Genomic DNA, 55894 nt, shown 5'->3' with positions numbered 1-55894 from the left:
CGATCCGGGACGTGACCGCCACGGTGGAGAGCCTCGACCTGATCACCGCCTCGATCCTGTCCAAGAAGCTGGCCGCGTCCCCGGACGCGCTGGTGCTGGACGTGAAAATCGGCTCCGGCGCCTTCATGAAGACCGCAGGTGAGGCCCGCGCGCTGGCGCAATCGCTGTGCGATACGGCCAATGCCGCAGGCTGCCGCACCTCGGCGCTGATCACCGACATGAACCAGCCGCTGGCGCCCGCCTTGGGCAACGCTCTGGAGGTGGCAGAGGTGATGCGGGTGCTGACCAGCAGCGCCTGCGGCCCGCTGGCGGAGATCACAGCAATATTGGGCGGCGAACTGCTGGCCCATGCCGGGCTGGCCGCGGACGCGGCAGAGGGCGCGGCCAAGATCACCGCGACGCTCTCCGACGGCCGCGCGGCGGACCGGTTTGCCCGGATGACCGCTGCCCTGGGCGGCCCCGCGGACTTTGCCGCGCAATGGCAGGGTCATCTGCCCGGCGCCGAAGTTATCCGCGAGGTCAAGGCCCCCACGGCGGGGCATGTCTCTGCCATGAACGGCGAAGCGCTCGGGCTAGCGGTTGTCAGCCTCGGCGGCGGCCGCATGGTGGAAAGCGACCGCATCCACCCGGGCGTCGGGATCTCGGACATTGTCCGCCTGGGCCAGCAGGTCGGGGCAGGGGAAACGCTTGCCCGGATCCACGCGGCCAGCGATGATGCAGCTGAGAAGGCGGAGGCGGCCTTCCTCGCTGCGGTCGCAATCGGGGAGGCGCCGGCCGCCCTGCCGCCGCTGGTTCACGAAAGGATCTCCTGATGCCCCGTGCCTTCCTTGTGGTGATGGACTCCGTTGGCATCGGCGGCGCGCCGGATGCCGGGACCTTTTTTAACGGCGATCTGCCGGACCTTGGCGCCAACACGCTGGCCCATATCGCGCAGGCCTGTGCCGCCGGTGAGGCGGAAGAGGGCCGCAGCGGTCCGCTGCAGCTGCCGAACATGGAACGGATGGGCCTTGGCGCGGCGATGCGGCTGGCGTCCCCGGTGCCGTTTCCAGGGCTGGACGCTGAACCGCAGGGGCCGTGGGGCTGCGCCCGGGAGCTCAGCCGCGGCAAGGACACGCCGTCGGGCCATTGGGAGCTGGCGGGCCTGCCGGTGCCCTGGGACTGGCATTACTTCCCCGATCAAGCGCCGTCCTTTCCCGAGGATCTCTCCGCTATCGTCGCGGAGCAGGCAGGCACCGATGGCATCCTGGGCAATTGCCACGCCTCCGGCACGGTGATCCTCGACGATCTCGGCGCCGAACACATGCGGACGGGCAAGCCTATCTGCTACACCTCCGCCGACAGCGTTTTCCAGATCGCCGCGCATGAGGAGACCTTTGGCCTCGACCGCCTTCTGAAGCTCTGCGAGGCCATTGCCCCGCGGCTGCACGCGATGAAGGTGGGGCGGGTCATTGCGCGCCCCTTCCTCGGCTCCGCAGAGGAGGGCTTTACCCGCACCACCAACCGCCGCGACTACGCCATCAGCCCGCCGGCTCCGGTGCTGACCAACTGGGTGCAGGAGGCTGGCGGCAAGGTCCACGCGATCGGCAAGATCGGCGATATCTTCTCCATGTCCGGTATCGACACCCTCAAAAAAGGCTCTGACACCAAGCTGATGGAGCATCTTCTTGACGCAGTGGGAACGGCGGAGGACGGCAGCCTGACCTTTGCCAACTTCGTCGAGTTTGACAGCATGTACGGGCATACCCGCGACATCTCCGGCTATGCCCGGGCGCTGGAGTGGTTCGATGCGGAAATCGGCCGCCTGCTGCCGATGCTGCGCCAGGGCGACATGCTGGTGCTGACCGCCGATCATGGCAACGATCCCAGCTGGCCCGGCTCCGACCATACCCGCGAACAGGTGCCGGTTCTGATCGCAGGGCTTGACGCGGGCACCATCGGGCAGGTCAAATTCGCGGATGTGGGCGCCTCCATTGCGGCCCATTTGAATGTCCCGGCCCAAGGTCCGGGCAAGAGTTTTCTTTGACCCGATGGTCAAAACCCGCTTGCCTGCCGCGGCCAAGCCCGTAAAAGCGCTGCAATCAAATCTGAGGAGTGCCCTATGACCGACCACCTGACCGTTGTTGATCACCCGCTTGTGCAGCACAAGCTGACCCTGATGCGGGACAAGGGCACCTCCACCGCGGGGTTCCGCCGCCTGCTGCGCGAGATCACCCAGCTGCTGGCCTATGAAATCACCCGCGAGATGCCGCTGACCACCACCAACATCGAAACCCCGATGGAGGAGATGGACGCGCCGATCCTGGCCGGAAAGAAGCTGGCGCTGGTGTCGATCCTGCGCGCGGGCAACGGCATGCTGGACGGCGTGCTGGAGCTGATCCCCTCCGCCCGCGTCGGCTTTGTCGGCCTCTACCGCGACGAGGAAACCCTGCAGCCGGTGCAGTACTACTTCAAGGCACCCGAGGGGCTGAAGGACCGTCTGGTGATTGCGGTCGACCCGATGCTGGCGACCGGCAACAGCTCGGCTGCAGCGATTGATCTGCTGAAGGAGGCCGGTGCCAACAACATCCGTTTCCTCTGCCTGCTGGCCTCGCCCGAGGGGGTCGCCAAGATGAAGGAATCCCATCCTGACGTGCCGATCGTTACTGCCTCGCTGGACCGCGAGATCAACGCCAAGGGCTATATCCTGCCGGGTCTCGGCGATGCCGGCGACCGGATGTTCGGCACAAAATGACCTTTTCCCGCCGGGGCGGCGCAAATCCGCCTCGGCCGCCCGCCGGTGCCGGAGGGGGTGAATTGATTGCAATTCGCGCAAAAATTGCCGGATTGCAGCCTTATTGTTGCCGCAGAATCTTTACTCACAGGCCCGTTTCAGGCATCCTGTAGCCATATTTTGTGGGGCTCAGGAATGAAAATAACTAGAATTATTGCACTGGCCATCATCGCGGGGGCATCCGGCACAGCAGGGATACAGGCACAAACCCTGCGTGAAACCCGGCCGCCCGCCGAATATCCGCCTGCGTCATACAAGGGCAAGCAGTATGTGGACAGCCGCGGCTGCATCTATATCCGGGCCGGCATCGACGGGAATGTCAGCTGGGTGCCGCGGGTTACCCGTTCCCGCAAGCAGATTTGCGGTTACGCCCCGACACAGGTCGCCGGAGCCACCCGTCAGCCGCAGACCGCTTCCGGGCCGGAACTGATCACCCTCGAGCCCAGCCAGCAGCCTGCGCAGACGGCTGCGGCCGAAACGGCTGCGGCCAGACCTGCCGCGGCACCGGCCCAGCCGGCCGCGGCGAGCGCGCCTCCCGCAGCGGTCACGACCGCCAAGCCGCGCCGCACGGCGAAAACCACCAGCGTTCAGCCCGCCGCGGCCGCAGCGGCGCCTGCAGCGGCCAAACCCGTCGCCAAGCCTGTCGTGAAGGCTGCGCCCGAACCTGCCCCGCAGCCTGTCCCGGCCGCGCAGCCGCAGGCGGGCTGCGCGGGCCTGTCCGATATCAGCCGCCAGTACACCAACTCCTCCGGGGTGCGCTGCGGCCCGCAGGATGAGGGACCGGTGACCTATGGCGGCCAGGGCGGGATCGGGCCGCAGTCTTCGGTCCGGCTCACGCCGAACACCCGGATTGTGCAGACCCACGTCTATCAGGACCGGCGCCTCAGCAACAGTTTCACGGTGCCGGACGGCTACCGTCCGGTCTGGACCGACGGACGGCTGAATCCTCAGCGCGCGGAGCGCACGGTCCGGCCCGCGGTTGTGACCAGCTTCTCCCAGGCCCCCGCAGGGTATCAGGTGGTGGAGCGGGACGACGGCCGGATGAACCCGATGCGCGGGGTGCGCACCCCGGAAGGCGATGCGCAGATGGCGCGGATCTGGACCGATGGTGTGCCGCGCGATCTGGTGCAGCTGCCGCTGGACCGCCCGGCGGTCAGGCTGCCGCGCAACGCGCGTGTGAGCCCGGCTGAGGCGCAGCCCAAGGGCCTGCGTCTGTCCACCCGTTCGGCGCCGGGTGCCGCCGGCCCTGATCAGCTGGCAACCGCCGCCCGTTACGTCCGGGCTGCGACCTATGCCGATCCGGCAGAGGCCAAGGCTGCCGCCCGCAGGCTGGCCTCCTCGGGCCTGACGGTGCGCCTTGGTACGGTCAGCCGCAACGGCCAGCCCTATAAGGTGGTGCTGGCAGGGCCCTACCGGGAGCACGCCCAGGCGGCGGCGGCCCTGAGCAAGGTGCAGCATGCCGGTTTCAGCGGCGCCCGGCTCAGCAAATAGTTTTGGAACCGGAAGGTGGCATGGCGGCCGGGCAATTGCCCGGCCGTTTGCTTTCGCCTAACCGCAGATCTGCCAATTGCCGGGGGGGCTGGCGGCTACTGCCTGCGGCAAGTGAAGACAACGGCCGTCAGCGGCATCCGCAGAGGCGGCGGTCCAAAGCGGGCCCGCAGGGCATCCAGGATGGCGCTGGCCACCTCATCGGGATCAACACCGCCGCGGGCGCGGATTTCCTCGCTGATAGGGTTGCCGTAGACCAGCGCCTCAGCAAATTCTTCCGGGTCGTCTATGGTCTTGTTCAGCGTGACCGTCTCGTGGCTGACCGCTGACCAGTCTCCGCCGTTCAGGTCGGCCTTTACCGCTTCAGGATCTCCATAGTGGAACGGAACCTTGTAGAATCCCGGAGGGTCATCGGGGAAAAACAGCGCCGCTTCGGCGTCTGCGATTTCGGCAAAGGGGTTCTGCGCCAGGGGCGCCCAGACGCTGAAAATATAGTGGCCGCCGGGTTTCAGAACCCGTGCGGCCTCCCGGAATGCAGCGGCCTTGTCGGGAAAGAACATCACACCGAATTGGCAAACGATCAGGTCAAAGCTGCCATCGGCGAAGGGCAATTCCATCGCGTCGGCCGCCCGAACCCTGACGTTGGAGGCGCCGGACAGCTTTGCCTTTGCCAGCTCCAGCATCGGTTCATTCAGATCTGTGACAGTCAGCTTGCACTCGGGCGGCAGCCTGCGCCGAAGCCGTAGCGAGACGATCCCGGTTCCGGCTGCCAGTTCGAGCACGTCTGCCGGCTTGCGGCTGCGGCAGCGCCCGGCAATCTCGTCCGCGTAGCCTGAGAAGATTACGGGCCCCAGGCCGCTGTCATATTTGCTTGGAATATCCCCCGTGAAACTGGCTGCTGTCTCTGGCATGGCTCATCCCCCCTGAACATGCATTCGCGCAGATGCAGCGGATCATAGCAGATCCTGCGTCCTCGCGCGAACGCGGAGCGTTCCGGGGGAGGCGCCGGGCGGCAGGATCAGCTGCAGATATTCTGCAGCTGCACCCAGTCGCGGTCGTTCAGGACCGGTTCCAGCACGCGCCCGGCCATGGGGTCGGCCTCGATCAGCCCCAGCACTGTCTCGCCGGTGATATCCAGCGCATAGGCATAGGGGGTGGAGGGCAGGGCGGCGCGCGCGAACTCCGCCAGCAGCGCTTCGTCGGGCAGCTGAGGCCGCGGGCTGGCCAGGGTTGCTTCGGCATAGGCATCCAGCGCGGCGCGGTCCAGCTCGCCCGTGGTCAGCAGCCTGAACGTGGCGCCAAAACCGCCTGCCTCCAGAAGCTCCAGCATCGGGTCGCTGGCGGCCGCGCGGGCGCGCTCCGCAAGGATGGCCCCGGCAGCGACTGCCGGATCCTCGAAATCCTCCACGAAGGAGCGGTTCAGCAGCACGATGCCGCCGGGCAGATGCAGGCTGCCGGGGATGCCGGAGCGCAGGACCGCCAGCTGCCGGACGCCGGTGCGCTGCGCCAGGCTTTTCAGGATCGGCGCAGCCTCAGGCGTGGCGCAGGCTGGGCCGGACACCCGCTCGATCCGCCCCAGCAGCGCCTGGCCGATGGCCTTGCGCTTGATGTCCGGAACCACGCTGACCGTGTGGCGGGTGATGGCGCCCGGCAGCCACAGCAGCAGCAGCGCCAGCAGCAGTGCCAGGGTGCCCAGCACACTGACGGCCCGCAGCCTGCCCGGCCGCGGGCGGGAGCGGCCGATGGCGTTCTGCACCCGCGCGATGGCCTCCAGCATGGCGGTTTCGTCCTCCGCCAGCTCCAGCGTCTCGCCGGGATCGCCATCGGGGTGGAACAGGGCCGGAAACTCGCCCGGATTGGCGCGCTCCACCGCTGCCAGCGACCAATGCGCCAGCGGCAAGTCGTTCATGCTGGCAATGGTCAGCGTGGCATCGCCCAGCGAGATGATCACATCCCGCCGCTGGGCCTCGGGATCTGCGCGCCACAGGCCCGCAGCCTCCAGCCGCTCGAATTCCTTCAATGCCGTCATGCAGCCTGCCCGGTCCCCATCCGTATCCTTGGCGCCAGAATAGTCACATAAAACAGGGGCGGCAATTTGCTTTGCCGCCCCGGATGCCGTTTCGCCGCAAAATCTTACAGAGACTTGGCGATTTTTCTCAGTTCGAACTTCTGGATCTTGCCGGTGGAGGTCTTGGGCAGCTCCTGGAACACCACTTTCTTGGGGGCCTTGAAGCCTGCCAGCGTTTCGCGGGTGAAGGCGATCAGCGCCGCCGCGTCCTCCTTGGCGCCCGGTTTCAGTTCGACAAAGGCGCAGGGAACCTCGCCCCATTGCTCGTCCGGCATTGCCGCGACGGCTGCCAGCAGCACATCCGGATGCGCCATCAGCACGCCTTCCACCTCGACAGAGGAGATGTTCTCGCCCCCCGAGATGATGATGTCCTTGGCCCGGTCGGCAATCTGGATGTAGCCGTCGGGGTGCTGCACGGCGAGGTCGCCGGAGTTGAAATAGCCGCCCTTGAACGCCTCGGCCGTGGCCTCCGGGTTCTTCAGGTAGCCCTTCATCACCACATTGCCGCGCAGTGCGATCTCACCCTGGCTCTGGCCGTCCATCGGCAGGATGCTGTGCTCGCTGTCGCGCACCACCACAGGCTCCAGCATCGGCATCGCGACGCCCTGGCGGGACTTCTTGGCGGCAATCCCGGCCTTGTCCAGGCCATCCCATTCCTCTGCCTTCCAGTAGCATTCGGTGACATGGCCGAAGGTTTCGGTCAGCCCGTAGACATGGGTGATGTTGAAGCCAAGGTTTTCGATCTTCGACAGCGTCGCCGGGGCAGGCGGGGCACCTGCGGTGAACACCTCGACGGTGTGGTCAAAGGGTTTGCGCTCTTCCTCCGGGGCATTGACCAGCATGTTCAGCACGATCGGTGCTCCGCCGAAATGGGTGACGCCCTCTTCATGGATGGCGTTGTAGATGTTCCGTGCGCTGATATCGCGGCAGCACACCACGGTGCCGCCGACCAGAGGCATCATCCAGGTGTGGTTCCAGCCGTTGCAGTGGAACAGCGGCACGATGGTCAGGTAGACCGGGTGCAGCACCATCCGCCAGGACACCACCGTGCCCATGGTCATCAGGTAGGCGCCGCGGTGGTGATAAACCACGCCCTTGGGCCGCCCGGTGGTGCCGGAGGTATAGTTCAGCGCCAGGCTTTCCCACTCATCCTCTGGCATGATCCACTGGAACGCCGGGTCGCCGCCGGCCAGCAGCGCCTCGTATTCCATGTGTTTGCCGGCGGCGGGCCAGCCGGCCTGATCATCCGCCACCTCGATGAGCACCGGGGCAGGGCCTTCCATCTCCTGAACTGCGGCCTCGGCCAGTTCCAGGAACTGCGTGTCGACCAGCACGGCTTTGGCCTCTCCGTGGCCGAAAATATAAGCCACCGTGCCGACATCCAGCCGGGTGTTGATGGTGTTCAGCACGGCGCCGCAGGCCGGCACGCCGAAATGCGCTTCTGCCTGCGCCGGAATGTTCGGCAGCAGGGTCGCCACCACGTCGCCCGGTTTCACCCCCAGCTTTGCGAGGCCCGACGCCAGCCGGGTGCAGCGCTCGCGGTATTCGGCATAGGTCTTGCGGTGCTTGCCGTAACTTACCGCCAGACGGTCCGGAAACACCTGCGCCGCCCGCTGCAGATGCGACAGCGGCGTCAGCGGCACATAATTTGCGGCGGTCTTCTCCAGACCGGTTTCATCCGCCATCCACCCCATCAGTTTCCTCCCTGAATCACTTTAGGTGTCGCTTAGAGAACAGATATTGCGGAAAGTTGCGGGCAATGGGAAGGGTATGAAACAAACAGCAACCCTCACGACCGCCACCGGCAGCCAGGCCGCCGCCGCACAGTCCATGCTGGCCGCAATGCTGATTATCGGCATTACAGACAACGCCGTGCCGCTGATGGCCGAGCATATCGGGCTTGGCCAGTTCTACCTGCTGCGCACATTTGTCGCGCTTCCGTTCCTGTGGCTGATGGCGCGGGCCGGGCTGGGCGGCCTGGCACCGCGCCGGTTCGGCCCGGTGCTGCTGCGGGCGGTTCTGGTGGCGGTGTCGATGGTGTTCTACTTCTCCGCGGTGGCGCTGATGCCGATTGCCCAGGCGCTGGCGGGGCTGTTCACCTCGCCGATCCTGATCGTGGTGATCTCGGTGCTGTTCCTGAAAATGCGGATCGGCTGGATCCGGATCGCGGCGGTGCTGTGCGGCTTTGCCGGGGTTCTGATGGTGCTGCAGCCGGATCCGGCCGCTTTCAACTGGCTTATCCTGGTGCCGGTGGCGGGCGGGCTGTTCTACGCGCTTGGCTCGCTGGCAACGGGGCTGTACTGCCAGGGCGAAAGCACGGTGGCGATGCTGTTCATCTATCTGCTGGTGCAGGGCCTGCTGGGGGCCATGCTGCTGCTTGGGCTGGAGCTTTGGCCGCAGGCAGTGCCCGCGGGCTCCGACGGCTTTGTCACCCGCGGCTGGGTCTGGCCGCTGTGGGAGATTTCCCACCTGATCCTGCTGCAGGGCTGCGCCGCGGTGGGCGGCGTGTTCCTGATCACCAAGGCCTACCAGCTGGGCGAGGCGTCTTATGTCGCCGTCTTCGAATACTCGGTGATGATCGTCGGGCCGGGGGTCGCCTGGGCCTATTGGGGGCAGGCGCTGAACATCTGGCAGATGCTGGGCATCCTCCTGATCATCGCGGCCGGCGCCACGATTGCGCTGCGGTCAAGGTGACAGCGAAGGGGCGCTGCCCTCTCGGCCCTTCCGGGCCAATTCACCCCGGAGTATTTGCGCAAAGGTGAATGATAGGGCTCCGGGGCCAGTCTCATTCGCCAGGTGTGCCTGCGCTGCCGCCCGGCGCTCCCGGGCATTTCCAACCGCGCATCAATGGCCTAGGGTCGTCTCATGATCCTGTCCCCGGGCCGCCGGTACGTCTTTATCCATATTCCCAAAACCGGCGGCACCGCGCTCGCGCTGGCGCTGGAGGCGCGCGCCATGGCGGATGACATGATGCTGGGTGACACGCCGAAGGCGCTGAAGCGCCGCCGCCGCCTGAAGGATGCCGAAACACGCGGGCGGCTGTGGAAGCACTCCACCCTGGCCGATATCGAAGGGCTGGTGCCAGAGGAGGTCCTGAAGAGCTTTTTTGCCTTCACCCTGGTGCGTAATCCCTGGGACCGGGCGGTCAGCTATTATCACTGGCTGCGGCAACAGAGCTTTGACCATCCGGCCATCCGGCTTTCGCAAGAGCTGGGCTTTTGTGCCTTCGTGCAGCATCCGGAGATCATCAGGGCCTTTCGCGGCAGCCCGTCACGGTCCTACATGCGCCATGCGGACGGGAGCGAGCAGTGCCGGCTCTATATCCGGCTGGAGCATTTTCAAACCGACGCGCAGCCCCTGTTCGATCACCTCGGCTTTTCCCTGCAGTTGCCGGTGGCCAACGAGAGCGGCCGGAAGCGGGACTGGCGGGGCTATTACGACGATGCCGCGGCTGAGGCCGTTGCCAGCGCCTGCGCGCAGGACATCGCGCAATTTGAATACTCTTTTAACGATTCTCTCCTATCCAGGTAACGTGAAGAGCGCTGAGCGTGCCTGTCCGGGGGCTTATCCGGCACCGGTCCGGCAGATTGGCGCGCAAACGTGAACAAAGCCCGGTTTTTGCCTTAGTTCCGGCCCATCAGCGGCGCGGACCAAAAGAAAAGATCGGATCGGCCGAAACGTGCTGCGCCTTGGCCTGAGGAAAGGAAAGCGGATGCTGGACTGGCTTCTGAAACGCACCAACTCCCCGGCTGGCGGGGTCATGAACAGCGGCTTTCCCCTGATCCCCGTGGGTCAGGGCGGTTTCCTGGCAGGCACCCATGTGGCCTCCAACCTGGGCTGGCGCCCGGTGGAGGCGCTGACGCCTGGCGACAAGGTGCTGACCTTTGATCACGGCATGCAGACCGTGGTGGAGCTGCAGCGCGAGGTCATGATCCCGGCGGAGGGCGATCTGGAACCCGCCCGCTGCCCGCTGTTTGTGCCGCGCGATGCGCTGATGAACCGGGTGCCGATGTGGCTGATGCCGGATCAGGGGGTACTCCTGGAAAGCGAACTGGTGGAAGACGCCCAGGGCGATCCCTTTGCCATCGTTCCGGCCTGCGCCCTGGAAGGCTACCGCGGTATTCGCCGGATGCATCCGGGCGCCCAGCTGGAACTGGTGATGCCGCGTTTTGCCGAGGATCAGGTCATCTATCTGGAGGCCGGGATGCTGGGGTATGCGGCGGCACCGGCGAACCTGATGTGCGGCCGGGTGTTCTCCGAGCAGGGCGCCTACCGCGTGCTGGACCCGGATGAGGCCCGCGGCCTGGTACTGTCGATGATGGCCGAGGAAGATTTCTGGCCTGCAGGTGCCGCCACTGGCGTGTCGCAGCCCGAGGCCCGTATGTAAGCTTCGGAAGCCAACTTCCTGATTTGAATGAAAAAAGGCCAGCGTATGTGCGCCGGCCTTTTCTCGTTTCATGCCTGTCTTCAGGCCGCTGCGGATGTCTCCGGAGCGAAGCGCCCGTAAAAGCTCTGGCCCTTTTCTGCCATCTCGCGCAGCAGCGCCGGGCAGGTGAAACGCTCGCCGAACTGCTCCGTCAGGCTGTCGCAGCGTTCCGCGGCATAAGGCGTGCCGAGGATGTCCAGCCAGCTGAGCGGGCCGCCGGACCAGGGCGCAAAGCCCCAGGCGAGGATCGCGCCCACGTCGCCCTCGCGGATGTCCATCAGCACGCCTTCCTCCAGCGCCCGCACCGCTTCCAGCACCTGCGCAAACATCAGCCGTTCCTGCACTTCGATCAGATCGGGCTGTTCGGCCGCCGGCGGGTACTTCTCCTGCAGGCCCTTCCAGTATCCGGCGCGCTTGCCCTTGTCGTCATACTCGAAGAAGCCGGCGTTGGACTTGCGCCCCAGACGGCCCTGTTCCTCCATCCAGAAGATCAGATCGTCCGCCGGGCTTTCCGGATAGGCATCGCCCATCGCCGCCTTGGTGGCGCGGGCAATCTTGGCGCCCAGATCAATCGAGGTCTCATCGGTCAGCTGCACCGGTCCCACCGGGAAGCCCAGCTGGCGTGCGGCGTTGTCGATCAGGACGGGAGAGACGCCCTCGGTGATCATCCGCATGCCTTCGTTGATGTAGGGAATGATGCAGCGGTTGGCGTAGAAGAAGCGCGCGTCGTTGACCACGATCGGTGTCTTGCGGATCTGGCGCACGTAATCCAGCGCCTTGGCCACCGCGCGGTCGCCGGTTGCCTTGCCCTTGATGATCTCCACCAGCAGCATCTTCTCAACCGGGGAGAAGAAGTGGATGCCGATGAACTGCTCCGGACGGCTGGAGGCCTTGGCCAGTTCGGTGATCGGCAGGGTGGAGGTGTTGGAGGCGAAGATGCAGTCCTCGGGGATGATCGCCTCGACCTTTCGGGTCATCTCGGCCTTGACGCCCGGGTCCTCGAACACCGCCTCGATGATCAGGTCGCAGCCCTTCAGCGCGTCCAGATCCGGGGTCGCGGTGATCTGTGCCAGCAGCGCCTCTTTCTTCTCCTTGGTCGCCTTGCCGCGCTTGATGCCCTTGTCCATATAGGCAGCGGAATAGGCCTTGCCCTTGTCGGCGGCCTCCTGATCGCGGTCGATCAGCACCACCTCCATGCCGGCCTGGGCCGAGACCAGCGCGATGCCCGCGCCCATCATGCCGGCACCCAGCACGCCGATTTTCTTCACCGACTGGTCCGGCACGTTCTTGGGCCGCACTGCGCCTTTTTCCAGCGCCTGCTTGTTCAGGAACAGGCTGCGGATCATGGCAGAGGAAGAGGGGTTCATCAGCACGTTGGTGAACCAGCGCGCCTCGATCTTCAGTGCAGTGTCGAAATCGACCAGCGCGCCCTCATAGATCGACGAGAGCAGCGCCTTGGCCGCCGGGAAGGCACCTTGGGTCTTTCCGTGCACCATGGCGGAGGCGCCGACAAAGGTCATGAAGCCCGCGGGGTGATAGGGCGCGCCGCCGGGCATCTTGTAGCCCTTGGCATCCCAAGGCTTCACCAGATCGGCGGGTTTGGCGTTCAGAACCCATTCCTTTGCCGCGGCCAGCGGATCCTCGGCCACGGCGTCGATCAGCTGTGCGCCCTTGGCCTTCTTGGGGTCCATCATCTTGCCTTCCAGCAGGACAGGGGCCGCCGCCATCGCGCCCACCATGCGGGAATACCGCGTGGTGCCGCCGCCGCCGGGGAAGATGCCAATCATGATTTCCGGCAGGCCGATTTTCGCCTTCGGGTTCGACGTCATCACCCGGTGGTGGCAGGCGAGCGCAATTTCCGTGCCGATGCCCGCGCAGGTGCCGTTGATGGCGCAGGCCACCGGCTTGCCGCCCTTCTTGGTCTTGGGGTCCATGCCCGCCAGCTCCAGCTTGCGCAGGATGCGGTGGCCGCCCATGGTGAAGTCGAACAAGCCCTGGGCCGGGTTGTCGCCGGACTCCTCGCGAATGGTGGCCAGCACGTTCAGGTCCATGCCACCGGCAAAGTCCTTCTTGCCGGAGGTGATGACGATGCCCTTGACGGCGTCATCTGCCAGCGCCCGGTCCACGTATTCCTCCACCAGGCCAAAGGCTTCGCGGGTGAGCACGTTCATGCTCTTGCCCTCGGCGTCCCAGGTGATGATTGCGACGCCGTCCGCGTCCACGTTGTATTTGAAATCGCTCATGTATCTTCTCCAGTCTGGTCAGCCGTCAGCGGGCTGCCGTCCTTACGGGTGAAGGTGAACTGCCCTTCGGCAAATTTCACCATCATGTCCAAATCGCTGTAATAGCCGGTCTCGGTCGGGGTGCGGGTGCCCACCACCAGAAAGGCGGCAGGCCGGTCCGAGCGGTTCACCAGATGGTGGCCGTTCTCGTCCCCCGCCGGGAAGGCGGCGCAGTCGCCGGGCATCATCTCGTGCGCGCCCTGATTGTCGATCAGGGTGCAGGTGCCCTCGGTCACCATCACGAACTCGTCCTGCTCCATGTGGTAGTGGCGCAGGGACGACATCGCGCCCGGTTCCAGCCGCACGAGGTTGACGCCGAACTGGCTGAGCCCGCCCGGATCGCCCAGCGGCTGCACGCTGCGCGCGCCCACCTCGGCGGCCAGCTTGCCGGGATAGCCCGAGCCGGTGCGCCATGGCAGTTGGGACAGGTCCAGCTTCGGCATCAGACCCGCTCGATGATGGTGGCTGCACCCATGCCGGATGCAATGCACAGGGTGGCGAGGCCGGTTTCCTTGTCCTGCCGCTCCAGCTCATCCAGCAGGGTGCCGATGATGATCGCACCGGTGGCGCCCAGCGGGTGGCCCATGGCGATGGAGCCGCCGTTGACGTTCACCAGCTCGGGGTCGACGTCAAACGCCTGCTGGAATCGCAGCACGACAGAGGCAAAGGCTTCGTTGACTTCGAACAGGTCGATGTCGCCGATCTGCATGCCGTTGTCGGCCAGGATCTTCTCGGTCACCGGCACCGGGCCGGTCAGCATGATGGTGGGATCGGTGCCGATCTTGGCGGTCGCCTTGATGCGCGCCCGCGGCTTCAGGCCGTGCTTTTCGCCGAACTCCTTGTTGCCGATCAGCAGCGCCGCAGCGCCGTCCACGATGCCAGAGGAGTTGCCCGCGTGGTGGATGTGGTTGATCCGCTCAAGGTGCGGGTATTTCAGCATCGCGACCTTATCAAAGCCCGGCATCTGCTCGCCCATCATCTGGAACGCAGGTGTCAGCGAGCCCAGCGCCTGCATATCCGTGCCTGGGCGCATGTACTCGTCATGGCTCAGGATCGGCAGGCCGTTTTGGTCACGAACGGTAATCACCGACTTCTCAAACCGCTTCTCTTCCCAGGCCTTGGCGGCGCGGCGCTGGCTCTCCATCGCCAGCGCATCCGCCTGGTCGCGGGTAAAGCCGTATTCGGTGGCGATGATATCGGCGGAGATGCCCTGCGGCACGAAATAGGTTTCCATTGCGAGGGAGGGATCTACGGCAATCGCAGCCCCGTCGCTGCCCATGGCCACCCGGCCCATCATCTCGACGCCGCCCGCGATATAGGCATCGCCCGCGCCGCCCTTCACCTGGTTTGCCGCCAGGTTCACGGCTTCCATGCCGGAGGCGCAGAAGCGGTTGATCGCCAGGCCCGGAATGCGCTCATCGAGGTCGGATGCCAGCACGGCAGAGCGCGCCAGGCAGCCGCCCTGTTCCATCACCTGGGTCACGTTGCCCCAGATCACGTCCTCGACGGCGTGTCCCTCCAGGTTGTTGCGCTCCTTGATTGCGTTCAGCGTCAGGGCGGACAGGCGGACCGAGGTCACCTCATGCAGGGAGCCGTCCTTGCGTCCTTTGCCGCGCGGGGTGCGCAGCGCGTCATAGATGTATGCGTCTGTCATCTTGCTCTCCTCAGGCCCGGTCCGACGGGTTGCCGGGCATCAAATCATAGGGGTGTTTCCAGCCGGGCTGTTCGCTGATGCGGGTGAGCCAGGCGTCGATATTGGGCCACTCGGCCCGGTCAAAGCCGAAGGGTTCCGGGTAGTAGAGGTAGCTGCAGCAGCTGATGTCGGCATTGGTGAGGCCATCGCCCACAATCCACTCGCGGCTCTCCAGATGGTGTTCCAGCGTGGCATAGGCGGCCTTCAGGCGGCCTTGCATGAAGTCGATCACCTCTTGCGAGCGGTGCTGTTCCGGCAGGAAGTTGATCAGAAACCGGGTCATGCCGGCCTGGCTGGACATCTTGTGATTGTCCCACAGCACCCAGCGCAGCACTTCGTATTTGTCCTCGGGGCGGCCGCCGAATTTGCCGGTCTTGTCGGTGATGTACTGCTGGATCGCGCCCGACTGGCTGAGCGTTACATCCCCGTCTGCCAGAACCGGCGCTTCGGCCATGGCAGAGAATTCCCGGAACTCCGGCGTGCGGGCAGCGCCGCCGAAGAAATCGACAAAGACCGGTTCCCAGTCCAGCCCGGCCAACTCCAGCGCCAGCGCGGCTTTGTAGGAGTTACCGCTTTCACCAAAGCAATGCAGTTTGAGTGTCATCTGTTGCTCCCTGTTTCGGATGGCGGAGCGGGGGTTTCACACCCCCGCGCCCCCGTGGAGTATTTTTCGGAAAGATGATGGGGCATTAACCCGCCTCATCGCTCGGTTTGTTACCTTGGGCTTGCGGTACAGGCTGGAGAGCCGATGGCCGTGAAAGGTGAAGACGTCCCTGCTTATTTGGCGAAGGCTTGGGGGCAGGGACACATCCCTTGCTTCATCTTTCCCCAAATACTCACCTTTCATCATCTGCCTCCCGCGGTGCCGCCACGGCCCCTGCGGTTACAGCGACCGCGCAATCAGCTCCTTCATGATTTCGTTGGTGCCGCCGTAGATCCGCTGCACCCGGGCATCGGCCCACATTTCCCCCACCGCATATTCCTGCATGTAGCCGTAGCCGCCGTGCAGCTGCAGGCATTCATCCAGCACTTCGCCCTGGGTGTCGGTGATCCAGTATTTCGCCATCGCAGCCTTTTCGACGGTCAGCTTGCCCTGCAGGTGTTCGGTGATGCATTCATCCAGGAAGGCGCGCGCGACCTTGGTCTTGGTCAGGCATTCGGCCAGTTTGAAACGGGTGTTCTGAAACTGCGTCAGCGGCCCGCCGAAGGCCTGGCGCTCCTTGCAATAGGCAACAGTGCGCTCCACCGCGCCTTCCATCGCGCCAACCGCGCCGCAAGCGATGATCAGCCGCTCCTGCGGCAGCTGCTGCATCATCTGGTAGAAGCCCTGGCCCTCGGCGCCGCCCAAGATGTTCTCCGGCGGGATCTCCACATCGCTGAAGAACAGCTCCGACGTGTCCGCCGCGTGGCAGCCGATCTTGTCGAGGTTACGGCCGCGGCTGAAGCCCTCGGCGCCATCGGTTTCCACCGCCACCAGCGAAACGCCCTTGGCGCCTTGGCTGGGGTCGGTCTTGGCGGCCACCAGGATCAGGTTGGCGTGCTGGCCATTGGTGATGAAGGTCTTCTGCCCCGACAGCCGGTAAGCGTTGCCATCCTTCACTGCTTTGGTCTTGATCGCCTGCACGTCGGATCCGGTGGAGGGCTCGGTCATCGCCAGCGCGCCGACCAGCTCGCCGGTCACCATCTTCGGCAGCCAGCGGGCTTTCTGCTCCTCGGTGCCATAGGCCAGGATGTAATGGCCGACGATGCCGGAATGGATGCCATGGCCCCAGCTGGCCAGGTTGGCGCGGCTGCCTTCCATCAGGATCACCGCCTCATGGCCGAAATCGCCGCCGGCGCCGCCGTATTCTTCGGGGATCGAGGGGAGGAGAAGCCCCAGCTCCCCGGCCTGGGTCCAGGTCTCCCGGTCCATCAGGCCCTGCTTGCGCCAGGTCTCGAACCTGGGGGCCCATTCATTGGTGATGAACTGGGCGGTCATCTCCCCAAGCATCTGATGCTCTTCCGTCATCCATGCGGAGTGCGTCTCGGTCATCTCTCTCCCTTTGCTGCGCTTTGCTAGCGCTTTCGCGCCTCCAGCTCGGCGTTGAACAGCCGCAGCCGGTGGCTCAGGTTCTCGTAGTCCGTCACGCTGTCGAAATTCTCGAACAGGAATGACAGCGCTTCTCCCTCGTCCAGCCCCGCCTCCTGGGCGAACTTCTTCAGCCTGCGGTAGCCGTCCTCCGTCATGGCGATCGGCAGGCGGCGGGTCAGGCGGAATCGTTTCGGCATAGTGTGGTCCTTCGTGTGTCAAGGCACCGGCCGGGGCTGAACCGGGCGCCCCATGACGGGACGCCCGCAGGCATCAGAAGGCGTCCGCGTCCAGCGCCATCACCGTGTCCGCACCGCTTTCGATGCGGGCCAGGTGCAGCTTGGTCGCGGGCAGCCGCCGTGCCATGTAGTACCGGCCGGTTGCGAGTTTCGTCTCATAGAACGCCGCGTCATCGGCCCCGGCGTCAAGCGCTTCCTGCGCCGCCTTGCCCATCTTGGCCCACATCAGGCCCAGGCAGACCTGGCCGAACAGATGCATGAAGTCATAAGACCCCGCCAGCGCATGGTTCGGGTTCTTCATGCCGCTTTGCATGAAGAACATGCCGGCGGCCTGCAGATCCTTGGAGGCTGCCTGCAGGGGCTTGATGAAGTCCTTGGTGAAAGCCGCTGAAATCTCTTTGTTTTCCTGGCAGAAGGTTTTCACTATGTCAAAGAAGGCGAGGACGTATTTACCGCCGTGCTGGCCCAGCTTGCGGCCCACCAGATCCAGCGCCTGCACGCCGTTGGCGCCCTCGTAGATCATCGCGATGCGGGCGTCGCGGGTGTATTGCGACATGCCCCATTCCTCGATGTAGCCGTGGCCGCCATAAACCTGCTGCGCCAGCACCGTCATGTCGTAGCCCTGATCGGTCAGGAACCCCTTGATCACCGGCGTCATCAGCGAGATCAGCCCGTCGGCGTCCTTGTCGCCGGCGCGGTGCGCCTGATCGATCAGGGTGGCGCCCCACAACAGGAAGGCGCGCGCGCCCTCGGCAAAGCTTTTCTGGTCCATCAGGGAGCGGCGGATGTCCGGGTGCACGATCAGCGGATCGGCAGGGCCGTCCGGGTTCTTGGCGCCGGTCACGTCGCGGCCCTGCAGCCGGTCCTTGGCGTATTCCACGGCGTTCTGATAGGCGGCCTCGGCCTGCGCCAGGCCCTGCATGCCGACGCCCAGCCGGGCCTCGTTCATCATGGTGAACATGGCGCGCATGCCCTTGTGCTCCTCGCCCAGCAGCCAGCCGGTCGCGCCGTCATAGTTCATCACGCAGGTGGAGTTGCCGTGGATGCCCATCTTCTCCTCGATCTTGCCGACCGAAACGCCGTTGCGCTCGCCCAGGCTGCCGTCCTCGTTCACCAGGAACTTCGGCACGATGAACAGGGAAACACCCTTGATGCCCTCGGGGCCGCCGGGGATCTTGGCCAGCACCAGGTGCACGATGTTTTCCGCCATGTCATGGTCGCCGGAGGAGATGAAGATCTTCTGCCCGGAGATGCGGAAGCTGCCGTCGCGCTGCGGCTCCGCCTTGGTGCGCATCAGGCCCAGGTCGGTGCCGCAATGCGGTTCGGTCAGGTTCATGGTGCCGGTCCACTGGCAGCTGATCATGTTGGGCAGATAGGTGGCCTTCTGCTCCTCCGTGCCATGCGCCAGGATCGCCGAGGCCGCGCCGTGGGTCAGGCCCTGGTACATGGTGAAGGCCTGGTTGGCGGCCGAGAAGAACTCGCCCACCGCGGTGCCCATCACATAGGGCATGTTCTGGCCGCCGAACTCTTCCGGCATGTCCAGCCCGGTCCAGCCGCCTTCCTTCATCTGCTCGAAGGCTTCCAGGAATCCTTTGGGGGTGTAGACCACGCCGTTCTCCAGGCGGCAGCCCTCCTGGTCGCCCACCGTGTTCAGCGGGTGCAGCACTTCGCTGGCGATCTTGCCTGCCTCTTCCAGCACGGCACCGGTGAAGTCCGGCTCCAGCTCGCTGTATCCGGGAATGTCCTGGCCGGAGACCTTCAGCACGTCGTGCAGAATGAACTGGGCGTCTTTGGCGGGGGCTCGATAGGAAGGCATTGCGGTCCTCTTCAGGGTCTTGGTGATCGTGGTCAATGCCGGGCAGGCCGGCGGGATAGGGCGGGGCGGCGGCCTATTCGGCCGCCTCCTGCTTGGCTTTCATCGAGGCGATCATCTTCTCGCCCCAGGCCAGCTGGTCCTTCAGGTCCTCGATTGCCTCGGTCAGCTCCTCGCGCTGGCGCTCCATATCGGCGAGCCGTTCACGCGCGACCTCATAGGTCTTGGTGAGCTGGGTCACCTGCTGGTCGCCGACATGGTACAGCTCCAGCAGCTGGCGGATTTCCTCCAGGCTGAACCCGAACCGCTTGCCGCGCAGGATCAGCTTCAGCCGGGCGCGGTCGCGTTTGGTGAACAGCCGCTTCTGGCCGTCGCGGATCGGGAACAGCAGTTCCTTGGCTTCGTAGAACCGCAGGGTGCGGGGCGTCACGTCAAAGGCCTCGCACATCTGTCGGATGGTCATTGTGTCTTCGGTCATCGTCGTCACTCTTACGGCTTGGTGCAGGGCCAAGCTGTGCGCAGTTCGGATTCCGATCAAGACTGACTTTACGTTTACGTAAGTTGTACGTTGCGTCACTTTCGGTGGCGTTACGAGTTCGCAAAACGAACAAAAAATGACGTAACGTTACTGGTCCGAGGGCGGCCCGCAGTCCGGTTCCGGCACCGGATCAGCCGCGGAAACAGGCGAATCCGGCCTGCGGATTCCGCCAATGAAAAACCCCGCCACAAGGGCGGGGTCGCATTTCCGTTAAGATGTGTTGGGCCTATTTCAGCAGCGCCCGGGTGCTTTCGCGCAGTTCGCTCAGTTCCTCAATGGCCTCATTGATCTGCTCACGCTGCTTTTCCAGCTCCACCAGCTGGCGGTCGGCCATTTCCATGAAGGCGTGGTTCTGGGCGTCATTGCCCTCTTTTTCATAGATCAAGAGCCACTGGCGGATCTCTTCCAGCTGGAAGCCGAACTTGCGCCCGCGCAGGATCAGTTTCATCCGGGCGCGCTCCCGCGCTCCGTAGAACCGCGACCGGCCTTCGCGGTCCGGCTGCAGCAATTCAATGTATTCATAGTAGCGCAGCGTCCGCGGCGTAACGTCGAACTCGGCGCACATTTCCTTGAATGACAATCTGTTGTCGGCCATCCGTCGTCTCCCTTGCCGGGAACCTATGCACTTGCAGCGAACAGTGCAACCTCCGTGGCGGCACACTTGCGCTTTCACTTGGCGGCGGCCAAAGATGGGGCAGAGATTTCAAAGGACAGCCCCATGGCCGACAAGACCGAGCTCGCGCGCCAGTTCATCGAAGCGATCCCCCATGCCAAGCAACTGGGCATGAAGCTGACGGAGATCGGCGACGGCACCGCCGAAATCCGCATGGGTTACGACAAGAAGCTGATCGGCGACCCGGCCACCGGCGTCATTCACGGCGGCGCGGTGTCGGCGCTGATGGACACCTGCTGCGGCGCAGCGGTGATGAGCCACCCCTCCGCCCCCGGCGGCACTGCCACCATCGACCTGCGCATCGACTACATGCGCCCCGCAACCCCGGGGCAGGCGATCACCACCCGCGCCACCTGCCATCAGATCACCCGCACCGTTGCCTTTGTTCGCGCCGTGGCCGTGGATGAGGATGAGCACCGGCCCGTCGCCACCGCCTCCGGCGCCTTTACCGTGGAGAAGAAGTTTTGAGCCGCCCCCGTCCAGAACCGATCCAGGTGGTCAAGCAGCGCCGCGATGCAGCCCTGTCGGCGCTGGTCGACTCGGTGCCGTACATCCGCTTCCTGAACGTGACCTTCGAGCGCCGCGGAGATGAGCTGACGGCGCAGCTGAATTTCGACGACAAGCTGATCGGCAATCCGTTTCTTCCTGCCATCCACGGCGGGGTGACTGCAGCATTCCTGGAAATCACTGCGATGATCACGCTCAATTGGTCGCACCTGTGGCAACGCATTGAATCCGGTGATCTGGATCCGGCGGAAATGGCCAAAGGCAACCTGCCGCGCCAGCCCAAGACCATCGACTTCACCGTCGATTACCTGCGTTCCGGCCTGCCGCGTGATGCCTATGCCCGCGCCCGGGTGAACCGCTCCGGCCGCCGCTACGCCTCGGTGCATGTCGAGGCCTGGCAGGATCACAAGGACAAGCTGTTTGCCCAGGCCACCGGCCATTTCCTGATGCCGCAGGACCAGAACGGCGAAGGCTGAACGGATGACCAGTGCGGACACGGAGATCACCCACAAACGGGTGCTCAGGATCGCTTTGCCGATTGTGCTGTCGAACGCCACGGTGCCGATCCTGGGCGCCGTGGACACCGGCGTGGTCGGCCAGATGGGCGAGGCGGCGCCGATCGGCGCGGTGGGCATCGGCGCGGTGATTCTGGCGACGATCTACTGGATCTTCGGCTTCCTGCGGATGGGCACCACCGGGCTGGCGGCACAGGCCCGCGGGGCGGGGGATTGGGCTGAAACCGGTGCCCTGCTGATGCGCGGGCTGCTGCTGGCCTTTGCCGCCGGCGCCGTGTTCATCATTGCGCAGAGCGCGGTGTTCTGGGGTGCCTTCGCGCTGGCGCCGGCCAGTGCCGAGGTTGAAAGCCTGGCCCGCGATTACCTGGAAATCCGCATCTGGGGCGCGCCGGCCACCATCGCGCTGTATGCGGTCACCGGCTGGCTGATCGCGGTGGAGCGCACCCGCGGCGTGTTCCTGCTGCAGGTCTGGATGAACGGGCTGAACATCGTGCTGGACCTGTGGTTCGTGCTGGGCCTCGGCTGGGGCGTGGAGGGCGTTGCCATCGCCACGCTGATTGCCGAATGGACCGGTCTGGCATTGGGGCTCTACCTCTGCCGGGATGCCTTTGCCGGCGATCAATGGCGCGACTGGGCGCGGGTGTTCGACCCTGCGCGGCTGAAACGGATGATGCAGGTCAACGGCGACATCATGGTGCGCTCTGTGCTGCTCACCGGGTCCTTCACCACCTTCCTGTTCATCGGGTCCGGCATCGGCGATGTGAACCTCGCCGCCAATCAGATCCTCTTGCAGTTTGTCGAGATCACAGCCTTTGCGCTGGACGGTTTCGCCTTCTCCGCCGAGGCGCTGGTGGGCGGTGCTGTCGGCGCCAAGGCCCGGCAGCGCGTGCGCCGCGCCTCCATCATCTCGTCGCAATGGGGTGTCGGCGGGGCGGTTCTGCTCGGCATTGCCTTTGCCGCGGGTGGCCCCTGGCTGATTGACCTGATGTCCACCTCGCCTGAGGTGCGCGAAGCGGGCCGGGTGTTCCTGATCTGGGCGGCGGTGCTGCCGGTCCTGAGTGTCGCCAGCTACATGTTCGACGGCATCTACATTGGCGCCACCTGGACCCGCGATATGCGGTGGGCGATGCTGCAGTCGGTGGCCATCTATGTGGCCGCACTGCTGGTGCTGGTGCCGGCCTTTGGAAATCACGGGCTGTGGGGGGCGCTGATTGTCCTCAACATCGCCCGCGGCGTGACGCTGGGCCTGCGCTACCCGCGGCTGGAGGCGCAGGTGGGCGCATAGCAGGGGGCAGGCGGGCTGCGACGTCCGCCCGGCGTCTTACAGCAGTGTTTCGAGAGCCTCGGTCGGACGGCCGATCACCGCCTTGCCGTCCTTGATCGCAATCGGGCGCTCGATCAAGATCGGATGCGTGGCCATTGCCGCCAGCAGCTCTTCCTCGGCGCTGTCCTTCGCAAGGCCCAGCTCCTTGAAGACCTTTTCCCCGGTCCGCATCATCGCAACCGCGGAAACGCCAAGCGCCGCCTGAACGGTCTTGATCTCCTCGAGCGAGGGCGCGTCCTGCAGGTACAGCCGCTGCTGAACCTCCGCGCCGCGCTCTTCCAGCAAGGCGAGGCCTGCGCGGGATTTCGAGCAGCGCGGGTTATGCCAATAGGTGATCACAGCCAATCCTTCCGTTTGCTTCCAACCGCTTGCGCGGCGTTGTCAAAGCCGTCGCGTGCCAGCAGCGCGTCCAGCCCGCGGGCAATGTCGCCCGCCAGCGACAGACCGCCATAGACCATCGCGGTGTAAAATTGCACGGCGCTGGCACCGGCGCAGATTTTGGCATAGGCCTGCTCTGCCGTGCTGATGCCGCCGACGCCGACCAGCGGCACCTTGCCGTCCAGCAGCTCCGACAACTGCGCCAGCACCCGGGTGGATTTCTCGAACAGCGGCGCGCCGGACAAGCCCCCGGCCTCGCCTTTGTGGGCACTGCGCAAGCCGTCGCGGGACAGGGTGGTGTTGGTGGCAATCACCGCGTCGATGCCGGTCTCCAGCGCCACTGCAGCAATGTCCTCGATCCCTGCACGGTCCAGATCCGGGGCAATTTTCAGGAACACCGGCACCCGGCGGCTGAGGCCGTCGCGGGTTTCGATCACGCCCGCCAGCAGCGCCGACAGCGCCGCCTTGCCCTGCAGGTCGCGCAGCTTCTCGGTGTTGGGGGAGGAGACGTTGACGGTGGCAAAATCCAGATGCGCGCCGCAATGGGCCAGCACCTTGGCGAAATCCGCGGCTCGGTCTTCGCTGTCCTTGTTGGCGCCGAGGTTCAGCCCGATCACCGCGTCGCGCGGCCGCTGGGAGAGGCGCATGCCAATCGCCTCCATGCCCTCGTTGTTGAAGCCGAAGCGGTTGATCGCTGCCTTGTCCTCGGTCAGGCGGAACAGGCGCGGCTTGGGATTGCCGGGCTGCGCGCGGGGCGTAGCTGCGCCCACCTCAATGAAGCCGAAGCCGGACTTCGCCAGCGGCGCCAGCGCCTCGGCGTTCTTGTCATAGCCCGCGGCCAGACCAACCGGGTTCGCCAGATCAATACCTGCCAGCGTGGTCTTCAGCCGCGCCGAAGTCACCGGGCCGGGGGCAGGGGCCAGCCCCATGGTCAGCGCCTTGACCGACAGCCCATGCGCCGCCTCCGGGTCGATCCGGTGCATGGCGGCAAGGGCAAGCTTCTCTGTCAGCTTCATGCCATTTCCTCCGGGAACTGATGGGAGCCCTTCACCAGCGGCAGCGGCTTGGCCCAGACCACGTCGCTCATGCGGATGTTACGGTAGAGATGCGGGAACTCTGCGCCGCCGCGGGAAACTTCCCACTTCAGGTCATCGCCCATCGCATCGGCATCGCAGGCCAGCAGGGTCAGCCCATCAGCGCCGGCAAAATGCTTGGCAGCGGTCTCGGCGGCTTGGCTCGCGGTGGAGAAATGGACATAGCCGTCCGCCACATCAATTGGTGCGCCCGGGGTCTCGCCCGCGGCCTGCAGTGCGGCCCATTCGTCCGCCCGGAAAATCTTGTAAATCAGCATGACGGCCTGATGCCCTGCACCGCCAAAGGAATCAAGGGGGATTGGCGGGGGCGGAGCGCGCAAAGCTGACGCAAGGGGAGGCGCCGGCCCGGCTTTTCCCCTTTGACCGGCGCGGGGTTTGGGCGCAGGCTTGCCCGAAACGGAACACGGGAGCGCTCCTCATGATTGCACGGTTTCTTTCGTCGGTTGCAGCCCTGGCCCTGACCGCCGGAGCAGCGGCGGCTGAGTACAGGCTGACGATCCTGCACACCAACGATTTCCATTCGCGGTTTGAGCCGATCAGCAAATACGACAGCACCTGCGACGCCGAGGATCAGGCCGAGGGCAAGTGTTTCGGCGGCACCGCGCGGCTGGTAACGGCGATTGCAGCCGCGCGGGCGCGGGCGGCGAATTCGATCCTGGTGGATGGCGGCGATCAGTTTCAGGGTTCGCTGTTCTATACCTATTACAAGGGCAAGGCCGCGGCGGAATTCATGAACCAGCTGGGCTATGACGGGATGACCGTCGGCAACCACGAGTTTGACGACGGGCCCGAGGTTCTGCGCGGGTTCATGGATGCGGCGGGCTTTCCGGTGCTGATGTCGAATGCGGATGTGTCACAGGAGCCGTCGCTGGCGGATGTGCTGAAGAAATCCACGGTGATCGAGCGCGGCGGCGAAAAGATCGGCCTCATCGGCCTGACGCCGGAGGATACGCATGAGCTGGCAAGCCCAGGCAAACACGTGCATTTCTCCGATCCTGTTGCGGCGGTGCAGGCGGAGGTCGACAGGCTGACCGCGGAAGGCGTCAACAAGATCGTGGTGCTCAGCCACTCAGGCTATGGCGTTGACCAGCGGGTGGCGGCGGAGACCTCCGGTGTGGACGTGATCGTCGGCGGCCACAGCAACACCTACCTGTCCAACACCTCGGACAAGGCCGCGGGGCCGTATCCGACCGTGGTGAACGGGGTGCAGATCGTGCAGGCCTATGCCTATGGCAAGTTCCTGGGCGAGCTGAACGTGACCTTTGATGATGCGGGCAATGTAATCCTTGCGGAAGGCGAGCCGCTGATCATGGATGCGGCCGTCAGCGAGGACGCGGCGACGCTGGACCGGATCGCGGAGCTGGCCCAGCCGCTGGATGAGATCCGCAACAAGGTGGTGGCGGAGGCCGCGGAACCCGTTGAGGGAAGCCGCGATGTGTGCCGGGTGCAGGAGTGTCCGATGGGCAACCTGGTGGCCGATGCGATGCTGGACCGGGTCAAGGACCAGGGCGTGACCATTGCCATTGCCAACTCCGGCGGCATCCGCGCCAGCCTGGATGCGGGGGAGGTCACCATGGGCGAGGTGCTGACCATTCTGCCGTTCCAGAACACGCTGTCGACCTTCCAGATTGACGGCAAGACGCTGGTCGCGGCGCTGGAGAACGGGGTGAGCCAGGTGGAGGACGTCAAGGGCCGCTTTCCGCAGGTGGCAGGGCTGAAATTCAGCTGGGACAGCTCTGCCGCGCCGAACGCGGGCCGCGTCACCGAGGTGCTGGTGGCAGAGGGCGACGGCTTTGTGCCTATTGATCCGGCCAGGACATATGTGGTGGTCACCAACGATTATGTGCGCAAAGGCGGCGACGGCTATGCGATGTTCGAAGGGAACGACAAGAACGCCTATGACTTTGGCCCGGACCTGGCGGATGTACTGGCGGAGTATCTGGCGGCGCAGGGGCCTTATACGCCCTATACCGACGGGCGGATTGCGCAGGTGAAATAGGCAGCGTCACATGGGTCCGGACCGGACCCAATGTTTCGCGCGCGAAACATTCGGGCAGGAGGGCTGCCGCATTATTTTTGGAATTTGATAACCTTGGCCGGCGCTTCGTTAACGGGCTGGCGGGGGGCTGAACAGCGTGGCAGAATGCAGCCATGGACCACCCGCTGATCGACCTCATCAATGCCCGGATCGAAGCCGCCGAAAAGGACGGCGCCTTTGACAACTTGCAAGGCGCTGGCAAGCCGCTGCCGAAATGCGAGGATCCGGAGAATGAACTGGTCAACCGGCTGGTGCGCGAAAGCGGCGGGGTTCCGGAGTTCGTCAGCCTTTCGCGCGAGCTTCAGCGCCTGCGGGCGGAGCTGCGCGAGGCCGGCGACCGCAGCCGCCGGCAGGAGATCCTGAAGGAAATGTCGATGATGGATGCGCGGATCGAAATCGCGCGCAAGGCCTACACCAGGTAACGTCCGTTAACCTTTGATTTCAGGCCAGATTTCCGGGTTCAGCCCGTCAATGAAGGGCGCCAGGACATCGGCGTACTTCTCCCATTTGCCAATCGAACGCGTGTGCGCCGTCTGCCTGACTTGCGTGTTCGACAGCGTCAGCACCTGGCCTTCGTGGCGCTCGGGGTGGGCCATGTCCTCGACCCAAGTAAGCCCGCAGAAGTCCGCCAGCTTGCGGCTTTCACCCTCGATGTCGGCAACGAAGGTTTCGTAGCGCAGGTCATAGATCCGGCCCGGCATCACCTGCCGCCAGTGCTGCATCAGCCGCCCGTAGAGGTTGAAGCGGTGCGCCATCGCCTTGAGGTCGTAGGCGTAGGTTAGCGAGCTGCCGGAGAAATAGCCGCGCCAGATCGACAGCGCCACATCGCGCGGATCGCGGCAAAGATGAACAAACTGTGCATCCGGGTAGGCGGTGCCAAGGTGGCCCAGGAGGCGGTAGTTGTCGGGCATCTTGTCGACATAGGCGCGGGTGCCCTTGGGCATTTCGGGCAGGCGGCTGATGTCGTCTGCCGTGAAATCGCGGGCGGCTTCGGGGGTGAAGTCCTGATCCTTGTCCAGACAGGGATGCAGCAGGAAGGCCGGCACGCCGCGCTCGCCCAGCGGGAACACATCGGGGTGCAGGCCGATCACGGTTTCGGTGAGGGTGGTGCCGGAGCGCGGCATCCCCACCACATAGATCGGGCGCGGGCCTTCCGGCGCGGTTTCCGCCGGGGTGATGACATCCGGGAAGGCGGCCATGATGCGGCTGAACTGGCGCTCGCTTCCCTCGTAGTCATAGGGGGTCTGCGCCGCCATGCAGGCGTTGGCCTCGTCATTGTGGGCGGCGAAAGCCTCCTTGTCGCCGGCCTGATCGGCGATCCGGGCCAGGGCAAAACTAACATTGGCGCGGTCAAGTGAACGCGGGGCTGCGGCTTTCAGCGCCTTCTGCGCGACGGGCAGCAATTCCGCGTTCTGGTCGCGGCTGCTGATGCGGGCCAGCATCTCCAGCACCTGGGTGTCCTTGGGGTCCAGTTCCATCAGCGCCAGGCATTGCCCGCGGGCAGCGGCGGAGTCGCCGTTGGAGATCAGCTGGCTGGCCAGGCGGCGGCGCGCCTCCACGTTCTGCGGGGCCACGGCGACGGCCTTCCGGGCGGTCTCGGTGGCTTCGTCCTGACGCATCAGCCGGGCCAGCAGCAGGCTGGCGTTCTGCAGCGCGTCGGCGTCGTTCGGGTTCACCTTGACCGCGGCCTGATAGTCGGCCAGCGCCGCCTTTTCGTCGCCCAGCGTGTTCCAGGCCGTGGCGCGCAGCCGCAGCATCCGCGGCTGGCGCGGATCGCGGGCCAGCGCTGCGGTGGCGGTTACGATTGCGGCTTCGGGCGCGTTCATCACCAGATGCGCCTGCGCCTGCAGATACAGCGCCGCCTGATCGCCGGGCTGGTCCTTCAGCACCCGCTCCAGCAGCTTCATCGCCGGTTCGCCCTGCTGCAGGAACAGCAGCGTCTGCGCCAGGTTCTTGCGGGCGTCGTGAAAGCCGGGGGCCAGCGCCAGTGCCTTCTTGAAATACGGAATGGCATCGCGGTGCTTGCCCAGGCCCGACAGCGAAATGCCGGCGATATTGGGAAAATCCGGGTGGCTCTTGTGCCGCTTCATGCCGCCCTTGGACTGTTTCAGCGCCTGTTTGAACTTGCCCTGGTTGAGAAAGCCCAAGGCGGACTGGAGATCATTCTGAAGAGTCATGAGGCCTATCTATCATCCTGTCAGGGCGGCTGAAAATCCTCGGCCAAGGCAGGCTTTGCATCTGCGCCCCGGCCCGGGTTAGAAATCAGCATGTGCGGACGATTTGCCATAACCCTGCCCACGGATGCAATGGCGCAGCTGTTTGCGGCGCAGCCTGCAAACGATCTGCCCAAGGTGCCGAACTTCAACGTCTGCCCGACCAACCCGGTGCATGTGGTGCACGCGGGCGATGCCGGGCGGCAGCTGGCGGCCATGCGCTGGGGCTTCCTGCCGCATTGGTACAAGAGCGAGAGCGCCGGGCCGCTGCTGATCAACGCCCGGGCAGAGACGATTGCGGAGAAGCCTGCCTTTGCCAAATCCTGCCGCGAGCGGCGCTGCCTGATCCCGGCCAGCGGGTTTTATGAATGGACCAAATCGGCGGACGGCGCCCGGCTGCCCTGGTACATCCGCCGCAGCGACGGCGCCCCCATTGCCTTTGCCGCTGTCTGGCGGAGCTGGGGGGCGGATGATCCCGTCAAGACCTGCGCCATTGTCACCACTGCCGCCAACGAGGAGCTGTCGGCCATCCATCACCGGATGCCGCTGATCCTGGAGCCGGAGGACTGGGGCAAATGGCTGGGCGAGGAGGGCCTTGGCGCCGCCAGGCTGATGCGGCCGGGGGCAGAGGGCCTGCTGGAGTTCCACCGTGTCGATCCGGCGGTGAACTCCAACCGCGCCGGGGGGGCGGAGCTGATTGAGCCCTTCGGCGAGGAGGATATCCCGCGCGGGCGGCTGATCTGAGGCTATTCGGCAGCGTGGCGTCCGGGCAGGTCGCGCTGCGGCGCGCGGCTGAGGTCGTTGCCGGCCAGGGTCGCCTTTTGCAGCAGGGCCACGAAAGTTTCCTGCTCCGCTTCCGTAAGGCCGGTCAGAATGCCGGGCTGCGACGCGCGGACGATGGGCAGGATCCGGTCCAGAAGCGCGGCGCCGCCGCGGGTCAGGCTGACCTCGCGGGCGCGGCGGTCGGCCTGGGACACGCGGCGTTCCACCAGGCCCTTGTCCACCAGCCGGTCCACCACCTTGCCCAATGTGGCGCGGTCATAGGCGATGAGCCCCGCAACCGAGGCCTGGTCGATGCCGGGGTGGCGGTGGATGGCGGCCATGGCGGCAAACTGCACCGGCGTCAGGTCGACGCCCTCTGCCGCCATGTGGTCCATGAACTGGGCAACGGAGATCTGGTGCAGCCGCCGGATCAGGTGGCCGGGCAGGGTGTGGATGTCCAAAGGGTCGCTGGTCATGGCCGTCTGGTCCTTGGCGGTCTGGTGCGGCGGGGCATTCAGTGCCGCGCCGGTCTGTTTGCAGTGACTGCCATACCGCCCCGTGCGCATTTCGCGCAAGACTTATCGCAGCAGCTGCGGCAATTGCGGCTTTTCCTGGCGCAAGGAGCGGGGTAGAGCATGGTTCATGGCGCTGAAATTCACCTCCCTGCAAGAGTTCTATGCCCACGGTTTCGATACTGTGATCGACGTGCGCAGCCCGGCGGAATATGCCGAGGACCACGTGCCCGGTGCAATCAGCCTGCCGGTGCTGAACAATGAGGAGCGCGCCGAGGTCGGCACCATCTACGTGCAGGACAGCCCGTTCAGGGCGCGCAAGCTGGGCGCGGCACTGGTGTTCCGCAATGCTGCCAACCACATCGAACAAAGCCTGAGCCACCACGAAGGCAGCTGGAAGCCGCTGGTCTACTGCTGGCGCGGCGGTCAGCGGTCGGGGTCCTTCACATGGATGCTGCAACAGATCGGCTGGCGCGCCGAGGTGGTGGAGGGCGGCTATCAGACCTACCGCCGCCTGGTGAACGCGGCGCTGTACCAGAGCGCACTGCCGCACCGGCTGGTGGCGCTGGACGGCTATACCGGCTCGGCCAAGACCGAGGTGCTGAAGCGCGCAGGTAGCCTGGGGGTGCAGGTGCTCGATCTGGAGGGGCTGGCCAATCACCGCGGCTCGCTTCTGGGGGAAATGCCGTCGCCGCAGCCTTCGCAGAAGGGCTTTGAGTCCGCGCTGGCCGGCGCCTTGATGCGGCTGGATCCGGCCCGTCCGGTGCTGGTGGAGGCAGAGTCGAGCAAGATCGGCCAGCGTTTCATCCCGCCGGCTGTGTGGGACGCGATGAAACAGGCCCCCCGGATCGAATTGCAGGTGCCGGCGGCGGCCCGCTGCCGCTATCTGGTGGCGGCTTATGACGATATCCTGTCGGATGCGGACCGGCTGCGCGAGAAACTGGGGCCGCTGCGCGCGCACCGCTCCGGCGCGGTGGTGGATGGCTGGTTTGCCAGCATCGAGGCAGGGGACAAGGCCGGTCTGACCGAAGCGCTGATGGCGCAGCACTACGACCCTGCTTACCGCAAGTCCCGCGCGGCGATCGGGGCGGTGGTCGCCGCCACCGTCGACGCGGAGGCACTGGATGAGGCGGGGCTGGATGCCGCCGCGGCGCGGGTGGCGGAGGTCATGTCCGGTCTCTGACGGAGCCGCTCCCGCCCGGTGCCGGTGCATCTGCGATGCCCCGCTCCCGTTGGGCGCAGCGCTGCGCTGGCGCGCAGCGGGTCAAGCACTGAGGCTGATCGCCCCGGAACCTTCCGTGACTTTGCCGACAAGGGCCGCCGGATACCCGGCCGCGCGCAGCTGCTTGAGCAACTCGCCGGCCTGGTCAGCGGCGACTGCTGCCAAGAGGCCGCCGGCGGTTTGCGGGTCGAACAGCAGGTCCTGCCAGCCGGAGGTTTTCAGCTCCGGCAGCGCAGCCTGGTTGGCGGCAAACAGGGACGAGCGGATGCCGCGGTCTGCCAGCTCGGCAGCGCCTTGCATCAGGGGGATCCGGCCGGTGAACAGTTCCGCGCCTGCACCGGAGGCTTCGCAGATGCCGAGAAGATGGCCCAGCAGGCCGAAGCCTGTCACGTCGGTCATCGCGCGGGCGTCCTGCAGGATGCGGGCGGCAGCACCTTGAGGCTGGCACATTTGCTCTAGCGCCGCCGCGACCCATTCGCCTTTGGCTTCGCCGGCCATCTCGGCGGCCATCAGCACGCCGGAGCCGAGAGGCTTGGTCAGGAGCAGCGCATCGCCCGGCTTGGCGCCGGTGAGGGTGATCGCCGGGCGGGGGCAGAGGCCGGTGACCGTGAACCCTATGGTCAGCTCATCCCCCAGGGAGGTGTGGCCGCCGATGATGGCGGCGCCGGCCTGTTGCAGGACCTCCGAGGCGGCTCCCATGATCTCCTGCAGGGTGCGGGCCTGGAGCGCGGGCGACATGCGCGGCAGGATCAGGTTGGCGGTGGCCGCCTGCGGCTCTGCCCCCATTGCCCAGATGTCGCCGAGCGCATGGACGGCGGCGATGCGGGTCATCATCACAGGGTCGTTTGTGAAGCTGCGCAGATGGTCGGTGCTGATCACCTGTCTGACGCCGCCGGTGGTCAGCAGCGCCGCGTCATCGCCGGGCAGCGGGGTGATATCGCCGCGATTGCCTGTGCTGAGGCCCGCAAGCGTGCCGAGCAGCGCGTCGCGGCCCACCTTCGCACCGCAGCCGCCGCACATGGGCTTGTCCCCCAGTGCCGCTTCCATATCCAGCGTGTGTTCGGCAGGCAGCGGCGCGGCTTCCATCGCTGGCAGGTCGCGGAATTTTTCCATGAAGGCCTGGTCGATGCGGTCCTTCCAGGTCCACATCAGCGGGCCTGCGAGGGCGGTGCCGAAACGCTCGCCAAGCGCTTCCCTGGAGCCCATGGAGATCAGCTTCAGGTAGTCCTTCTGCGGGCGGTACCTGCGCATCGGATCGCCGGTCATCAAGGCGCGCAGGTTGTGATAGAGCACCGGGGCCTGGCGGACGGCATAGACGCCGGCCTTGGGGCGCGGGGCGAAATCCATATGGGCGCAGTCGCCGGCGGCAAAAACCTCGGCGGCGGAGCTTTGCAGGGTTTTGCCGACCCGGATGAAACCGTCGTGCAGCGCCAGGCCGCTGTCCGCAAGCCAGCCGTAGGGGCGGGCGCCGGCGGCGCCGGTGGTGAACTCCGAGAGGATCTCGCGTCCGTCCTCCAGCACGATGCAGCTGTCTTCGATGCTGGCGATCCGGGTGTTTTCCTCCAGCCGCACGCCGTGGCCGGTCAGGGCGCGCCGAAGCGTCCTGCGGGCCGTTTCGCCAATTGCGCGCAGGGCTTCTTCGCTGTCGATCAGCGTGGCCTGCGCCAGGCGCCCGCGCGATTTGAGCGCATGAGCCATCGCCAGAATCAGCTCCGCCCCGGCAACGCCGCCGCCGATCACGGCAACATGGGCGGGGCCATCGCCTTCGCGGAAGGCAGCCCATCGGGCGGCAAAGCGCCCCAAAGGCTTCGCCGGGATGCCGTGGGCGGCAAAGCCCGGCAGGTCCGGCATGGCGGAGGTGATGCCGATGTCGATCGAGGCAACGTCGTAGGCAATCGGCGGGCGGCCGGGCACATGCACCAGCCGGGCTGCGGTGTCGATGTGCTCAGCGGCGCCGAGGACCAGCCGGGCGCCGGCAAAACGGGCGAGGCGGACAAGGTCGATGTCCAGCTCGTCCCGAGTGTAATGGCCTGCGGCGAAGCCGGGAAGCATGCCGGAATAAGGGGCGGCGGGGCCGGGGTTGATCACCGTCAGCCGGGCGCCGGGGAGGGGTTTCATCCCCCATTTGCGCAGCACCAGCGCGTGGGTGTGGCCGCCCCCCACCAGCACAAGGTCGCGTGTCAGCGGCAAGCGGGAGGTGTCCATCACTGTTTCGGCCTTCCTGTCTGTGCCGCGCTTACTCGTCGGCGGGCGGGGTCGGGGCTGCTTGCCGGCGTTGCTCGTCCTCGGGCGTGTCGTGCGTTGCCCAGTGGTCGTCCCCGCCGGCTTCTGGCATGGTGTCGCGGGTTTCCTGCCGGTGGATGTGCACCTTGGCAATGAAATTTGCCGTGATGGGCGCGGTGAGGAACAGGAACAGGGTGATCATCAGCTCGTGAAACGAGAAGTATTTCTCGAACGCTGCCGCATGCAGCATGGAGGCCAGCAGCACGCCGCCGACGCCCAGGGTTGTGGCCTTGGTCGGCGCGTGCAGCCGTGACATCGGATCGTTGAGCTTGATCAGACCAAAGGAGCCGACGATGCCGAATACGCCGCCAATCACCAGCAGAGCGGCAACAAGGAATTCCAGCAGGGTTACCATCTGTTTTCCCCTTACTCGATGATGTTGCCGCGCAGGATGAAGCGCGCGTAGGCCACAGTGGAGACAAAGCCGAGCATGGCGATGATCATTGCGGCCTCGAAAAAGATCTCGGTTCCCAGCGCCAGGCCATACAGCACCATCAGGGCGATGGCATTGATGAACATAGTGTCGAGCGCCAGGATGCGGTCGGCCACATTGGGAGCGGTGACGACCTTCCACAGATTCATCAGCATGGCCAGCGCAAAGCAGCCAAAGGCGAAGGTGGCGGCGCTTCCGATCATTCGAAAATCTCCATCAGCCGGCGCTCGTAGCGCTGTTTGATTTCATCCCGGACCGCGTCCGGGTTGGGGGCGTCAAGGCAGTGGACCAGCAGGGCGTGGCCCTCATCCGAGACATCCGCCGAGAGCGTGCCCGGGGTCATGGTGATGGTGCCTGCCAGAGCGGTGATCGCCTCCGGCGTCTTCAGCTCCAGCGGGACCGTGATCCAGTTGGGGCGGCGGTCGGTGTTGGGTTTGAACAGCACGATGCGGGCCACGATGATATTGGCCTGAACGATGTCCGTCAGCACCACCAGGATGTACTCCGCCACCTTCAGCGGGCGGCGCAGGTTGGGGCGGTTGGGCCAGAACGGCTGGGTCACGAAGGGGATCAGCACCCCCAGCAGGAAGCCGAAGACCAGGGAATTCAGTGACCAGCGGTTTACCAGCAGCAGCCAGGTGATGGTCAGAAGAAGCGTCAGCAGAGGGTGCGGGAAGAGCCGCCAGACCAGTTTCATTCAGCTGTCCTCCCAAGCACGGTGTCGATATAGGCCGCGGGCGCATAGAGCTGGGCTGCCGTCGCCTCGGCGTAGCGGGTGGCGGGACCTGCAAAAACGGTGAGCGCCACCAGCCCGGCAAGGAGGCCGAAACAGGCCACGAAGGCGAGCGCCGGCGGCGGTGCGGTTTCCGCGGCGGTGTAGCCGGGTTCCTCGGCCGCGCGCTGGGGCAGGCCGTGGCCCTTCCAGAACAACAGCGAGCCGGCACGGGCCATGCCGATGATGGTGATCAGGGAGCCCAGCAGGATCACGCCCCAGATCCAGGGCGCCAGGTCGGCGCCGCGGGTGGCATCCAGCACCAGCAGCTTGCCCAGGAACCCCGAGAGCGGCGGCATCCCCGCAAGGGCGATGGCGGCAGCAAAGAACAGCGCCGAAATCAGCCCGGTCTGCGGCATTGGCAGCTGCGGCAGGATCCACTGGCCCTGGCGTTCGATCACCAGGTCGGCGACCAGGAACAGCAGCGCGGCGGCGAGGGTGGAATGGACGAGGTAATATAGCGCGGCCGCCGCGGCGGTCTCGGTGAACAGTGAGATCGCGATCAGCAGCGTGCCCATCGAGGCGATGGCGCCGAAGGCCGCCAGGCGGCCGAGTTTCCTGGAGCCGAGGACGCCGATGGCGCCGGCGCCGAGGGTCAGCAGGGCGGCGGGCAGGAGCCAGCTTTCGGTCAGCCCCGCGGTGGCCTCGACCTCGGGGCCGAACACCAGCGTGTAGATGCGCAGGATCGAATAGGCGCCGACCTTGGTCATGATGGCGAAGAGCGCCGCCACCGGCATCGGCGCGTTAGCATAGGCCGAGGGCAGCCAGAAGTGCAGCGGCAGGAGCGAGGCCTTGATCGCAAAGACCAGCAAGAGCATCACCGCGCCGACCCGCAGCAGTGCGGTGTCCTCCGCCGGGATCTGGGCGACTTTCACCGCGAGGTCGGCCATGTTCAGGGTGCCGGTCACCGCATAGAGCGTGCCGAGCGCAAACAGGAACAGGGTGGAGCCCAGAAGGTTGAACACCACATACTGCACGCCGGCCTGGAACCGGCGGGTGCCGCCGGAGTGGATCATCAGCCCGTAGGAGGCGATCAGCAGCACCTCGAAGAAGACGAACAGGTTGAAGGCGTCGCCGGTCAGGAAGGCGCCCATGATGCCCATCAGCTGGAACTGGAACAGCGCGTGGAAGTTGCTGCCGCGGGTGTCCCAGCCGGAACCGATGGCATAGAGCAGCACCGGCAGCGCCAGCAGCGAGGTCAGCACGATCATCATCGCGGACAGCCGGTCGAGCACCAGCACAATGCCGAAGGGCGCGGGCCAGTCGCCGAGCTCATAGACCTTGACGGTGCCGTCCGCGGATTGTGAGGCCAGCGCCAGGGTGATGCCTGCGAGCAGAACCGCGCTGGCCAGCGAGAAGATGCGCTGCAGGTCCAGATGGTGGCGCAGAACCATGATGATGAAGGGTGCAACAAGGGCAGGCAGCACCACAGGTGCAATCAGAAGATGCTCCATCACGCGTCGTCTCCTGCGCCTTCGGGTTCGGCCGGCATGGCGGTTCTGTCATCGAGCGAGGAGAGGTACGCTCCGAGGGCGATCATCACAACGACGGCGGTCATGCCAAAGGAGATCACGATGGCGGTCAGCACCAGCGCCTGCGGCAGCGGGTCGGTATAGGCGACCTCCTCGTATTTGTTCAGGATCGGCGGCGCCGCAGTGACCAGCCGCCCGGTGGCGAACAGGAAGACGTTCACAGCATAGGTCAGCAGCGACAGGCCCAGGATCACCGGGAAGCTGCGGCGGCGCAGGATCAGGTAGATGCCGGCCGCCGTCAGGATGCCGACGGCCGAGGCAACGAGAAGTTCCATGCTTATCCCTCCGTCCCGGTCTTGGCCGCTTCGTCGCGTGCCGGGTTGATGTCCATTGCGTGTTCCGTGCTCATCCCCGGCTGCCAGGCAAAGCGCGACAGGCTTTCCAGCGCCAGCAGCACCGCGCCGACCACCGCCAGGAAAACGCCAAGGTCAAACAGTGCAGCGGTGGCCCATTCGAACTCCTCCAGCGGTTCCCAGTGGATATAGCCGAAATCGCTGGTGAGGAAGGGCATGCCGTTGAACCAGGCACCCATGCCGGTGGCCGCTGCGATCAGCACGCCGGAGCCGATGATGGCGTGGTAGGGATAGCGCTGCCGCTCGGTCGCCCAGGCAAAGCCGGAGGCCATGTACTGCATGATGATGGCGATCGCCGCGATCAGCCCGGCGATGAAGCCGCCGCCCGGCAGGTTGTGGCCGCGGAAGAAGATATAGGCCGCGACCATCAGCGCCAGCGGCATCATCACCCGCGTTGCCACCACCATCATCAGCGGGTGCGCATCGCCCGCCTGCGGCAGGTCCGGTTTGCGGTTCAAGAGGTAGGCGCGGACCTTGGACCCCAGCACCGCTTCGGTCAGGGCAAAGATCACCATGGCAGCGATGCCCAGCACGATGATCTCGCCGAAGGTGTCATAGCCGCGGAAGTCGACCAGGATCACGTTCACCACATTGGTGCCGCCGCCGCCCTTGTAGGAATTGGCGAGGTGGAAATCAGAGATCGTCGGGAAAGCGAAGTCCCGCATCAGCAGCGCGTAGATCAGCCCGCCCGCGCCCAGGCCCGCAACCACCGAAATCGCGCCGTCGCGGAGGCGGAAAAGGGCAGGAGTCTCGACCGGGGTTTCCTTGGGCATGAAATTCAGGGCCAGCAGCATCAGGATGATGGTGACCACCTCCACCGAGATCTGGGTCAGCGCCAGGTCGGGGGCGGAGAGGTAGTTGAAGGCCATGGAGACAACCAGCCCCACCACGCCGATCAGCACCAGCGCTAGCAGGCGGTTGCGGTGCTTGGCGACGATGAACAGGGTGGCCACCACCAGCGCGAACCAGCCGACCACCGGCAGGAGGCCGGGGTCCTGCATCTCGCGGGTTGCGGTCCCCAGGGAGCCGCCGCGGTAAGCGGCATAGCCGACCGCCACGGTGAAGGCGACCATGATCGCGGCATAGCGGGTGAGAACACCGTTGTGCAGGCCGTCGGTCACGGCCTGGCTGAGACGGGTGAAGGCGCCGATCAGGGCCTCGAAGATGGTCTTGGCCTCGGGCCGCGGCGTCGCGTTCCAGACCCGCTGCAGGGGCTTGTGCAGCGCCAGCAGGGTCAGGCCGCCGATGGTGGCGGCGATCGACATGTAGAGCGCCGGGGTCAGCCCGTGCCAGAGTTTGAGCGAGTAGTAAGGCAGTTCGCCGCCGCCGGTCACGGCGCCCGCAGCGGTGGCGACCATCGGGCCTGCGATCTTGGCCGAGGCGAAGCCGATCAGCACCACCAGCAAAACCAGAAAGGCCGGGCCGATCCACATGCCGGTGTTCGGGTCATGCGGGTGGCCGGGGTAGTCCTCGCGCTTGGGGCCGAGGAAGACATGCGCAATGAAGCGGAAGGAATAGGCGGCGGAGAACAGAGCCGCCACCGTGGCCAGGGCCGGCACGATCAGATGCGAGCCGTTCCAGATGGTGTGGGCGGTTTCCTCCAGCATCATCTCCTTCGACAGGAAGCCGTTGAGGGGCGGGATGCCGGCCATCGACAGCGCTGCCACCGTGCCGATGGTGAACGTGACGGGCATCAGGTGCCGCAATCCGCCCAGGCGTTTGATGTCGCGGGTGCCGGCCTCGTGGTCGACAATGCCCGCGGTCATGAACAGCGCCGCCTTGAAGGTGGCGTGGTTGATGATGTGGAAAACTGCGGCCACCGCGGCGATCTTGGTGCCGAACCCCAGCAGCATGGTGATCAGGCCGAGGTGGCTGACGGTGGAGAACGCCAAGAGCGCCTTGAGGTCATCCTTGAACAGCGCGATCACCGCACCGACCAGCATGGTGACCAGGCCAGTGGTGGCGACGATGTAGAACCACTCCGGCGTGCCTGCGAGAACCGGCCAGAGGCGGGCCATCAGGAACAATCCGGCCTTTACCATGGTGGCGGAGTGCAGATAGGCGGAGACCGGCGTCGGTGCTGCCATCGCATGCGGCAGCCAGAAGTGGAACGGAAACTGGGCTGATTTGGTGAAGGCGCCCAGCAGGATAAGGATCAGTGCGGGCAGATAGAGATCCGAGGATTGGATCGCTTCCTTGTTCTGGAGAATGACGCTCAGGTCATAGGAACCCGCGATATGGCCCAGCATCAGCATGCCCGCGATCATCGCCAGCCCGCCGGAACCGGTGACGGTCAGCGCCATCCGCGCGCCCTGGCGGCCTTCGGGCAGGTGTTTCCAATAGCCGATCAGCAGGAAGGAGCTGAGCGAGGTGAGCTCCCAGAACACCAGCAGAAGCAGGATGTTGTCGGACAAAACGATGCCGACCATCGCGCCCTGGAACAGCAGAAGGTAGCTGTAGAACTGGCCCATCGGATCTTCGCGCGACAGGTAGTAGCGGGCGTAGAGGATGATCAGCAGGCCGATGCCCAGGATCATCGCCGCGAACAGGAAGCCAAGGCCATCAAGGAAGAAATGCGCGTTGAGGCCAAGGGCGGGCAGCCAGTCGACCGCAGAATAGACCGTCTCGCCGCGGAACACGGCGGGGATGTGGAGCATCAGGCCGATGAAGGCGAGCAGCGTGGTCAGCCCGGCGGCAGAGGCCGCAGCATTGCGTCCGGCGCGGATCAGCAGCGCGGGGAAGACGGCTCCGAGGAAAGGCAGGGCCGCAATCAGGAATAGGGACACGTGCAAGTCTCCTGTCGGGTTGGCGCGTCGTTTTTTAGTTCAGAGCTAAACAATTTTTCAGCCCAGAACCAGCCCCGCTGCCGCGGATGCGGCGCTATTGCCGCAGGCCGGGGCCGGGCCTCATACGCTCGTTTCGGGCATATTTGGGCAGCGGGCGGCCAATAACAAGAACTTGACCAATGGATTCGGCCTGTTTCTGGTGATTGGCGCGCTGCGGCCTGATAGACCGGAGGGGCAAGAGCGGCGGCGGAGGAGCGATGGCTTGGGCAGATAAACCGGCCCCGAGGCCTGGCCGGCGGCTGATGCTGCTGGGCGGCGCGGCGGCTGCGGCGGGTTTCGGATACTGGTGGCAGCGGCGTCAGCCGCTGGACCACAATCACCCCCGGCTGACGGCTGCGGAAGCTTATGCCCAGGCGCGGGCCGGGGTGATTACCCTGGTGGACATCCGCACGCCGCAGGAGTGGCGCGCGTCGGGCGTCCCGGTGGGCAGCCACCAGATCGATCTGCGGCGCGGCGATTTCATTGAAGCGCTTCAGGCGGCGGCGGGGCCGGACCTGTCGGCGCCGGTGGCGCTGATCTGCGCCCGCGGGGTGCGCTCTGCCCGGATGACGCTGAAGCTGGCGGAGGCCGGTTTCACCAATGTGATCGACGTGCCCGAGGGGGTGCTGGGGTCTGCAGCCGGGGCGGGCTGGATAGCGGGCAACCTGCCGGTGGCCCGGTGGGAGGAATGATGGCAACGGCGACAGTGGCGGGCGTTCTGGCTGTGCTGGCTGTACTTTGGAGCAGCCCCGCAGCAGCAGGCTGCGGCGGGGAGGCTGGCATCTGCGAAGTTGCGGAGGGCGTCTACCGCATTGCGCTTCCGGACAACGCCGCCGGTGCGCCGGTGGTGGTCTTTCTGCATGGGTATGGCAGCGGGGGCCTCCGGGTGATGGGCAATACGGCGCTGGTGGAGGGGCTGACCGCCCGCGGGTACGCGGTGATTGCGCCGGACGGCACCACCCGCGGCGGCGGCAGCCGGCGCTCCTGGGTGTTCGGACCGTTTTGGCAGGGGCGCGATGAGGCGGCCTTTCTGGCGGATGTGCTGGACGATGCCGCGGCGCGCTTTGCCACATCGCGGGAGCGGACGGTGCTGGCGGGGTTCTCCTCGGGTGCGTTCATGGTGAATTATCTGGCCTGCAGCCATCCCGAAGCCTTCGCAGCCTATGCGCCGGTGTCCGGCGCCTTCTGGCGGCCGCAGCCGGAGGATTGCGCCGGGCCGGTGCGGCTCTTCCACAGCCACGGCTGGGCCGATGGCGTGGTGCCGCTGGAAGGGCGGATCCTGGGCGGCGGCCGGTTCGAGCAGGGGGATGTCTTTGCCGGGCTGGAGCTGTGGCGCCGGACCAACGGCTGCGCCTCGCACGCGCCCGTCGTGACCATGGCGGAAGACGGGGTGCTGCGCCGCCGCTGGGTGTGCGGAGCGGGGGCCGGCATCGAACTGGTTCTGCATGAGGACGGCCATTTGGTGCCGGATGGCTGGCCGGAGTGGATGGCGGACTGGTTCGAGTCGGAACCGGCGGTGCGCTGAAGCCACGGGAGCATGCGGTTCACAGGGGGCTCCCGCCCCTTTGGCGCGAAAATCAGAGATTTCCGGCAAAGCGTTGGGCCAGGCGGCGCGCCCTTGCGGACCCGCCGCAGCCGGGTCCGCAGAGCCGCCTTGCGCCGCACTTTTGCGCGGCGCAGGGCCCAAGGCCGCCAAGGGCATCCCGGCTGTGCCCGGGGGGAGGCGGGCGCGGGAAAGCCGCTGCAGAGAGCCGGGTTATTCCGCCGGGGTGCCGCGGGGCGCGCTGCCGTCCAGCAGCGCCTTCAGGTCGGCCCGTGCGGCGCGGGCGGCACGGGTGATCTGAGGTTCGGTGAATTCCTCGCGGGTGGCCATCCAGTGCCGGATGCGGTTCACCGTCTTGACGCCGGACAGCGCCGACAGTGGCACCGCCAGCACCAGCGACAGCGCAATCGGCGCCAGCCACAGCGACACGGTGCCGCTGAGGATCCCGGCCCATAGCGCGACGCCGCTGACGGTTTCCAGCGCGTGGCAGGTGATCAGCGTGCGCAGGGAATAGCTGCCGCCGTCGCGCGCCTGCGGCGCCCAGCCGCGCTGCAGGCCGAGCGCGGTGCGGAACACGGCGATCATCTGCTGCACCATCAGGATCGGCGCGTAGAGAACCGCCAGAATCACCTCAGAGAGGAAGGACAGCGCGAAATGCACCGGGCCGCCGTATTCCGAGAAGCGGCTGCCGGTGAGCGGCAGCGCCGCCGCGGCCAGCATCTTGGGCGCCAGCAGCATGGCGTAGATCAGAATGATCACCAGCACATGCTTGGGTTCGGACATATCGGGCCAGCTGGGCCGGAAAGGGTTGGCCTCACTGAAGTAGCTGATCACCGAAGCCTCTTCGCTGCGGCCGATGATTGCCCACAGCACCAGCAGTGCGAACCACACCGGCGCCATCAGGTAGCCGATCGCCCCGGCGAAAAGGTGGAAGCGGGAAATCGCGCGGAAGCCCTTGGCGTGCAGCAGGTTGAGGTGCTGTAGGTTGCCCTGGCACCAGCGGCGGTCGCGCAGGATGTGGTCGATCAGGGTGGCTGGGGTCTCTTCATACGAGCCGCGGATGCGGGGCAGGAAACGCACCGACCAGCCGGCCCGGCGCAACAGCCCGGCCTCGACGAAATCGTGGCTCATGATCAGCTTTTCGCCGCCGCCGAAGCGCGACCGCAGCAGCGGCAGGCCGGCGCAGGCGGCAAAGGCGCGGGTGCGGATGATGGCGTTGTGGCCCCAGTAGTTGCCCTCGTGGCCGGCCCAGCGGGCCAGGCCCTCGGCAAGCGCCAGGCCGTAGACGCCATTGGCGAACTGCTGCATGCGGCCGAACACCGACTGGGCGCCGATCAGCTGCGGGTAGCTCTGGATCAGGCCGGCGCCGGGATCGCGGGCCAGCGCGTCGGCCAGCCGGGCGATGGCGCGGCCGGTCATCAGGCTGTCGGCGTCCAGCACCAGCATCGCCTCATAGCCTGCGCCCCAGCGGCGCACCCAGTCGGCGATATTGCCGACCTTGCGGCCTTCGTTGTCGGCGCGGCGGCGGTAATAGAGCTCAGCGCCTTCCGGCAGCATGCTGCGCAGCGCCTCGACGCTGGCGCGCTCCTGATCGGCAATCGCATCGTCGCGGGTGTCCGAAAGGATGAACATCGCGTACTCATGCTGGCCGCCGCGGCCGTGCAGTTCCTGCAGCATGGTCTGGGCGTTGCCCAGCACATACCAGGGCACCTCGTTGTAGACCGGCATCAGCAGCGCCACTTTCAGCGGCCGGGCAGGGCCGCGGGCGACGGTGCGCTCGCGCCGCGACAGGCCGTAGAGGCCCAGCAGCACGGTGGAGACGGTGAAGGCGATCCAGAAGAAATTGAAGGCGATCAGCGCCAGCAGGATCACCTCAAGCACGGAAAAGCCGCCGTCGGTGAACCAGCCGCCCATCACCCAGGTTAGGACACCGGTGGCGGCCATGGCCGGCGAGAAGGCCAGCAGGCGCCACAATGCCACCTGGCGCGGCGCGGCAGTGCCGGGGGCTTCCGCGTCGCGGAAGTCCTTGCTGAAGTCCTGCTCCGGCATAGCCAGAGGCTGTTCCGGGGGCATCAGATCACATGCCGTCATGCGGTCCACCTGTAAAGCCAGACTTCGGAGGCGGGGTTGCCGTCTTTCCTGAGCTGGGCGCGAAGTTCGACATGATCCCGGTCGCCGGGATCGAAGTAGAAGGCGAGCCGCAGGCCGCCGGTTTCCGGGTTGCGCTGCAGCACGCCTTCGCTGGTCGCCACATGGGGAGAGTGGATGTGGACGTCAAGGGTCTCCGGATCAGCTTCGAGCAGCGGATGCTTGTCGAAGTCGATGGTCATGATCCGCCCCGGGCCGCCGAAGATCCGGGCGCCTTCGGCAGTGTCAATCACCCGCGGCATCGGCAGGGCCGGCTCGTCGCCCCAGGTGAGGCGGTAGTTCAGGCTGATCTCCGATCCCGCCGCATAGGGTTCGCGCGGGCGCCAGTAGGCGACGATGTTGTCATAGATCTCCTTGTCGGCGGGAATTTCCACAAGGGTCACGGCGCCTTTGCCCCAGTCTTTCTTGGGTTCGACCCACAGGCAGGGGCGGTTGTGGTAGAAGGCTTCGAGGTCGTTGAAGTCCGAAAGTTTGCGCGACCGCTGCATCAGGCCGAAACCGCGCGGATTGTCGTCGACAAAGGAGGAAACCTGCAGCCGCTTCGGGTTGGCCAGCGGCCGCCACAGGGTTTCGCCGTTGCCGTTCAGCACCAGCAGGCCGTCGGTGTCATGCACCGCCGGGCGGAAATCGTCGAACCGGTGGCGGTTGGTGGCGTCGAACAGGAACATCGAGGTGAGCGGCGCCAGCCCTGCATGGGTCAGTTCCTCGCGGGCGAACAGCGTCGCTTCCACTTCCATCACCGTGCTGCTGCCAGGGGTGATGAGGAAGCTGTAGGCGCCGGTGACGGACGGGGAGTCCATCAGCGCATGCACCACCATGTGACGCTGGCCGGGGGCGGGCGCCTCCAGCCAGAACTCGATGAATTCGGGGAATTCCTCGCCTTCGGGGTCGGCGGTCTTGAGCGCCAGGCCGCGGGCAGACTGGCCATAGGCGTTGCCGATGCCGATGGCGCGGAAGTAGCTGGCGCCCTGGAAAACGCAGAACTCGGTCTTTTTTGTCGGGTCGTCCAGATCGGTGCGCAGGCGGAGGCCGGAATAGCCGAGCTCGCCTTCGGTGCTGAGGTCGGGCGCCTTTTCGTTCTTGTCGAACAGATTGATGTCGAAGGGCACGCGCTCGGTGACGCCGTCCGCAACGGTGTTGATCTGAATGGCGCGCGGGAAATAGAGGCCGGGCAGGAAGAAATCGACGTTGTAGCTGCGGTCGGTCTTGGACCACAGCGCGTCCTTGGTGCGGAACCAGCGCGCCTTGTAGTCGTCATAGGACTGTTTCAGCCAGTCCTGCGGCACCGTCGGGCGCTCGGCATAATCGTCAGCGGCCAGAGCGCGGGCCTTGGCGATCACCATGCTGCGGCTGAAGGGCACGGCTTCGCTGGCCAGACCCGGCAGGGCGGACAAGGCGGTGCTGCCAAGCACGGCAGCCAGGAAGGAACGGCGGGTAAAAGAGCTCATCGTTTGGCTCTCCAAGGTTGAGACTTGAACCAGGCTGCAGTGTAAGCGCAGACAATGATTAGGAAAAAGCCAACCAGGTTGGCGAATGCCGTGGTCATAACCGCGCGGTCGGTCTGGTCAAGCGCAAAGCCGATGAACCGGGCCAGCGCCATCGAGAACACAAACACTGCAAGCGATTGCTGGCCGACCTTGGTGATCAGCTGCAGCAGGACCGCCCAGATCCGAGCGGCCAGCGACTGGCCCGAGGCAATGAGCCGCTTGCCGCCGGTGCCCGCCGCAACCCAGCCGAGATAGGCCAGCGACAGGAAGTGGGTATAGCGCAGCAGGCCGAAGTCGGTCTTTTCCCGCCACTGCGCGGTGATCTCCCAGGTGGGGCGGATCAGGCCGGCGACATCCTTGTTTGCGGCTTCCACCCAGAGAAAGACTTTCCAGGAACCGAATGGGGCGGACAGGATCACAAATGCCGCCGCCAGGATCACCAGCGCCTTGGAGACCGGGGGGGCGGGCAGCCAGCCCTTCATGAAGGCAAAGCCGGTGAAAAACAGCAGCTGCCAGCCGAGCGGGTTGAAGAACCACTCTCGGTCGGACCAGGGTTCTGCCGGGAAGGAGACGCCGTTGGGGCCGAGACCGATAATATAGGGGTTGGCGGTGAGCCAGATCGCCACCGATGCGGCGGCCACGGTCCAAAGGCCCGCCTTTTCCAGCCCCATCATCAGCGGCATCAGCAGCAGCACCACCAGATACATCGGCAGGATGTCGAAGTAGTTCGGGACATAGGTGAGGGTGAACAGCCCGGTAAGCTGCTGCACGGTGTTGGTGAAGAACCAGTGCAGGTTCAGCGAGCCGATGTAGCTTTTGTCGAAGCTGCCGTAGAGATCAAGCGCCGCCATCGAGGCAGCGAGGAAGAAGAACAGGCCGATGTGGGCCCAGTAAACCTGCCAGCAGCGGAAGATCACGCGGGCGGTGCCCAGCCACCAGCCCTGCCGGGCAAAGGAGCTGCCGAAAGCGATGGCCGAGGCCATGCCGGAGCAGAAGACGAAGATCTCGGTTGCGTCCGAAAAGCCGAACCGGGCTGGAATCCAGCTGGCCCAGCGGTTTCCCGGGATATGGGCGACGAGAATGATGAACATCGCGATGCCGCGGTAGAAGTCGAGCCGCGGGTCGCGGACACGCTGCTGGGCCGCCTGCAGCGGGGGCGCTGCACGGTTGGCGGCACTGGGATCTTTCTGAGGCCCGGGGAAGGGCGCAACGCTGGACATTGGTTGTTTGGGTCCTTGGAAGTCTTATTCGGCGGGAACGCTTTTGGCGTCGGGGGAGTTCCGGCCTTCGGCGATCAGAGCGCGGCGGGCCAGGGCGTAATTGTCCTCGGTGCCGCCGCGCTTGACGCAGCGGTCATCCAGTATTGCTTCGGCTTCGTCAAGCTGTCCTGCACGCAGGCCGGCGTCTATGGTTATCCGTTCGAAAACATCGCGTTGCGCGTGGCTGCCGCCGGCCAGCTGCAGCGTGGCGCGGGCTGTGGATAAATTTGCGAAAGCAGCCTTATAATTACCGTCTCCGAAGGCTTCCAGCCCGTCGGCGGCAGCGCAGCCGGGGGCCGCCATCCGCTCTTTGGCCTCGCTGCCGCCGGCGCCGGCATCGGCGTGAATCCGCTTAACCAGCTTGTGCGCCTCCTCCTTGCGGTGGCCTGTGAGGGCCAGGAGGTAGTGCAAATCGGCAAAAATCAGGCTTCCATCCTCGGTCCGGGCAGCACAGAGATTCGCGAGCTCTTCCCACCGGGGGCCGACATCGACGCCTTCCAGTTCCAGCCGCATCAGCAGCGAGGTGGCGTTGGAGATGTCGCGGTAGTCGTCGGTCTTGTCCTTGCGGACCTCGGTGTCGTAAAGCGCGATGGCCGCATCCATCTGGCCAAGGTCCAGATGCATCAGCGCCTTGTGCCACCAGACGTGATAGCGGAAGTTGTTGCAATGGGCCCAGGCGTCCTCGCGGCCCTCCAGCCATTCCAGTCCGGCCTCGGCGTTTCCGGTCATGTCATGGACATGGGCAACGGCGTGCAGGCCCCAGGCATCGTCCGGCGCCATCCACAGAGCCTGGCGCCCGGCGTTGGCCGCACGTTCGTATTCGCCGGTTTCCTCCAGCGAGAAGGAATGGCAGCCCAGCAGGTAGCCGCGGCCCGCGTGGTCCGGATCGTAGGAGGGCAGCACCCGCTCGATCGAGGCGCGCATGCCTGCGGGGTCGCCCATGATGAAGCGGATGCCGTGGCTGAGTTTCATCGCCAGGGTGTCCTGCGGGAAGATGTCCAGCACTTCCTCCATCCGCTGGATGGCTTGGCTGGGGCGGCCGGCCAGCCAGTTTTCCAGCGCATCGACGTACTTCCGCTCGCGCGGCAGGGCGCCGTCATAAAGGGCCTTGGCGTCGCGCAGAGCCTCGCGGGCCGTCGGCAGCAGTTCTGACCGGCCGAGCATCAGAAGCGACAGCCCCTTGATCGCATGGGCCAGGGCGAAATCCGGCGCCGCCTTCAGCACCGCGCCCAGATGATCGGCTGTGGCGGCGGCATGCGACAGAACCCCAAGCTGCACGGCGTTCCAATCCTGCAGCGCGGCTGCGTCAGTCAGGCTGCTGTCCTGGCCGAAAATGTCATGCGTCATGGGATTCCAATCTTTGTTTCTGAACTGTGCGGGTTTGCCGTATCTCAGTAATGTAGAGTAGATCATGGGAATGACCCGGGCGAACCCCGCTCGCGGTTTGGTGATGGGCTGTGTGCCTCCGGATGTGCAATTCGCCGGATGTGTAAGATTTCCGGGGAAATTTCCGCAAGTGGCCGGCGCCATAGATTGCAAAAACACCGCCGGTTTGGCGGTGTTTTGCCGGAAATTGTAACACTTGGCGGAATGCCGCCGCGGATTGCAGCGGTCAGGCCTGCCCGAAGGGGGTGCCGGAGCCCAGAATCTCTTCGGTTGCCTCACCGCACCGGGGCGGGGCATGCCGGTATGTGACTGGCGTGCGCGAGAAATTCAGCGGGTTGCCCAGCAATCTGACCGGCCCGGCAGCGCTGTCCATGCCGATCGCCATGCTGCGGGCTTCGACCTGATCGCTGGCGAACAGGGTCTCCAGATCCTGCACCGGGCCCGCAGGGACCTTGCGGGCTTCCATGGCGGCCAGCACCTCATCCGTGGTGAACCGCTGCACCGAGGGGATCAGGATCTCATTCAGCGCATCGCGGTTCTGCAGGCGGGCAGGGTTGGTGGCAAAGCGCGGATCCTCCGCCAGGCCCTCCAGCTTGAGGAACTCCATGAAGCGGCGGAACTGGCTGTCATTGCCCACCGCGAGGATCACATGGCCGTCCGAAGTCCGGTAGACCCCATAGGGCATAATGCTGGGATGCTCGTTGCCGCGGCGCTTGGGGATCTGGCCGGTGTTCAGGTAAGCGACGCCCTCGTTGATCAGCCAGGCGATCTGGGCATCCACCAGCGCCAGATCGATCTGCTGGCCCTCCCCGGTCTTTTCCCGGTGGTGCAGGGCGGACAGGATGCCGATGCAGGCATACATGCCGCACATCACATCGGCGATCCCGACGCCTGCCTTCATCGGCTGGCCCTCGGGCTCGCCGGTCAGCGACATGATGCCGCCGAAGCCCTGCGCCATGATGTCATAGCCGGGCTTGTGGCTGTTGGGGCCGGTCTGGCCGTATCCGGAGATCGAGCAGTAGATCAAACCGGGGAGATCGTCCTTGAGACTGGCGTAATCCAGGCCGTATTTCGCCAGCCCGCCGGGCTTGAAGTTCTCGATCAGGATATCGGCCCCTGCGGCCAGACGGCGGATGGCCTGCTGACCTTCTTCGGTTGCAATATCAATGGCTACCGAGCGCTTGTTGCGGTTGGCGGCCATGAAGTAAGCCGACAGATCGGAGCGGTTGCCATCCGCATCGGTTACATAGGGCGGCCCCCACTGGCGGGTGTCGTCGCCGCCGGTCTTGGGGTTTTCCACCTTGATCACCGTGGCGCCGAGATCGCCCAGCAGCTGGGTGCAGGTCGGGCCTGCCAGGATGCGGGAAAGGTCGAGAACCTTGACGCCCTTCAGGGCGCCGTGGGGGAGAAGATCAGATCCGGCCATCGTAGTCTCCGCGGTCTATCACGGCCGAGATGACGGTGAATGTGTCTGCTGTCAGCGCGTGCTGCAGGGCGGCGCGCAGTTCGGTGCGGTTTGTGACCGTCACGCCGTTGCCGCCAAAGGCGCGGCCCATCGCGGCGAAGTCGTGTTCCGCGAAATCCACCCCGCCGTTGGCGAGCTGGCGCTGGCGCTGCTTGAGCTCGATCAGCGCCAGGCTGGCATCGGCGAAGACCACGAAGACCGGCGCCACCCCCAGCTCCGCGGCGGTGGAAAGCTCGCCTGCCACCATCAGGAAGCCGGCATCGCCGGAAAAACTCACCACCGGGCGGTCCGGCCGGGCCAGCTTGCGCCCGATCGCCATCGGCACAGCGCAGCCCATGGTGCAGAGCGCGGAGGACTGAACCAGCCCGCGCGGCTCGGAACACTCCCACATCTGGCTGAGCAGGATCCGGTGCGCGCCGCTGTCGGCGGTGGCCAGCGTTTCCGGCGGCAGCACGGCACGGCATTCGGCGATGACACCCGCAGGGCCCCAGTCGTTGTCTTGAGGGAAGGCCTCAGACAGCGCGCGCTTGACCGCCTCCGGCTTCCCGTTGCTCCAAACCGGACCGGGGTCGGTGCCGTCGGAAAGCGCCGCAAGCGTGGGGGCAATCGCGGTCAGGAAGTTCAAGCCCGCCTGATGCATGTAATGGGTGTTTGCTTCGGGTGCGATGTCGATGACGTTCTGGGTCTCCACATCCCAGACGTTGCGCCAGCCGGGGCGCATCTCAATCGGGTCATAACCGATGGAGAGCACCAGATCGGCCTCCCGCACCAGCGGCAGCAGGTGTTTGTCCGCCAAGGGCGACAGGCCCGCGCCGCCAAGGCAGAGCGGGTGATCCTCCGGAATGATGCCCTTGGCTTTGTAGCTGGTCACGAAGGGAATCCGGTGCTTCTCGAGGAAGGCGCGCAGGGCGGGGCCCGCGTTTTCCTGCAGGGCGTCGAGGCCGATCATCGCCACCGGTCGCGCGGACGCCGAAAGCCAGGAGCGCGCCTGCGCCAGCGCCTCGCCGCTTGGCGCGCTGGCACTTGCAGGCGCGCGGCGGATGCCGCGGTCCCTGGCCGGCGTATCTGCCACTGAGATCGGCACGTCGATATGCACCGGACCGTTTCGGGGCTCGGTTGCAATGGCAACCGCTTTGTCTGCGATCAGGTCCGCGGCCTCGGCGTCAAGGCGGAAGCTGGCCTTGGTGACCGGGGCAAAGACGGCGCGGTGATCGAGCACCTGGTGGGTGTAGCTCTGCTCCTCCGCCGCGTCGACGCAGCCGGTCAGGACCAGCATCGGCACCCGGTCCTGATGGGCATTGGCCACCACATTGACACCGTTCAGTGCTCCGGGGCCGAGGGTGGCCACGAGAATGACCGGCGCGCCGTCGGCGTGATGCACGCCTTCGCCCATGAAACCGGCGCAGTTTTCATGCTTGGCCAGGTGGAAGGCAATGCCCGCCTTGGTGAGCGCATCCACCAGGGTCAGCACCTCGCCGCCGGGCATGCCGAAGGCGTGGCGGCAGCCTACCTCGTGAAGCCGCCGGGCCAGAACATCGGCTGCGCGGAGGGTTTCTGTCATCTTGTCCGTCCAATTCTTTGATTTGCCGCCAGAATGCCGAGGCTGCGCCTGTGCGCAAGCCCTCTCACGCCAGTGTGAAATACTGCTGCGGCGGATTCCGGCGCAGGTTCAGGAAAGGAGTATTTTCCGCCGCACAGAAGCCGGCAAGCTATTTTTGCGCCTGTTCGGCAATCAGTGCGAAGCGGCGGTCGAGCTGGTCTGCCAGCCCCGCCAGTTCCGCGCCGCCCTCGTCTGCATAGGGGGCGAGCACATGCGAGGGCAGCTTGTAGGACAGGGTGGCGCTTCCGTCGTCTTCCTCTGTCACATACATCCGCACCGGGGCCTCGATCATTGCAGCGGTGGAGAGCGCCAGAATTTTCACCGCGAACTCATTGTTGAACAGGCCGATCACTCGGTTGCCGGGGATGGTGATGCCGCGGGAGGCGGCCGCGCCGGTGGGGCCGGCCTGAGTGACGACATTCAAACCTTCTGCCTTGGCGGCGGCTTTGACGTCCAGGATCAGCTCTTCGTAAGGTTTGGAGGTTTGATGGACCGCCCAGCCGTCGCGCGGGGCAATGCTTCCGGCCGATGCGGGCACCGCGGCAAGCAGGAAAGCAATGGTGAGGCGTTTGAAAGACATCGGGCAGCTCCCTGAGATTTGGGCTTCAACATCTACGGCAAAGCAGCTGGCCTGAAGCTCACAATCGCGTGCGGCCGGCAGAAGGCCGCCTGCCGGGGCTGAAAGCTGCGCGCGTCCCGGGCAGGGCAGCGGACGTCGAGATCAGACCGCGATCTTGCCGCCGCCCTGTCTGGTCACCACGACCACCGAGGGGCGGGGCGGCATCGCCGGGTTGAAATCAGGCCAGCGGGTGGCCGGGTCTTCGAATGTGGAGTCGCGTTCAAACCCTTGCAGGTTTCGGGTGCCGTCTGTGCCGGGGTGCTGCACCGCCAGGAAGAGGGTTTCATTATCCGGGGTGAAATAGGGGCCGCAGAGCTCGGCTCCGGCCGGGCACCGGAAAAACAGCTTGGAATGACCGCGCAGGGCGCCTTCGGTCTCCAGCCCGTAGAGCCCGTCCGACTTACCCGTCCTGTCCCACTTGCGGCCCTGGTCAGTGGCGACCCAAAGCCGTCCTTCAGCGTCAAAGGCGCAATTGTCCGGGGAACCGAACCAGCCGTTTTCCGAGGTTTCCGGGTTCCATTGGGCGCCCACGGCGGCAATTGCGGGGTTGCCGCATTGCACCAGGATGGACCAGCTGGCACGGGTTGCCGCGTGGTCGCCGCCGTCTTCCTTGATTTCGATGATGTGGCCGAAATCCGATCCCGGCCGCGGATTGGCGGCATCGGTCTGTCCGGGCGTGCGCTTGGAATTATTGGTCAGCATCACAAAAGCGGTACCGTCCCCGCGGGGCGAGACATCCTCGGGCCGGTCCATCGGTGTGGCTCCCAAGGCGTCCGCGGCGAGGCGGGCGTCGATCAGCACATCGGCCTGGCCGGCAAAGCCGTTTCCCGCTGTCAGCGGACCCTGCCCATGCACCAGCGGCAGCCAGAGCAGGGTGCCTTCCGGGCCGAACCGGGCCGCATAGAGTGTGCCGTCGGAGAGCAGCCGGGAGTTGGCGGCGCGATCCTGCGAAACTGATCCGTTGGAAACGTATTTATAAAGATATTCGAACCGGGCATCGTCGCCCATGTAGATCACCAGGCGCCCGTCGGCGGACAAGGTGGCTTCCGCGCCCTCATGCGCAAACCGGCCAAGTGCGGTGTGCTTCACCGGCGTGGAGAACGGGTCCAGCGGATCTACCTCAACAACCCAGCCGAAGCGGTTCACTTCATTGGGTTCTTTGCGGATGTCGAAACGGTCGTGGTACTTGCCCCAGGCGTACCAGTTGCCCGGCGCGCCATACCGCCGCAGTTTCGGCGCCTCCGGGTGGCCGGAAGCGTCCGGCTCGCCGTCAGTGCCGGTTTCATCCGACCAGAAGTATCCGTGGAAATTCTCCTCGGCCATCAGCCAGGTGCCCCATGGGGTCATGCCGCCGGCGCAGTTGTTCAGGGTGCCGATGATTTCACGGCCGGACGGGTCCGCGCTGGTTTGCAACCGCGAATGGCCTGCTGCGGGGCCGCTAACTGCCATCACGGTGTTCAGCGGCGAGATGCGGCGGTTCAACCTGCTGCCGCGCACGACGGTCCATTTGCCATCGGTCCCGCGGGCGATTTCCACCACCGAGCCGCCGTGGGCGGCCATTTCGATATCCGCAAGCTCCCGGGTCATGCCGGCGAACCCGGCCTTGTCCTGGCGGCCAAGGCCGGGAAACATCACCTCTTCGTTGGTGTATTCGTGGTTCACGCACAGCAGCCCGCGGGTGCCCTCGGCGTTCAGCGGCAGGAAACCGATGTAATCGTTATTGTAGCCGAATTGCTGCAACTGGGCTTCGGCGCTCTGGTTCATCACGTCGAACTCCGGCGCGCCGGCAGTGACTGGATCCCCCCAGCGGAGCAGGATATGCGCATCATAGCCCGCAGCGACGTGGTGGGTCTCGTCAATTCCCCAGTCCAATTCGCCGAAAGCATAGCGGCTCTGCGCAGTGGGAGCTGCCGCATGGGCGTGACGGGGGGCGGTGAAGGCCGAGGCGCTGAACAGAGATGCGGCGGCTGAAACCCCCAGCGCTCCCTTCAGCACATTCCTGCGGCCATACCGGGCGGCGATCATCGTGCCGATGGTGCAGTCCAGGAGGGGGTTGGCAGGAATATCGTCAGCCGCTTCGAAGGCTTCCGCCTTGTTGCCGGCTTTCAGGGCTTCAAGGAACTTCCTGCGCTGCATTTCCGGTCTCCAGTAAGCCCGCCGCATGGCGGAGGCGAATGTGGTCTGCCGGATGGCCGCGCATCCCGCCGTTTTCGGGTGTCAGCCGTCCTTGCAGAACAGCTCGTAAACCAGTTCAAGAACACGGCGGGGCTTGTCATCCGCCAGCCGGTAATAGATCGCTTTGCCTTCGCGGCGCGGAACAACCAGACCTTCCAGGCGCAGGCGGGAGAGCTGCTGGGAGACTGCGGCCTGACGCGCGGACAGAAGTTCCTCAAGCGCTGTTACGGATTTTTCGCCGGAGACAAGGTGGCACAGGATCATCAGCCGTCCCGGGTGGCTGATGGCCTTGAGGAAGTCCGATGCCTTGGCCGCGTTTGCGACCATTTCCTCTTTCTTTTCAGGATCCATATCAGCTGAAAACTGGGGTAGTGGCATCTCGCGTCTCCAGGTGGCACCGGGGCGCCTTACTCCTTACATGAAATCTGCGCAGGCGGCGAATGGCCGCAATCCGCGCATTCTATCAGCTTAATATGTAGGATCGCTTACCAGAACTGAACAGAGCGGCCAAAAGAAAAGTGTTTAGAGGCTCTTGGCGCTGGCCGCCGACCCGCACAGGAGCTGACAGGCCGGAACACGTTCAGGGCGGGTCCCGGGTTGTGCTGTATCCGCCGCCGTCAGGCCGGGTCAGCTCCAGCCTTTGCGGAAGAAATGCGGCGAGGCGCCGAACTTGCGCTTGAACTGGCGTGAAAAATGGGTCGCAGAGTTAAAGCCTGAGGCCAGGGCGATTTCCGTCACGCTCATCGAGGTTTCGTTCATCAGCGCAAAGGCGTGGCTGAGGCGCATGTCGAAATAGACATGCATGGGGCTCTGATTCAGGTAGCGCGAGAACAGCCGTTCCAGCTGGCGGCGGGAGATGTCGAGCCGGTCGCAGAGCTCGCCGATCGACAGCGGCTCCTCAATCGATTCCTGCATCAGCTGCAGCGCATTGAGCAAACGCTGGTTGCGGCTGCCGATGGCGACCGCGTAGTTGGATTTCTGCGGCGCCGCCTGGCCGCCGGAACGGACATGCAGGCACATGTCGGCGACGATGATCGCCAGCTGCTTGCCGTGGCGTTCTTCGATAAGGTGCAGCATCATGTCGGTTGCGGCATTGCCGCCGCCACAGGTCATCAGCGGGCCGGAGATCTCGAAAATATTGGGGGAGGGCTCCAGGCTCGGGTAGCTCTCCAGAAAACCCGGCTGGTTTTCCCAGTGCAGGGTGAACTTGTGGTTCTTGATCAGCCCGGCCTGCGCCAGCGCAAAAGCACCGGTGCAGATGCCGCCGATGGAGCGGCCGAAGCGGCTTTCGCGGCGCAGCCAGTTCAGGGTGACCTCGCTGGCGGCGGCATGCGGTTCCACCCCGGCGCAGACAAAGCCCAGCGAATCCGAAGGCAGCGGCTGCAGCGGTGTGTCCGGTGTCACCACCATTCCGTTGGAACAGCGCACCGGCTGGCCGTCCTCTGTCATGATGAACCAGCGGTAAAGCCGGGTGCCGGTGACCTGGTTGGCAATGCGCAGGGGCTCGATGGCTGCAGCCACCGGCAGCATCGTCGCCTTGGGCAGCAGCAGGAAATAGAAGTCCTGCGGCTCGCCCTCGAAGGGGATGGCGAGATTGGCGGCGGCGCCTTTCTGAACGAAACTGTCATCGGACATGGCGGAACCCCAGCGCGGCACCCGGTGCAATGCGCCGGGCGGAAATCAGACTTGCGAGTGTTTCCTACGGCTCTGCCGCGCGCCGCTGCCTGAGAATAGCGACAGCGTTCCAGCGGATTGCGACACCGGATACAGGTTTGCGTCATCGTGAAAATGACCGCCGCCCCTTGCAGGTCAAAAGGGGCGATACTAAGACTCGGGTAACACACTGTCGGGTATGGTGCCGGACATAAACAACGCAGGCAGGTCGAAATGATTGATCCCAGAGAAACATACATGAATACCCTGGTCCCGATGGTGGTTGAGCAGACCAGCCGGGGCGAGCGGGCCTATGACATCTTTTCCCGCCTGCTGAAGGAGCGGATCATCTTCCTGAACGGCCCGGTGCACGACGGGATGAGCTCTTTGATCGTGGCGCAGCTCTTGCACCTTGAGGCGGAGAACCCGTCCAAGGAAATCTCCATGTACATCAACAGCCCGGGCGGCGTGGTGACCAGCGGCCTGTCGATCTATGACACCATGCAGTACATCAAGCCCAAGGTCTCGACCCTGGTGATCGGCCAGGCGGCTTCGATGGGGTCGCTCTTGCTGACCGCCGGCGAGCCGGGCATGCGTTTCTCCCTGCCGAACTCCCGCGTGATGGTGCACCAGCCCTCCGGCGGCTTCCAGGGCCAGGCCACCGACATCATGATCCACGCCGAAGAGACCCTGAAGCTGAAGAAGCGCCTGAATGAGATCTACGTCAAGCACACCGGCCAGGACTACGACAGCATCGTCAACGCGCTGGAGCGCGACAATTTCATGTCGCCGGAAGAGGCCAAGGAGTTCGGCCTGATCGACGAGATCGTCGAAAACCGCGCCAAGGGCGACGACGAGCAGGCCTGAGGCCTGCGCGTGTGACCAGCGGTGTGCCCCGGGTTTCAGATGGGGCGCACTTTCACATTGTGGCGGCCTAAGCACTGGCTTAAGCTGGCCAAAAGATGAATTGCCCCGCGGCGCGGGCGCAGCGGACCGGGCGGACTGAAAGGTAGACCATGGCGACGAATTCAGGCGGCGACAGCAAGAACACCCTCTATTGCAGCTTCTGCGGCAAGAGCCAGCATGAAGTGCGCAAGCTGATCGCTGGCCCCACCGTCTTCATTTGCGATGAATGCGTTGAACTGTGCATGGACATCATCCGTGAAGAAACCAAGGCATCGGGCCTTAAGGCCACCGACGGTGTGCCGACGCCCAAGGACATCTGCCAGGTGCTGGATGACTATGTGATCGGCCAGGCGACCGCCAAGCGGGTGCTGTCGGTTGCGGTGCACAATCACTACAAGCGCCTGAACCACGCCCAGAAGGCGGGTTCGGACATCGAACTGGCGAAGTCGAACATCCTGCTGATCGGCCCCACCGGCTGCGGCAAAACGCTGCTGGCGCAGACGCTGGCGCGGATTCTGGATGTGCCCTTCACCATGGCTGATGCCACCACGCTGACCGAAGCCGGTTATGTGGGCGAGGATGTCGAGAACATCATTCTGAAGCTGCTGCAGGCGTCGGAATACAATGTCGAGCGGGCGCAGCGCGGCATCGTCTATATCGACGAGGTCGACAAGATCACCCGCAAGTCGGAAAACCCCTCGATCACCCGCGACGTGTCGGGCGAGGGTGTGCAGCAGGCGCTGCTGAAGCTGATGGAAGGCACCGTCGCTTCGGTGCCGCCGCAGGGCGGCCGCAAGCATCCGCAGCAGGAATTCCTGCAGGTGGACACCAC

General features: G+C 65.4%; 52 protein-coding genes (2 of these 52 cut by a window edge). 18 read left to right on the top strand and 34 right to left on the bottom strand.

Translation table 11 applies throughout. The features are described 5' to 3' along the window. From KUV26_RS04645 to KUV26_RS04630, 4 genes are all read left to right on the top strand, one after another. Positions 1–812, top strand: partial view of a thymidine phosphorylase gene (locus KUV26_RS04645; protein ID WP_222507480.1) — the 3' portion only. The gene continues 493 nt to the left of window position 1, outside the view; the window shows 812 of its 1305 coding nt (coding positions 494–1305); the start codon falls outside the window, past its left edge; its stop codon occupies positions 810–812. Then, positions 812–2023 (top strand): phosphopentomutase, encoded by a 1212-nt coding sequence (locus tag KUV26_RS04640; RefSeq protein ID WP_222507479.1) that lies wholly within the window; start codon positions 812–814, stop codon positions 2021–2023. The genes KUV26_RS04645 and KUV26_RS04640 overlap by 1 nt, the downstream gene beginning before the upstream one ends. A gap of 75 nt (positions 2024–2098) precedes the next feature. Further along, entirely contained in the window at positions 2099–2731 is a 633-nt protein-coding gene (gene upp, locus KUV26_RS04635) for a uracil phosphoribosyltransferase (RefSeq protein WP_222502926.1), read from the top strand. 174 nt (positions 2732–2905) lie between these two features. Then, positions 2906–4261, top strand: a complete 1356-nt coding sequence (locus KUV26_RS04630) for an SPOR domain-containing protein (RefSeq protein ID WP_222507478.1) — start codon at positions 2906–2908, stop codon at positions 4259–4261. Between the two features lie 95 nt (positions 4262–4356). Here the strand turns inward: KUV26_RS04630 and KUV26_RS04625 are convergent, their stop codons facing one another. The 3 genes from KUV26_RS04625 to KUV26_RS04615 form a co-directional block, all read right to left on the bottom strand. Beyond that, the gene (locus KUV26_RS04625) at positions 4357–5169 is read right to left on the bottom strand and encodes a class I SAM-dependent methyltransferase (protein ID WP_222507477.1); all 813 of its coding nucleotides are present in this window, start codon (positions 5167–5169) and stop codon (positions 4357–4359) included. A 107-nt stretch (positions 5170–5276) separates the two neighbouring features. Continuing rightward, positions 5277–6287: a hypothetical protein gene (locus KUV26_RS04620; RefSeq protein ID WP_222502929.1), complete on the bottom strand. Its 1011-nt coding sequence runs from the start codon at positions 6285–6287 to the stop codon at positions 5277–5279. 104 nt (positions 6288–6391) lie between these two features. Next, a complete protein-coding gene (locus tag KUV26_RS04615; protein ID WP_222507476.1) occupies positions 6392–8020 on the bottom strand; it encodes an AMP-binding protein in 1629 nt (542 codons plus the stop codon). A 76-nt stretch (positions 8021–8096) separates the two neighbouring features. Here KUV26_RS04615 and KUV26_RS04610 point away from each other — a divergent pair, with 76 nt between their 5' ends. From KUV26_RS04610 to KUV26_RS04600, 3 genes are all read left to right on the top strand, one after another. Beyond that, on the top strand, positions 8097–9020 hold the full coding sequence (locus tag KUV26_RS04610; protein WP_222502931.1) for a DMT family transporter: 924 nt from the start codon (positions 8097–8099) through the stop codon (positions 9018–9020). 171 nt (positions 9021–9191) lie between these two features. Next, complete coding sequence (locus tag KUV26_RS04605; RefSeq protein WP_222507475.1) at positions 9192–9857, top strand: sulfotransferase family 2 domain-containing protein; 666 nt, start codon at positions 9192–9194, stop codon at positions 9855–9857. A 181-nt stretch (positions 9858–10038) separates the two neighbouring features. Beyond that, complete coding sequence (locus KUV26_RS04600; RefSeq protein ID WP_222507474.1) at positions 10039–10713, top strand: Hint domain-containing protein; 675 nt, start codon at positions 10039–10041, stop codon at positions 10711–10713. Positions 10714–10793: 80 nt separating this feature from the next. Here the strand turns inward: KUV26_RS04600 and KUV26_RS04595 are convergent, their stop codons facing one another. The 9 genes from KUV26_RS04595 to KUV26_RS04555 form a co-directional block, all read right to left on the bottom strand. Further along, positions 10794–12995, bottom strand: coding sequence for a 3-hydroxyacyl-CoA dehydrogenase NAD-binding domain-containing protein (locus tag KUV26_RS04595; protein WP_222507473.1), 2202 nt, complete (start codon positions 12993–12995; stop codon positions 10794–10796). Then, the gene (locus KUV26_RS04590) at positions 12992–13477 is read right to left on the bottom strand and encodes a cupin domain-containing protein (RefSeq protein WP_222507472.1); all 486 of its coding nucleotides are present in this window, start codon (positions 13475–13477) and stop codon (positions 12992–12994) included. Before KUV26_RS04590 ends, KUV26_RS04595 begins: the two co-directional genes overlap by 4 nt. Then, a complete protein-coding gene (locus KUV26_RS04585; RefSeq protein WP_222507471.1) occupies positions 13477–14688 on the bottom strand; it encodes an acetyl-CoA C-acetyltransferase in 1212 nt (403 codons plus the stop codon). The genes KUV26_RS04590 and KUV26_RS04585 overlap by 1 nt, the downstream gene beginning before the upstream one ends. Positions 14689–14698: 10 nt before the next feature. Further along, a complete protein-coding gene (locus KUV26_RS04580) occupies positions 14699–15331 on the bottom strand; it encodes a glutathione S-transferase family protein (protein WP_222507470.1) in 633 nt (210 codons plus the stop codon). 279 nt (positions 15332–15610) lie between these two features. Further along, positions 15611–16759: an acyl-CoA dehydrogenase family protein gene (locus KUV26_RS04575; protein ID WP_222507469.1), complete on the bottom strand. Its 1149-nt coding sequence runs from the start codon at positions 16757–16759 to the stop codon at positions 15611–15613. 23 nt (positions 16760–16782) lie between these two features. After that, a complete protein-coding gene (locus KUV26_RS04570; RefSeq protein ID WP_019295796.1) occupies positions 16783–16995 on the bottom strand; it encodes a hypothetical protein in 213 nt (70 codons plus the stop codon). Positions 16996–17068: 73 nt separating this feature from the next. After that, positions 17069–18850 carry an acyl-CoA dehydrogenase C-terminal domain-containing protein gene (locus KUV26_RS04565; protein ID WP_222507468.1) on the bottom strand — a complete coding sequence of 594 codons (1782 nt, stop codon included), beginning with the start codon at positions 18848–18850 and terminating at the stop codon, positions 17069–17071. 73 nt (positions 18851–18923) lie between these two features. Continuing rightward, positions 18924–19325: a MerR family transcriptional regulator gene (locus KUV26_RS04560; protein ID WP_222502940.1), complete on the bottom strand. Its 402-nt coding sequence runs from the start codon at positions 19323–19325 to the stop codon at positions 18924–18926. A 286-nt stretch (positions 19326–19611) separates the two neighbouring features. Continuing rightward, on the bottom strand, positions 19612–19980 hold the full coding sequence (locus KUV26_RS04555; RefSeq protein ID WP_222502941.1) for a MerR family transcriptional regulator: 369 nt from the start codon (positions 19978–19980) through the stop codon (positions 19612–19614). Positions 19981–20103: 123 nt separating this feature from the next. On the opposite strand from KUV26_RS04555, the gene KUV26_RS04550 reads away from it, so the two are divergent. Genes KUV26_RS04550 through KUV26_RS04540 form a run of 3 tightly spaced genes read left to right on the top strand, consistent with a single transcriptional unit; the run spans position 20104 to position 22365 of the window. After that, entirely contained in the window at positions 20104–20526 is a 423-nt protein-coding gene (locus KUV26_RS04550; protein WP_222507467.1) for a PaaI family thioesterase, read from the top strand. Next, positions 20523–21041 (top strand): PaaI family thioesterase, encoded by a 519-nt coding sequence (locus tag KUV26_RS04545; protein ID WP_024089720.1) that lies wholly within the window; start codon positions 20523–20525, stop codon positions 21039–21041. Before KUV26_RS04550 ends, KUV26_RS04545 begins: the two co-directional genes overlap by 4 nt. Before the next feature lie 4 nt (positions 21042–21045). Beyond that, positions 21046–22365 carry an MATE family efflux transporter gene (locus KUV26_RS04540; protein WP_222507466.1) on the top strand — a complete coding sequence of 440 codons (1320 nt, stop codon included), beginning with the start codon at positions 21046–21048 and terminating at the stop codon, positions 22363–22365. Between the two features lie 36 nt (positions 22366–22401). Here KUV26_RS04540 and arsC read toward each other — a convergent pair whose 3' ends face one another. From arsC to KUV26_RS04525, 3 genes are read right to left on the bottom strand one after another with little or no spacing between them, the layout of a single operon-like run. Then, entirely contained in the window at positions 22402–22743 is a 342-nt protein-coding gene (gene arsC, locus KUV26_RS04535) for an arsenate reductase (glutaredoxin) (RefSeq protein ID WP_222507465.1), read from the bottom strand. Then, a complete protein-coding gene (locus tag KUV26_RS04530) occupies positions 22740–23798 on the bottom strand; it encodes a quinone-dependent dihydroorotate dehydrogenase (protein WP_222507464.1) in 1059 nt (352 codons plus the stop codon). The genes arsC and KUV26_RS04530 overlap by 4 nt, the downstream gene beginning before the upstream one ends. After that, positions 23795–24133, bottom strand: a complete 339-nt coding sequence (locus KUV26_RS04525) for a DUF952 domain-containing protein (protein ID WP_222507463.1) — start codon at positions 24131–24133, stop codon at positions 23795–23797. Before KUV26_RS04525 ends, KUV26_RS04530 begins: the two co-directional genes overlap by 4 nt. Before the next feature lie 161 nt (positions 24134–24294). On the opposite strand from KUV26_RS04525, the gene KUV26_RS04520 reads away from it, so the two are divergent. Both KUV26_RS04520 and KUV26_RS04515 read left to right on the top strand, forming a co-directional pair. Next, positions 24295–25875 (top strand): bifunctional metallophosphatase/5'-nucleotidase, encoded by a 1581-nt coding sequence (locus KUV26_RS04520; RefSeq protein WP_222507462.1) that lies wholly within the window; start codon positions 24295–24297, stop codon positions 25873–25875. Positions 25876–26027: 152 nt separating this feature from the next. Beyond that, positions 26028–26336, top strand: coding sequence for a DUF1992 domain-containing protein (locus KUV26_RS04515; RefSeq protein ID WP_222507461.1), 309 nt, complete (start codon positions 26028–26030; stop codon positions 26334–26336). Between the two features lie 6 nt (positions 26337–26342). Here KUV26_RS04515 and KUV26_RS04510 read toward each other — a convergent pair whose 3' ends face one another. Beyond that, the gene (locus KUV26_RS04510; RefSeq protein WP_222507460.1) at positions 26343–28091 is read right to left on the bottom strand and encodes a tetratricopeptide repeat-containing sulfotransferase family protein; all 1749 of its coding nucleotides are present in this window, start codon (positions 28089–28091) and stop codon (positions 26343–26345) included. A 90-nt stretch (positions 28092–28181) separates the two neighbouring features. On the opposite strand from KUV26_RS04510, the gene KUV26_RS04505 reads away from it, so the two are divergent. Beyond that, positions 28182–28871 (top strand): SOS response-associated peptidase, encoded by a 690-nt coding sequence (locus KUV26_RS04505; RefSeq protein ID WP_222507459.1) that lies wholly within the window; start codon positions 28182–28184, stop codon positions 28869–28871. Positions 28872–28873: 2 nt separating this feature from the next. Here KUV26_RS04505 and KUV26_RS04500 read toward each other — a convergent pair whose 3' ends face one another. Continuing rightward, on the bottom strand, positions 28874–29365 hold the full coding sequence (locus tag KUV26_RS04500; RefSeq protein WP_222507525.1) for a MarR family winged helix-turn-helix transcriptional regulator: 492 nt from the start codon (positions 29363–29365) through the stop codon (positions 28874–28876). Between the two features lie 166 nt (positions 29366–29531). On the opposite strand from KUV26_RS04500, the gene mnmH reads away from it, so the two are divergent. Continuing rightward, positions 29532–30584, top strand: a complete 1053-nt coding sequence (gene mnmH / locus KUV26_RS04495; protein ID WP_222507458.1) for a tRNA 2-selenouridine(34) synthase MnmH — start codon at positions 29532–29534, stop codon at positions 30582–30584. Between the two features lie 81 nt (positions 30585–30665). Here mnmH and selD read toward each other — a convergent pair whose 3' ends face one another. Genes selD through KUV26_RS04460 form a run of 7 tightly spaced genes read right to left on the bottom strand, consistent with a single transcriptional unit; the run spans position 30666 to position 38782 of the window. Next, positions 30666–32828, bottom strand: coding sequence for a selenide, water dikinase SelD (gene selD, locus KUV26_RS04490; protein WP_222507524.1), 2163 nt, complete (start codon positions 32826–32828; stop codon positions 30666–30668). A 31-nt stretch (positions 32829–32859) separates the two neighbouring features. Beyond that, positions 32860–33261 (bottom strand): Na+/H+ antiporter subunit G, encoded by a 402-nt coding sequence (locus KUV26_RS04485; RefSeq protein WP_222507457.1) that lies wholly within the window; start codon positions 33259–33261, stop codon positions 32860–32862. 11 nt (positions 33262–33272) lie between these two features. After that, positions 33273–33542 (bottom strand): K+/H+ antiporter subunit F, encoded by a 270-nt coding sequence (locus tag KUV26_RS04480; protein ID WP_222502954.1) that lies wholly within the window; start codon positions 33540–33542, stop codon positions 33273–33275. Continuing rightward, complete coding sequence (locus tag KUV26_RS04475; RefSeq protein ID WP_222507456.1) at positions 33539–34036, bottom strand: Na+/H+ antiporter subunit E; 498 nt, start codon at positions 34034–34036, stop codon at positions 33539–33541. Before KUV26_RS04475 ends, KUV26_RS04480 begins: the two co-directional genes overlap by 4 nt. Continuing rightward, positions 34033–35565, bottom strand: a complete 1533-nt coding sequence (locus tag KUV26_RS04470; protein ID WP_222507523.1) for a monovalent cation/H+ antiporter subunit D — start codon at positions 35563–35565, stop codon at positions 34033–34035. Before KUV26_RS04470 ends, KUV26_RS04475 begins: the two co-directional genes overlap by 4 nt. Further along, positions 35565–35918 (bottom strand): Na+/H+ antiporter subunit C, encoded by a 354-nt coding sequence (locus KUV26_RS04465; protein WP_222502957.1) that lies wholly within the window; start codon positions 35916–35918, stop codon positions 35565–35567. Before KUV26_RS04465 ends, KUV26_RS04470 begins: the two co-directional genes overlap by 1 nt. Before the next feature lie 2 nt (positions 35919–35920). Further along, the gene (locus KUV26_RS04460; protein ID WP_222507455.1) at positions 35921–38782 is read right to left on the bottom strand and encodes a monovalent cation/H+ antiporter subunit A; all 2862 of its coding nucleotides are present in this window, start codon (positions 38780–38782) and stop codon (positions 35921–35923) included. Between the two features lie 257 nt (positions 38783–39039). Between KUV26_RS04460 and KUV26_RS04455 the strand changes: the two genes are divergently transcribed. Together KUV26_RS04455 and KUV26_RS04450 are read left to right on the top strand one after the other, a co-directional pair. Then, a complete protein-coding gene (locus tag KUV26_RS04455; protein ID WP_222507454.1) occupies positions 39040–39513 on the top strand; it encodes a rhodanese-like domain-containing protein in 474 nt (157 codons plus the stop codon). Beyond that, positions 39510–40346 (top strand): alpha/beta hydrolase family esterase, encoded by an 837-nt coding sequence (locus KUV26_RS04450; protein WP_409996937.1) that lies wholly within the window; start codon positions 39510–39512, stop codon positions 40344–40346. The genes KUV26_RS04455 and KUV26_RS04450 overlap by 4 nt, the downstream gene beginning before the upstream one ends. Before the next feature lie 231 nt (positions 40347–40577). Here KUV26_RS04450 and mdoH read toward each other — a convergent pair whose 3' ends face one another. The 10 genes from mdoH to KUV26_RS04400 all read right to left on the bottom strand — a co-directional run bounded on the left by mdoH (position 40578) and on the right by KUV26_RS04400 (position 54138). Beyond that, on the bottom strand, positions 40578–42455 hold the full coding sequence (gene mdoH / locus KUV26_RS04445; protein ID WP_222502961.1) for a glucans biosynthesis glucosyltransferase MdoH: 1878 nt from the start codon (positions 42453–42455) through the stop codon (positions 40578–40580). Continuing rightward, positions 42452–43960 (bottom strand): glucan biosynthesis protein, encoded by a 1509-nt coding sequence (locus KUV26_RS04440; protein WP_222507452.1) that lies wholly within the window; start codon positions 43958–43960, stop codon positions 42452–42454. Before KUV26_RS04440 ends, mdoH begins: the two co-directional genes overlap by 4 nt. Continuing rightward, a complete protein-coding gene (locus tag KUV26_RS04435) occupies positions 43957–45219 on the bottom strand; it encodes an OpgC family protein (RefSeq protein ID WP_222507451.1) in 1263 nt (420 codons plus the stop codon). Before KUV26_RS04435 ends, KUV26_RS04440 begins: the two co-directional genes overlap by 4 nt. A 24-nt stretch (positions 45220–45243) precedes the next feature. Beyond that, positions 45244–46605 (bottom strand): tetratricopeptide repeat protein, encoded by a 1362-nt coding sequence (locus tag KUV26_RS04430; RefSeq protein ID WP_222502964.1) that lies wholly within the window; start codon positions 46603–46605, stop codon positions 45244–45246. A gap of 265 nt (positions 46606–46870) precedes the next feature. After that, the gene (locus KUV26_RS04425) at positions 46871–48070 is read right to left on the bottom strand and encodes a CaiB/BaiF CoA transferase family protein (protein WP_222507450.1); all 1200 of its coding nucleotides are present in this window, start codon (positions 48068–48070) and stop codon (positions 46871–46873) included. Continuing rightward, positions 48057–49670 carry a thiamine pyrophosphate-binding protein gene (locus KUV26_RS04420; protein WP_222507449.1) on the bottom strand — a complete coding sequence of 538 codons (1614 nt, stop codon included), beginning with the start codon at positions 49668–49670 and terminating at the stop codon, positions 48057–48059. The genes KUV26_RS04425 and KUV26_RS04420 overlap by 14 nt, the downstream gene beginning before the upstream one ends. Before the next feature lie 148 nt (positions 49671–49818). Next, positions 49819–50289: a DUF302 domain-containing protein gene (locus tag KUV26_RS04415; RefSeq protein ID WP_222507448.1), complete on the bottom strand. Its 471-nt coding sequence runs from the start codon at positions 50287–50289 to the stop codon at positions 49819–49821. Between the two features lie 141 nt (positions 50290–50430). Further along, positions 50431–52464, bottom strand: a complete 2034-nt coding sequence (locus KUV26_RS04410; RefSeq protein ID WP_222507447.1) for a PhoX family protein — start codon at positions 52462–52464, stop codon at positions 50431–50433. Positions 52465–52545: 81 nt separating this feature from the next. After that, entirely contained in the window at positions 52546–52881 is a 336-nt protein-coding gene (locus KUV26_RS04405) for an ArsR/SmtB family transcription factor (protein ID WP_222507446.1), read from the bottom strand. A gap of 249 nt (positions 52882–53130) precedes the next feature. Further along, the gene (locus KUV26_RS04400) at positions 53131–54138 is read right to left on the bottom strand and encodes a GlxA family transcriptional regulator (protein WP_222502970.1); all 1008 of its coding nucleotides are present in this window, start codon (positions 54136–54138) and stop codon (positions 53131–53133) included. Positions 54139–54390: 252 nt separating this feature from the next. Here KUV26_RS04400 and KUV26_RS04395 point away from each other — a divergent pair, with 252 nt between their 5' ends. Both KUV26_RS04395 and clpX read left to right on the top strand, forming a co-directional pair. Beyond that, on the top strand, positions 54391–55023 hold the full coding sequence (locus KUV26_RS04395) for an ATP-dependent Clp protease proteolytic subunit (protein WP_222502971.1): 633 nt from the start codon (positions 54391–54393) through the stop codon (positions 55021–55023). A 149-nt stretch (positions 55024–55172) separates the two neighbouring features. Next, a protein-coding gene (gene clpX / locus KUV26_RS04390; RefSeq protein WP_222507445.1) for an ATP-dependent Clp protease ATP-binding subunit ClpX crosses the window boundary here: on the top strand, positions 55173–55894 show its 5' portion. The gene runs 547 nt beyond the window's last position; the window shows 722 of its 1269 coding nt (coding positions 1–722); its start codon is at positions 55173–55175; its stop codon lies beyond the right edge, outside the window.

This window comes from Leisingera daeponensis (assembly GCF_019801465.1).
GTDB classification, from domain to species: Bacteria; Pseudomonadota; Alphaproteobacteria; order Rhodobacterales; family Rhodobacteraceae; genus Leisingera; species Leisingera daeponensis_A.
Note: the sequence above shows the minus strand (reverse complement) of the source record. Positions and strands in the feature narration are given on the sequence as shown.

Bases quoted from the DNA above. Each gene is read 5' to 3' on its own strand.
- KUV26_RS04450 (WP_409996937.1), top strand. From the start codon at position 39,510: ATGATGGCAACGGCGACAGTGGCGGGCGTTCTGGCTGTGCTGGCTGTA.
- KUV26_RS04565 (WP_222507468.1), bottom strand. From the start codon at position 18,850: ATGCCTTCCTATCGAGCCCCCGCCAAAGACGCCCAGTTCATTCTGCAC.
- KUV26_RS04410 (WP_222507447.1), bottom strand. From the start codon at position 52,464: ATGCAGCGCAGGAAGTTCCTTGAAGCCCTGAAAGCCGGCAACAAGGCG.
- KUV26_RS04435 (WP_222507451.1), bottom strand. From the start codon at position 45,219: ATGTCCAGCGTTGCGCCCTTCCCCGGGCCTCAGAAAGATCCCAGTGCC.
- mnmH (WP_222507458.1), top strand. From the start codon at position 29,532: ATGGCGCTGAAATTCACCTCCCTGCAAGAGTTCTATGCCCACGGTTTC.
- KUV26_RS04470 (WP_222507523.1), bottom strand. From the start codon at position 35,565: ATGGAGCATCTTCTGATTGCACCTGTGGTGCTGCCTGCCCTTGTTGCA.
- KUV26_RS04520 (WP_222507462.1), top strand. From the start codon at position 24,295: ATGATTGCACGGTTTCTTTCGTCGGTTGCAGCCCTGGCCCTGACCGCC.
- KUV26_RS04550 (WP_222507467.1), top strand. From the start codon at position 20,104: ATGGCCGACAAGACCGAGCTCGCGCGCCAGTTCATCGAAGCGATCCCC.
- KUV26_RS04430 (WP_222502964.1), bottom strand. From the start codon at position 46,605: ATGACGCATGACATTTTCGGCCAGGACAGCAGCCTGACTGACGCAGCC.
- KUV26_RS04630 (WP_222507478.1), top strand. From the start codon at position 2,906: ATGAAAATAACTAGAATTATTGCACTGGCCATCATCGCGGGGGCATCC.
- KUV26_RS04400 (WP_222502970.1), bottom strand. From the start codon at position 54,138: ATGTCCGATGACAGTTTCGTTCAGAAAGGCGCCGCCGCCAATCTCGCC.
- KUV26_RS04580 (WP_222507470.1), bottom strand. From the start codon at position 15,331: ATGACACTCAAACTGCATTGCTTTGGTGAAAGCGGTAACTCCTACAAA.
- KUV26_RS04590 (WP_222507472.1), bottom strand. From the start codon at position 13,477: ATGCCGAAGCTGGACCTGTCCCAACTGCCATGGCGCACCGGCTCGGGC.
- KUV26_RS04615 (WP_222507476.1), bottom strand. From the start codon at position 8,020: ATGGGGTGGATGGCGGATGAAACCGGTCTGGAGAAGACCGCCGCAAAT.
- KUV26_RS04560 (WP_222502940.1), bottom strand. From the start codon at position 19,325: ATGACCGAAGACACAATGACCATCCGACAGATGTGCGAGGCCTTTGAC.
- KUV26_RS04515 (WP_222507461.1), top strand. From the start codon at position 26,028: ATGGACCACCCGCTGATCGACCTCATCAATGCCCGGATCGAAGCCGCC.
- KUV26_RS04530 (WP_222507464.1), bottom strand. From the start codon at position 23,798: ATGAAGCTGACAGAGAAGCTTGCCCTTGCCGCCATGCACCGGATCGAC.
- KUV26_RS04455 (WP_222507454.1), top strand. From the start codon at position 39,040: ATGGCTTGGGCAGATAAACCGGCCCCGAGGCCTGGCCGGCGGCTGATG.
- mdoH (WP_222502961.1), bottom strand. From the start codon at position 42,455: ATGACGGCATGTGATCTGATGCCCCCGGAACAGCCTCTGGCTATGCCG.
- KUV26_RS04640 (WP_222507479.1), top strand. From the start codon at position 812: ATGCCCCGTGCCTTCCTTGTGGTGATGGACTCCGTTGGCATCGGCGGC.
- KUV26_RS04485 (WP_222507457.1), bottom strand. From the start codon at position 33,261: ATGGTAACCCTGCTGGAATTCCTTGTTGCCGCTCTGCTGGTGATTGGC.
- KUV26_RS04465 (WP_222502957.1), bottom strand. From the start codon at position 35,918: ATGGAACTTCTCGTTGCCTCGGCCGTCGGCATCCTGACGGCGGCCGGC.
- KUV26_RS04505 (WP_222507459.1), top strand. From the start codon at position 28,182: ATGTGCGGACGATTTGCCATAACCCTGCCCACGGATGCAATGGCGCAG.
- KUV26_RS04570 (WP_019295796.1), bottom strand. From the start codon at position 16,995: ATGCCGAAACGATTCCGCCTGACCCGCCGCCTGCCGATCGCCATGACG.
- KUV26_RS04585 (WP_222507471.1), bottom strand. From the start codon at position 14,688: ATGACAGACGCATACATCTATGACGCGCTGCGCACCCCGCGCGGCAAA.
- KUV26_RS04440 (WP_222507452.1), bottom strand. From the start codon at position 43,960: ATGAGCTCTTTTACCCGCCGTTCCTTCCTGGCTGCCGTGCTTGGCAGC.
- KUV26_RS04595 (WP_222507473.1), bottom strand. From the start codon at position 12,995: ATGAGCGATTTCAAATACAACGTGGACGCGGACGGCGTCGCAATCATC.
- KUV26_RS04475 (WP_222507456.1), bottom strand. From the start codon at position 34,036: ATGAAACTGGTCTGGCGGCTCTTCCCGCACCCTCTGCTGACGCTTCTT.
- KUV26_RS04605 (WP_222507475.1), top strand. From the start codon at position 9,192: ATGATCCTGTCCCCGGGCCGCCGGTACGTCTTTATCCATATTCCCAAA.
- KUV26_RS04510 (WP_222507460.1), bottom strand. From the start codon at position 28,091: ATGACTCTTCAGAATGATCTCCAGTCCGCCTTGGGCTTTCTCAACCAG.
- KUV26_RS04525 (WP_222507463.1), bottom strand. From the start codon at position 24,133: ATGCTGATTTACAAGATTTTCCGGGCGGACGAATGGGCCGCACTGCAG.
- selD (WP_222507524.1), bottom strand. From the start codon at position 32,828: ATGGACACCTCCCGCTTGCCGCTGACACGCGACCTTGTGCTGGTGGGG.
- KUV26_RS04610 (WP_222502931.1), top strand. From the start codon at position 8,097: ATGAAACAAACAGCAACCCTCACGACCGCCACCGGCAGCCAGGCCGCC.
- KUV26_RS04625 (WP_222507477.1), bottom strand. From the start codon at position 5,169: ATGCCAGAGACAGCAGCCAGTTTCACGGGGGATATTCCAAGCAAATAT.
- KUV26_RS04540 (WP_222507466.1), top strand. From the start codon at position 21,046: ATGACCAGTGCGGACACGGAGATCACCCACAAACGGGTGCTCAGGATC.
- upp (WP_222502926.1), top strand. From the start codon at position 2,099: ATGACCGACCACCTGACCGTTGTTGATCACCCGCTTGTGCAGCACAAG.
- KUV26_RS04405 (WP_222507446.1), bottom strand. From the start codon at position 52,881: ATGCCACTACCCCAGTTTTCAGCTGATATGGATCCTGAAAAGAAAGAG.
- KUV26_RS04480 (WP_222502954.1), bottom strand. From the start codon at position 33,542: ATGATCGGAAGCGCCGCCACCTTCGCCTTTGGCTGCTTTGCGCTGGCC.
- KUV26_RS04395 (WP_222502971.1), top strand. From the start codon at position 54,391: ATGATTGATCCCAGAGAAACATACATGAATACCCTGGTCCCGATGGTG.
- KUV26_RS04420 (WP_222507449.1), bottom strand. From the start codon at position 49,670: ATGACAGAAACCCTCCGCGCAGCCGATGTTCTGGCCCGGCGGCTTCAC.
- KUV26_RS04600 (WP_222507474.1), top strand. From the start codon at position 10,039: ATGCTGGACTGGCTTCTGAAACGCACCAACTCCCCGGCTGGCGGGGTC.
- KUV26_RS04425 (WP_222507450.1), bottom strand. From the start codon at position 48,070: ATGGCCGGATCTGATCTTCTCCCCCACGGCGCCCTGAAGGGCGTCAAG.
- KUV26_RS04500 (WP_222507525.1), bottom strand. From the start codon at position 29,365: ATGACCAGCGACCCTTTGGACATCCACACCCTGCCCGGCCACCTGATC.
- KUV26_RS04575 (WP_222507469.1), bottom strand. From the start codon at position 16,759: ATGACCGAGACGCACTCCGCATGGATGACGGAAGAGCATCAGATGCTT.
- KUV26_RS04620 (WP_222502929.1), bottom strand. From the start codon at position 6,287: ATGACGGCATTGAAGGAATTCGAGCGGCTGGAGGCTGCGGGCCTGTGG.
- KUV26_RS04415 (WP_222507448.1), bottom strand. From the start codon at position 50,289: ATGTCTTTCAAACGCCTCACCATTGCTTTCCTGCTTGCCGCGGTGCCC.
- KUV26_RS04555 (WP_222502941.1), bottom strand. From the start codon at position 19,980: ATGGCCGACAACAGATTGTCATTCAAGGAAATGTGCGCCGAGTTCGAC.